The following is a 46,790-nucleotide window of genomic DNA, read 5'->3' as shown; positions in this document are numbered from 1 at the left end:
TAGGCCAGGTCGGTGCGAGTCCAGTCGACCACAGGCATGAAATTATAGCAGATCGTCTGGATTCCGGCCTTCGCGAGAGCGCGGATGCTGTCGCGATAATAGCCGGCATAGCGCTCGCGCTCCGGCGCGCCGATCTTGAAGGAATTGTGAACCGGAATGCTCTCGACGACCGACCAGGTCAACCCAGCCGCCTCGATGATGCGCTTGCGTTCGAGCACATCGGCCTCAGGCCAGGCCCTGCCATCATAGATATGGTGAAGCGCTGAAACCACGCCGGTGGCGCCAGCCTGTTTGACATGTTCAAGCGTCACCGGATCATCGGGACCGTACCAACGCCAACACTGTTCCATGAAGCCTCCCTGGACGTTTATGCGGAACCCATATTGTTGGACCACAGGCCTGTCAACACGCCTACAAGTTGACCGCAAGTCATCTCTCTAAGGGCCCTCTAGATAAGAATCCATTGATTTTTTTTGCTGGTCCGCTCTAAGTTGGTCCAACAAATTACAGGGAGGTCACCTCTTGGAGCAAGATGCCGGAGACAGCAGTTCGGCTGTCGACCAGACTGTCCGGCAGATCCTCGACCTTATTCGCACCCGCGCCATGTCGGTGGGTGACATCCTGCCCACCGAACGGGAACTTGGCGAATTGTTCGGCGCGAGCCGCAACACGATACGCGAAGCGCTGCGCACCATCCGCACCTATGGCCTTATCGATCCCAAGCCGCGTGTCGGCGCGGTGCTGGCGGACCGCCAGAATGTCGCGATCCAGAACTTCTTCGCCGCACAGATGGATATTTCGAGGACCTCGTTTCATGACATACAGGGGTTCCGCCGCATCATCGAGGTGAGCATTGGCGACCACATCATCCTCAATGCCAGCGCCGCTGAACTCGAGGTCCTAGACGAGGTCAACGACCTGATCGCAACCAGCAAGGATGTCCAGGAAGCCGCGCAGCGCGATTTTGACTTCCACCTGGCGCTGATGAAGCTCGCCGGCAACCGCATGCTGGTGCAGACCTACCAGTTCCTGTCGCCGGTTATCCTGCACATCATGTCAGTCGGCAAATCGATACGGCCGGTGTTGAATGAAACACGCCACGCCCATGGCGAGATCATTGCCGCGCTTCGCGCGCGCGACCGCATTGCCTATAGCTATTTGATGAGCCGGCATCTCGATTTCGGGCTGCGCTTCGTACCCGACGACCTCGAAAACGCACGGACCTCCCCGACTATGCCAGGCCCGACTTCTTCCAAGGATTTGCACAATGACTCACTTTGAAAACAAGGTCGCGTTGATCACCGGCACGACCGGTATCGGCCTGGCAACCGCCAAACGCCTGGCGGCTGGGGGCGCCGCGATCGTCGCCTGCGGGATCGACAGCGCGGCCAACGCCGCCATGCAGGAAAGCCTCGCCAAGTCCGGAGCCGATGCGCTGGTGCAAACGGTTGACGTCTCCGTTTCCGAGCAGGTTCGCGACGCGGTCGCGGCCGGCGTGGCGAAATTCGGCGGCATAGACGTCATCGTCAATTCGGCGGCGGTGCATCCCTACGGAACGGCGACGACAACCGACTGGGAAACGTGGAACCGGGCTATGACGGTCAATGTCGGCTCGATCTATCTGACCGCCCATTTCGGCATCCCGGAAATGATCAAGCGTGGCGGCGGCGCCATCGTCAACGTCGCTTCGGTGCAGGGCTTCGCCTGTCAGCAGAACGTTGCCGCCTATGCCACGACCAAGGGCGCCATCCACACGCTGACGCGTTCGCTGGCACTCGACTATGCCGCGTCCGGCATAAGGGTCAATTCGGTCAGCCCGGGCTCGATCCGCACACCGATCCTCGAAAAGGCCGCGCGTGGCGACGGCGGCAGCGATGCCGACGTGGAAGAGGCCTACAGGCGCTTCGGCGCGGCCCATCCGCTCGGCCGCATCGGCGAACCGGAGGAAGTGGCGGAACTCATCGCTTTCCTGTGCTCATCGAAGGCCGGCTTCTGCACAGGCGCCGACTACAAGATAGATGGCGGCCTCACCGCCGGTATCGGCGTGAAGTAAGACCGTGAAGATTGGTCTTGGCCTTTACCGGGAATCGCTTACCCAAAGCAATTTCCGTTTCGCCCGGCAGGCAGGCGCCACCCACATCGTCGCCCACCTCACAAACTATTTTCGCGGCCGCGATCCTTCGCTGTCCGCCGGCAGCGAGAAGGAGGGCTGGGGTGACTGCTCCACCGACGAACTTTGGAACTACGAGGATTTCGCCGGCCTGGTGACAGCCGTGCGCGACAACGGCCTGGAACTCGCCGCGATCGAGAATTTCTCGCCCCGCTTCTGGTCCGATGTGTTGCTCGGCGGACCCGACAGGGCGAAGCAGATCGAAGGGCTGAAGCGCCTGGTCCGCGATGCCGGACGTGCCGGCATTCCCTGCATCGGCTATAACTTCTCAATAGCCGGCGTCTGGGGCTGGTCGCGCGGAGCGTTCGCGCGCGGCGAGGCGATATCGGTGGGGCTCGACCTCACCGCCATAGACCCCGATCTGTCCCTGCCGGACGGCGTCGTCTGGAATATGCGCTACCGCGCCGGCCGGCCGGATGCCGAACCGGTGCAGGTCAGCAGCGAAGAACTCTGGCAGCGGCTTGGTGTCTTTCTGCGCGAGATCGTGCCGGTGGCCGAAGAGGCGGGTGTCATGCTGGCTGCGCATCCGGATGATCCGCCGACAGAGGCACTGCGCGGTGCCGCGCGTCTCGTCAATCGGCCGGAGAAATACGACCGGCTCATGGGCATAGTCGATTCGCCGTCCAACGGGCTGGAGCTCTGCCTCGGTTCACTCCAGGAAATGCCCGGCACGGATGACATCTACTCGCATGTCCGGCGCTTCGCCCGAAGCGGACGCATCGGCTACATCCACTTCCGCAACGTACGCGGCAAGGTGCCGACCTACCACGAGACGTTCGTCGATGACGGCGATATCGATATGGCCGAAATTGTTCGAATCCTGCGCGATGAAAGCTATCACGGCGTCCTGATCCCCGACCATACGCCCGAAATGTCCTGCGATGCGCCCTGGCACGCTGGCAAGGCCTTTGCACTCGGTTACATGCGTGCGCTGGTCCAAAACGCCGCGGCGCTAGGGCCTTCGCACAACACACAATCCACGACCGGCTGGAGTCAAGCCTCATGACCACATCGAAGCGCCCCTATGCCGACGACACCGAAATGTACCGGCTGTTCGAGGACGAACTTTTCGTCGCCGTAGTTGGTCACGTCATGGATACACTCGGGCTGCGGCATCAGTTCCTTCCGCCCCTGTTCAAGCCGGTGGACGAGAAGACGCGGCTGCTCGGCCGGGCCATGCCGGTGCTCGAATCCCACATCTTTTTCTCCAATGAACCGACGCACAATCGTCTGATGACCAAGCCGTTCGGGCTGATGTTCGAAGCGCTGGATGATCTCAAGCCTGGCGAGATCTATGTCGCCAGCGGCGCCTCGCCGCGCTATGCGCTATGGGGCGAACTGATGTCGACGCGCGCGAAAATCCTCGGCGCCCATGGCGCGCTGGTCGACGGTTTCGTCCGCGACACGGATCAAAGCGCTCGGCTTCCCCTGCTTCTGCACCGGCTACTACGCACAGGACCAGGGCGTGCGCGGTAAGGTCATCGACTATCGGTGCGCGTTGGAGATCGGCGGCGTGCGGATCGAGACGGGGGCTCTGCTGTTTGGCGACAAGGAAGGTGTCCTCGTCATCCCGCGCCATGCGGAAGAGGAGGTGGTGCGGCTGGCGCTTGAAAAGGCTCGCGGTGAGAAGCTTGTTGCCGAGGCAATCCGCGGGGGTATGTGCGCGGTCGAAGCCTACAGAACCTTCGGAATCATGTGACCAGTCGCTTGATCGACGGGATGACTGCACGCAGTGGTGCACCAAGCAAACCCACCTATTTGCGCCATTGCACGCCTCTCCAAAGATGTCTGCTGCGCTTTATCCCCCTTCCCAACGTTCAGAACAATTGCCAAGAGAATACTAGCAAATATGTCACTGCTGTCTGAGCGTCCGCTTCTAGGAAACTGTACCACTGGCCGAACGACTACCATAGAGGCGCAAAGCTGCCGTTTCCGACATCGGACCCTGGTTCCCTACCTACCCAAATCGAGCACCTGTAACCGTCCACAATAAAACAACCACTACCTTTGCGGGGGGATGCGTCCTCTGGCGCGCCGCAGCGATTGAGTTGCCCGGGACGCAAAAACCGCCCCGGTTAGACCGGGACGGTTATTGATTTATGATGAAAGTGGTTGCCGGGGATAGGATTTGAACCTGCTGGCCTCGCTTGCGAAGTCGCTTCAACAGACGAACTCAGTTGCAGCGCTGTATTGGCGGTAGCGCTCTGAGGCTACCCTCTCTTAGCCGGTATGGTCAGCGATTTGTCCGAAATGTACGCCGCAGCCGCCGGTCGCCGCCGACCAGAGGCACACCCTTCCCGTACTGCTAAAAGTCCGCTTACTCAGACGATATGCTTTGTGCGAGGAGGACCAGAAAGGATGGACCGTGAAGCGGCGCTCGCCAACAGCGCGGCCGATCACGGTTGAGCGAATTGAGCGCGCGCTCGATCGCGTTGCCGAGATCATCGTCGCGCGTGATGCGCAGGGTGAGGCATGGCTCCCGTTATACGATTATCTCGAACGCGCGCAGCAGGACTACCAGGCGAAGCAGGATCGGCTTGCGGCGGTGCGACAGCGCGCTAAACGATCGCGGGATCAAAGGGCAGAGCGATCTTCATGAGTTCTTCCTGCCACATCTTCATGTCACCGCCCTCGCCATATTTTGGCCGGTCAATTGTATGGCCCATCAGCATACGACGCAGTTCCTCGTCCAGCCTGGCATTCTTCATACGGTCTTCGAAGGAGTGCCGCAGCGAATAAACCGTGTGATTGTTGGTTGGGAACAATTCGTGGGTCTCGAAGTGCTTGTTGAGCAGCGCTGATAAGGACGCCTCACGATCCTTGTAGCGCGGAAAGCCCTTCGGATGCTTCTTGAACACCTCGAGAGCGACACCGATCAGAGGTACCTTGCGTATCGATGACGCGGTCTTGATCTCGCGCGGATCATCGGGGTCGTCACGTGGCTCGATCGAAATGTGGGGCACTTCGTGATCAAGATGGATGACACCGGAGTGGAGGTTGGCGAGTTCGCTTGGCCTGGCACCCGTTTCCGCGAAGGCAAGCACGATGCCGCGTGCCTCGTCATTGAGCGTCGCCAACGCGCCAGGTGCAAATATCTTGTCGCGAATCCAGTCAGTTGGAAATGGGGGCCGAGAGCGCTTCGACTTATCGCTGAATGACAGGTCGGCGAAGGGGTTCTTCTGCTCGGGAAGCCCAATATGCCGATAGTAGTCGGCGTACAGGGTCCGGAGATTGCCCATATTTCGGTTGCCGGTCGACGCCGAGCGGTCTGCCCTTCCCTTCTCAGGGGCAATTCGGTCCAGCCAATATTTGTGAACGGCACGCGCGTCGTCTCGGGTGATCTCGCTCATCCGCTTGTCGCCGAGTAAGGCGATGAAGACATCGACGCTCATTCGGCGTTTTGCCTTCCAGCGTTTTCTTTGGTCTGGGCTTTTTGTGCGGATTTCGTCGCGAGCGATCTCGGTGAAGTGGAGTTGCAGCGCCTCTGATATCTTATCGTCAGGAGGGGCTACCGCACCGCTGACCGCGTCGATCAGTGGTGAGCTGTGAGGTTTTCCAATCGTGGCTTCGACCCGCTGCAAGATTGTGTCGAGCGGCTCGGCAATAAGGATGTCCGCGAGCGGCCGGTAAACGAACCCCAAGGCTTCCGCGCGTTTGATCGCTCGCTGGTATCGAATGCGTGCGGCTTGAGGATTGTCTCCCCCCATAAGGGAGGACCAAAGCGCGTTGTCGGCAGCCTCATGAAGATCGCGGGCAGTTCGCGCCTTCGACCGGTCAATCGTGTCCAAGGCGCGACGAACGAATTCACCACGCTCATCGAGATCCCGGAGTTCCTTTGGGACGCGGCGGTAGTAGTGAAAATGGCTGCCTCGCACCCTAAGGAAGCGGTCAGGGTCTTGCTCTTCGCGACGTCTTCCCATGTCTAAAGCGTACCATTTGTAGCACAATAGGTAGCACAATAGGTAGCACAAAAGCTCAAAGCGGGGCAATAGCCTCGGCAGAATTCGAAATTTTATGCAATAATATCAAGCGTTTGATGGAGAGTGCTAGTGGTACCGTTGGCTGGGATCGAACCAGCGACCTCCGGATCCACAATCCGGCGCTCTAACCATCTGAGCTACAACGGCACGTCTTAACGTTAGTAGCAGGATCGGGGTGGAAGGTTCACTCTCCGCGATCCGCTCTTTCGTTCGGCGATGCGTCCTTACGGGCTTATGAATTCTAATTCAAGGCTTTTGCAAAGCAAAGGCCACTTCCCTACAGCGGCGCCCCTTTCGCCGGGCAAAGAAAAAGGCCGGCGGGAGGAGGTGCCGGCCTTTTCCTGTTACGAGCCAGCGGGAGGAGGTGCTGGCTGGTCACCCCGAAGAGCAGAGGGAGGAGGTTCCACTCGCCGGGTATTCGCTCGGTCGCCACTGTCTCACATCTATTTGTCCGACAAAATGCGACCTTTTGTTGCATCCGCGGACGATGCGCACTTGTTAGGCGGCCTTGATTTCCTTGATCGCCTTCTCGAAGGCGGTCTTGATCGGCTTCGAGACGTCCTCGGCCGCCTTGGAGGCAACGGCCTGGAAGTCCTTGGCCTGCTCGACGGTCAGTTCGACGCGCTTACGCAGGAACGCGGTCTGCAACTCGATGACTTCCGACAGCGACTTCGCGCCGATCAGGGCTTCGAGATGCGAGAAGCCGGCCTCGGCGTTGGCGCGCAGCGCGGTGATGGTCTTGAGCGACAGGTCGCTGGAAACAGCCTTGGCGGTTTCGTAGGTCGACTCCAGGGCCTTCTGGGTTTCCTCGGCACCGGTCTTGAGCTTGGCGTAGGCCTCCTTCGACTGCTCAACGCCCTTTTCGGCGAAAGCGCGCATCTGGTCGGTGGCCTTGGAAGCGTCGAAGCTCGGGAATTCAACGTTTTCGATCGTCTCGGCGGTCTTGGTCCTGGACATTTTCCATCCTTTTCAGCGGCAGCGGCTTTGACAGAAAGCCGTCTCGTTCATGTATGATGGCAATATAAAGGCAAATCTTGTGCATTGCAATATCTTTGTTGCAGTGCACAAAAAAATGTTTTCGGCCGTTAACCAAACGGCCAAAATTCAGCCTTTGCACGTTCTGGCTTGTGGACCTTCGTGGCTGCGGCTTTTATTAACAAAGCGTTAACTGCAAATTCGCCGCTCCGTGAGGGTTCGCCAAGCGCATGCCGTCCGAATATTCCTTCCTCGACGTCGCCGTGCTTGACGCGGTCCGCCAGCGGTTTGCCGCCGGCGACGCAATCGCGATCCTGTCGGTGGACCTCGAGCAGGTGATCTGGGCCAACGGGCCGGGCGCCGCCATGTTCGGCTATCCCGATATCGAAGCGATCATCGGGGCTTCGGCGCGGCTGCCGCTGATCGCACGCCGCCAGATCATGGCGACCAGCGGTTTTCCCCAGATCGGCGTCGATCGATCGATTACCGTGCGCCTGGCGACCGGCATGACCAGTCGCGCCGTCGGCTTTCTTGCCAGTGCCGTGACGCTACCCGACGGCGAGAATGCCATCATGCTGGCGGTGCCGGCCGCGCAGACCGGCTCGCGCAGTGCCGCCGAGATCGCCGGCCGGGCAATCAGCGGCTTTACCGAAGACGGCCATTTCATCGCCTTCATCGATGCCAAGGGCAATGTCGAGGCCGCCTCGGAGGGATTTTCGGCGCTCGGCATCCAGCCCGCGACACTGGCCGCCCTGGTGGCCGACGTCGCGGCCGAGGGCGAGCGCATCGTCAAGCGCCTCGTTCCGGGCGGCAGGACCTCCTACCCCGCCGGCCTCGCCCGCCTGACGCCGGAGCGGCATCTGCTGGTGGTGATAGACGAGGACCAACTCGAGGACAGCGCGGCTCCGGCGGACGGTTCGCCCGCGACCACGGAAAGCCCCGCCGAGGAGGTTGGCGTTCGGATGGCGGCAACCGCCGCGACAGAGGCGAGCGAGCGGTTGCCCGCCGTTGCCGCGACCGAGCACGAACACGTCCCTTCCGGGCCCATGGCTGGCGATATGCCGGAACCGACAGCGCAGGAAATCGAGGAGCCGGCCGGGCCGACACCCGTTGCCGCCGACAATGATCAGCCGGCGGCGGGCACGCCGGGGCAGCACGATCATTGGTATTTCAATGCCGGAGAAGACGACGCGCCAGCCGCGCCCGAACCGAAACGCGTGGCAGAGGCGGTCGGCACCGAAGCTGCGGCGCACAGCGTAAAGCAGGACGAGGCCACCTCGCCTGTAGCCCCGACCGCGACCGTGGCCACCCGGACGATAGACCGCTCGGCCGCACCGCTGCGTTTTGTCTGGCGGACCGACGCCGAGGGTAAGTTCAGCGCCCTGTCGCCGGAATTCGCCGATATCGTCGGCCATCCGGCCGCCGACGTGATCGGCCGGCGCTTCCGGGATGTGGCGGCGGCCTTCGGCCTTGATGCATCCGGCGAGATCTCCGGCCTGCTGGAGCGGCGCGACACCTGGTCCGGCCGCTCGGTGCTGTGGCCGGTCGTCGGTACCGACCTGAAGATCCCTGTCGACCTGGCGGCATTGCCTGTCTATGGGCGCGGCCGCGCCTTCGAAGGCTTTCGCGGCTTCGGCGTCGCGCGAAGCGGGGATGCGGTCGTCGATCCGGAAGCGATCGGCATGGCCCTGGTGCCCAATGGCGAGATGCCGGCGGCACCCAAGCCGGAAGCCGTAGAGACAGTGCCGGAAGACCCAAAGGCCGAAGAACCAAAGGCATCGGATCCGTTCAAGGGCGAAGTGCCGGCGCTGACCATCGTCCCGAAACCGGAGCGGCGCTTTGCCGACAAGGTCATCCGGTTGGCCGAACACCGGCAGCCGGCCAACGACAAGGGGCTGTCCTCGCTGGAACGCAGCGCATTCCGCGAGATCGGCGAGCGGCTGAAAAGAGATAGTTCCACGGCAGAGCCGCCGGCGGGAGCCGAGCGGGCAAGGCAGGCGGAACAAGGTGCCGGAGCAGGGTCTTTGCCCGCGCCGCTCGACGCGGCCAAGCCGGAGGCCGATGCGAAGCCGCGGGCGGATATCGCCAACCCGAATGCCGGACCAGCAGGCTCGAGCCAGGAACCGGCGAGCGGCCCGGCGCATGAGATACCAGCGCCCGATGCGGAAGACGAGCCGGATGCGGGCGAATTTTCCCCAAGCGATGCCGAGGATCAGAGGGATCTGGCGCGGCTCGACGGTGCGCAACCGGACCAGGCCGAACAACAGGCGCCGGCCTCCGGATACCCGCCGCCGGAGGCCTCGGGCTCCCTGCTCGACTATGCCGCCCACGATAGCGACAAAGAGGCGGCGACGGCCGAGGATGGCGAGGCTGCGGCGCAGGCAGAACCTGCCCAGGCACCGGCCGATGACGACAGCATGACGTCAGACGATTTTCGCGACGCCGAGGATGACGAGGATTGGGCCGGCGACGCAGCAACTGCATCCGGCGATCAAGCGATTGCGGCCACCGGCGGAACCGGCGGCACGCATCACGCGGCCGAGACGCTCATCCAGCCGCCACGGCTGCAGGTACCGCCGCTCAAGACCGAAGGGTTCATGCCGTCGGCTTTTTCCGTCGGCACAGAAAACAAGACGCCCGATACATCGCTGCTCGGCAAGCTGCCGGTGCCGCTGATCATCCATTCAGGCGACCAGTTGCACTATGCCAACGAGGAATTCCTCGACCTGACCAGGTACGCGACGCTGGAGGACCTCGAGGATGCGGGCGGCCTCGGCGCTTTGTTTGCCGATCCCTATGCCGATGACGGCGCCTCCGACGGCAGCGACCGGGCGCTGCGGCTGAAGACGCGCGACGGGCAGGAATTCCCGATCGACGCCATCCTGCGCTCCGTGCCCTGGCGCGACGGCAAGGCCCTGATGCTGGTCGTTCGCCGTTCCGGCGAGGATGATGCGCCCGCGGCAGCGCATGCGATCGGCGAGGAGCCGACGCAGCCCGACATTTCTGAGCTCAAGGCACGCATCGCCGAGATGCGCACCATCATCGACACAGCTACCGACGGGGTCGTGCTGATCGGCAGCGACGGCACCATCCGTTCGATCAGCCGCCCGGCCGAGGCGCTGTTCGGTTTCGACAGCGACGAGGTGACCGGCAAGCCCTTCGCCTCGCTGTTTGCCATCGAGAGCCAGCGCGCGGCGCGCGACTATCTCACCGGCCTGTCGGAGCCTGGTGTGGCGAGCGTCTTGAATGACGGCCGCGAGGTGATCGGCCGCGAAGCACAGGGACGCTTCATCCCGCTGTTCATGACCATCGGCCGGTTGCCCAACGACAGCGGCTTCTGTGCCGTGGTGCGCGACATCACGCAGTGGAAGCGAGCCGAAGAGGATCTCACCCAGGCGCGCGCGGTGGCCGAACGCGCCTCCTCGCAGAAGACAGATTTCCTCGCCCGCATCAGCCATGAGATCCGCACGCCGCTCAACGCCATCATCGGCTTTTCCGAACTGATGGTCGACGAGAAGTTCGGGCCGGTGGCCAATGACCGCTACCGCGATTATCTGCGCGACATCAACCGCTCGGGCAACCACGTGCTCGATCTGGTCAACGACCTCCTGGATATCTCGAAGATCGAGGCCGGCCAGCAGGAAATGGCTTATGAGGCGGTGTCGCTCAACGATACACTGGCCGAAACCGTGGCGATGATGCAGCCCCAGGCCAACCGCGAACGCGTCATCATCCGCTCCAGCTTCGCCTCGCGGCTGCCGGAAGTGGTGGCGGACCTGCGCAGCGTGCGCCAGATCGCGCTCAACATCCTGTCCAACGCCGTGCGCTATACCCAGGCCGGCGGCCAGGTGATCGTCTCGACCGCCTACGAGACCTCGGGCGACGTCGTCATGCGGGTCCGCGACACCGGCATCGGCATGAGCCAGGCCGAGATCGAGCAGGCGCTGAAGCCGTTCAAGCAGATCAATGCGCTGAAGCGTGGGCGCGGCGACGGCACCGGCCTTGGCCTGCCGCTGACCAAGGCGATGGTGGAAGCCAACCGCGCCCGCTTCACCATCAATTCGACGCCCGGCGAAGGCACGCTGGTGGAGGTTGCGTTTCCCTCGACCCGGGTGCTCGCGGAATAGCAAGCCAAGAAAAAAGGCGCCCGGTAAGGACGCCTTAGGAAATTGGATTGCTGTCACAACGGGGCTTGAGCTGAATTCAGATCCTCGGGGCTGAGGAACGGGATTTCTCCCTCAAGTTACGTGCGACTATCGACGCCGGGCCTTAACAAGTCCTTACCGGGGCGCCAAAAAATTTACGAATGTGTACCACTCGTGAAATCTAGGTAAATTCGTGCGACATATTTCGTTAACCATGGCGGTCGTGGTCACTGCGCGAGCTGCGGCAAGTCGCGGAACAGTTCCAGCGCTTCCGGGTTGGCCAGCGCTTCCTTGTTCTTGATGGCGCGGCCGTGGACCACGTCGCGCACCGCAAGCTCGGTGATCTTGCCCGACTTGGTGCGGGGGATGTCGGAGACGGCGACGATCCTGGCCGGAACATGGCGTGGGCTGGCGCCGCTGCGGATCTTGGCCCGGATGCGCTTTTCGAGATCGTCGTCGAGCTTGACGCCGGCGGCAAGCCGCACGAACAGCACGACGCGCACATCATTGTCGAAATCCTGGCCGATGCACAGCGCCTCGAGGATTTCCGGCATCTGCTCGACCTGGTTGTAGATCTCGGCCGTGCCGATGCGCACACCGCCGGGGTTGAGCGTCGCGTCGGAGCGGCCATGGATGACCATGCCGCCATGATCGGTCCATTCGGCGAAATCGCCATGGCACCAGACATTGTCGAAACGCTCGAAATAGGCCGCCTGGTATTTCCTGCCGTCGGGATCGTTCCAGAAGCCGATCGGCATGGAAGGGAAAGCCCTGGTGCACACCAGCTCCCCCTTCTCCTGCCGGACCGGCTTGCCGTCATCGTCCCAGACGTCGACGGCGAGGCCGAGGCCCGGCCCCTGGATCTCGCCGGTCCAGACCGGCTGGGTCGGCACGCCTAGCACGAAGCACGAGACGATATCGGTGCCCCCGGACACCGAGGCAAGGTGCACGTCCTTCTTGATGCCATCATAGACGAAGCGGAAATCCTCGGGCGAAAGCGGCGATCCGGTGGAGGATATGGCGCGTATCGTCGACAGATCATGGCTGCGGATCGGCTTGAGGCCGGCCTTGCGCACGGAATCGATGAACTTGGCCGAGGTGCCGAAAAAGGTCATCTTCTCGGCATCGGCGAAATCGAACAGCACATTGCCGTCGGGATAGAACGGAGAACCGTCGTAGAGCAGCAACGTGGCGCCGGAAGCGAGGCCCGAAACCAGCCAGTTCCACATCATCCAGCCGCAGGTGGTGAAATAGAAGAAGCGATCGCCATCGCCGAGGCCGGCATGCAACCGGTGTTCCTTGACATGCTGAATGAGCGTGCCGCCGGCCGAATGGACGATGCATTTGGGAACGCCGGTGGTACCGGACGAAAACAGGATGTAGAGCGGATGCGAAAACGGCAGCCGCTCGAAGGTGACGGGCCTGACGGCAAAGGGCGACAGGGCCTCTTCCATCGCCACCGCCTTGTCGATGGTATCAGCCACGTCGGCGGAGGTGCCGAGATAGTCGACGAGCAGGACTTTGCGGACGCCGCCGAGCCTGGCCGCGACCGCCTTGATCTTGTCGGCGACCTCGATCGCCTTGCCATTATACCAATAGCCGTCCGGCGCGATGAAGATGACTGGCTCGATCTGGCCGAACCGATCGAGCACGCCCTGCTCGCCGAAATCGGGAGAACAGGATGACCACACCGCCCCGATCGAGGCCGCCGCCAGCATGGCGGCGACGGCTTCGGGCATGTTGGGCATCATCGCCGCTATACGGTCACCCTTCTTCACCTTGAGCGACAGGAAAAGCTGCTGCAGGCGCGAGACCAGGCCATGCAGTTCATTCCACGACAGCCGCCTCTCGACCTTGTCCTCGCCGCGAAAGACGATGGCCTCGCCAGCGCCGGTCTTTTTCAGAAGGTTTTCGGCGAAATTCAAAGACGCGTCCGGAAAGAAAGAGGCGCCGGGCATCTTCTCGCCGTCGAGCAGCAGTCGTTCACCCTTGTCGCCTTCAAGACCGCAGAAATCCCAGACGAGACCCCAGAACGCCTCCCGGTTCTCGACCGACCAGAGGTGGAGGTCGGCATAGGACGAGAATGGACTGCCGGTACTCGCTGCCGCGGCCTTCATGAAAGCGGTCAATGGCGAGGCATCAATCTGGTCTTGCGTCGGGGTCCAGAGCGGTAGTTCGCCAGCCATGATCGATCCTCCCACGGTCGCCATCGCTTATGCATATCGCTGCGCGGCAGAGCAAGATTTTGTTGGGCCGATGCGGTCAGGTGTGCGCAAATGCCATCGCCGGGCCATAAAGACTTGAAATGCGTCGGCCCTAAGTCGTAGTGACGACAGGGGTTATACCCGTCGGACGCTCGTTTTTGTCGGAATGGAAGCATACGGGGCTATATGCCATCATCCTTGATCCGCCGCGGAGTATGGGCGATCGGCGCTGCCGCGATCGTCATCGCTCTGGTGGTCGCGGCCCTGCCGCTGATCGCCTCGACGCGGATCGTGCGTGACCGCATCGCGTGGGAATTGAGCGCCTGGAGTGGCTTTCGGGTTGCCATCGAGGGGTCGCCACGAATCGAGGTCTGGCCGAATTTCCGCGCGATCCTGACCGATGTGACGCTGTCAAAATGGACCGACGGCGATGCGCCGCCGGTCGTCGAAGCCGAACGGGTCGAAGTCGACCTCTCGGCCATGGCGGCATTGCAGGGCGATGTGGTGTTTTCCACGGCACGGCTGGTGCGGCCGACGATCCGGGTCCAGCGCACGGCGGACGGTCTGTTCCTGCCCACGGCGCCGACCGGCGGGCGCATCGCGCGCTCCATCGATGCGGCCCGTGGCCTGGTCAACGCCGACCCCGCCAAGCCCGACCTCGACAAGCTGCCGGCCGACACGTTCGGCACTGTGGAGTTCAGGGACGGCCGCATGGTGGCGTCCGTCAACGGCAAGGATGAAGAGATCCTGAGCAGTCTTAGCGGCCAGGCCAACTGGGCGGCGATGAACAGCAATGCAACACTGTCCGCGACCGGGATCTGGCGTGGCGAAAGCGTGACCGTGGATGCTGCCTCGCCGAGGCCGCTGGTGCTGTTTGCCGGGGGCATGGCGCCGCTGACCCTGTCCTTCAAGGCGGCGCCGGCCACCTTCTCCTTCGACGGCACGGCCAGCATGTCCGAAAACGCCTATTTCGACGGCCAGGTGAAATTCGCGGCACCTTCGCTGCGCCGCGTACTGGAATGGTCGCAGGCGGGCATCGCGCCGAGCGCCGCGATCGGCTCGATCAGCATTTCGAGCAAGGTCACGGCATCGGCCGGACGCGTCAAGTTCGAGAACACGGCGCTGGCGCTGGACAACAATCCGGGCATGGGTGCGCTGGACGTGTCGCTTGGCGAGGCACAGCCGGTGATCTCGGGCACGCTTGCCTTCGACACGCTCGACCTCAGGTCGTTTCTATCCGCCTTCACGTCGCTGGGACCGGCGAGCAGCGGCGAACCAGGTCAGATCGACACGAGTTTCGCCGACCGGGTCAACCTCGATCTCAGGCTGTCGGCGGCGCATGCCACCGCAGGGAGCATCCAGCTTGCCGATGTCGCAGCCACCGCGCAGGTCAAGGATGGCCTTTCCGTCTTCGACATCTCCGACGCGTCCGCCTTCGGCGGCAACATCCAGACCAGCCTTCGTTTCGACCGCAAGCCCGAGGGCACCCAGGTCGAGATCCGGCTGCTGGCCTCCGATGTCGATGGCGGGGCGTTCGGCACCGCGGCCGGGATGACCCGGCTGGTGCCGGTCGGCACGGGCACCGTCTCGGTCATCCTCAAGGGACCAGGAAGGACCTGGGATTCGGTTTTTGAGAACGCCGACGGCTCTGTCTCGGCGACCTTTGGCCCTGGCGCGCTCAGCAAGTTCAACCTGCCGGCCTTTCTCAAGCATACCGAACAGGGCGGCTTCTTCGCGCTCGACGATGTCTCGGACGGGACGCTGCCCATCGATGGCGCCGAAGTGAAGGCAACCATTTCGCGAGGCGTGGCCAGACTGGACAAGGCCGAGGCCAATTCGGCGAAATACAAGATCTGGCTTTCCGGCATCGCATCCTACGCAGGACGCGGACTGGCGCTGTCGGGCGGTGTCATCCAGCCGGATCAGCCAGCAACGCAGAAGAGCGGCCAGCAGGGACCCAACCAGTCGTCGTTTTTCGTCGGCGGAACCTGGAGCACGCCGTTCATTTCACCCATCAGCCGCGGCGTTTCGGGCGAATAAGGCCTGGCCCCTCAGTTGAAACGCTTCTAACCGCGTTGCGCGGCCCGCTCGTCAAGCTGCCGCTGCACCTCGCGCCGCTTATTGGCGACGGAAGCGATGATGACGCCAACCGTGACGATCGCGATCAGAAGGGTGCAGGCGGCATTGATCTCCGGCGTCACACCGAGGCGGACCTGGCTGTAGATCTTCATCGGCAGCGTGGTGGCGCCAGGGCCCGAAGCAAAGCTGGCGATGACCAGGTCGTCCAGTGACAGCGTGAAGGCCAGCATCCAACCAGACACGATCGCCGGCAGAATGACTGGCAGGGTGATCTGGAAAAAGGTCTTCACAGGTGGCGCGCCAAGATCCATGGCGGCTTCTTCCAGCGAGCGATCGAAGCTGACAAGCCGCGACTGCACGACAACAGCGACAAAGCACATCGTGAAGGTGATATGCGCGAGGATCACGGTCGTCATGCCGCGATCCATGCCGATGGCGACAAACAGCAGGAGCAGCGACAGGCCGGTAATGACATCAGGCATGACCAATGGTGCGAAGATCATGCCGGAGAACAGGACCCTGCCCCGGAAGCGTGTGTAGCGGGTCAGCGCCAGGGCCCCCATTGTGCCGAGAACGGTGGCCACGGTCGCTGAAATCAGACCGACGCGGATGGTCACCCACGCGGCGTCCATCAGACCCTGATTGTGGAACAGCGATACGTACCATTTGGTGGAAAAGCCGCCCCAGACGGTGACGAGCTTGGACTCGTTGAAGGAGAAGACGACGAGCAGCACGATCGGCAAATAGAGAAAGGCAAAACCGAGCGTGATCGAAGTGATGTTGAAGCGGCTCCAGGTGGTGTTCATTTGCCCTGCTCCTGCGCGCGGGCCTGGGCATGCTGGAACAACACGATCGGTACGATCAGCAGCAACAGCAGGATGACGGCAACGGCCGACGACACCGGCCAGTCACGATTGGCGAAAAACTCGTTCCACAGCGTCTTGCCGATCATCAGCGTCTGCGAGCCGCCGAGCAAATCGGGAATGACGAACTCGCCGACGGCCGGGATGAACACCAGCAGGCAGCCGGCTATGACGCCGGGCAGCGACAGCGGAAAAGTGATCTTCCAGAAGGCTGACGTCGGCGGGCAGCCGAGGTCCTTGGCTGCCTCGATCAGCGAATAGTCCATTTTTTCCAGCGACGAATAAAGCGGCAGCACCATGAACGGCAGGTAGGAATAGACGATGCCTATGAAGATGGCCGTGTAGGTGTTGAGGATCACCAGCGGCTGGTTGATGATGTGCAGCGACAAGAGCAGCTGGTTGAGCAGGCCCTCGGGCTTGAGAATGCCGATCCAGGCATAGACGCGGATCAGGAACGACGTCCAGAACGGCAGGATGACCAGCATCAGCAATGTCGGGCGGATTGTCGCCGGAGCGCGCGCCATGCCATAGGCGATGGGATAGCCAACCAGCAGGGTCAGCACCGTCGAGATGGCAGCGATGACCACGCTGGTGAGATAGGCCTTGAAATAGAGTGCGTCCTGCGTCAGCCAGACATAATTGTCGAAGTTGAGGTCGCGAAAGCCGGCGAAGAAACCGGAAACGCCGTCCCTGAAATCGAGCACCGGCGTATAGGGTGGCATGGCGATAGCCGTCTGCGACAACGAGATCTTGAAGACGATGACAAAGGGGACAAGAAAGAAGAACAGCAGCCAGAGATAGGGAACGATGATGACGAGCCGGCTGACGAAGCCGGCACCGAGCCGCGTCAGGAACGGATTGGCGGCGGTCGGTGGCGCGGCGGCATCGGTAACGGCGATGTTGGACATGGCCGTCCCCTACCGTGCCAGCACGACGCCGGCGTCGGGCCGGAAAGACACCCAGGCACGGTCGTTCCAGGTCAGTGGATCCTCGGTCACACGGGCCGCGTTCAAGGCGCTTGCCCGCACGATGTGCCCGTCGTCCAGCCTGACGTGATAGACAGTCATGTCGCCGAGATAGGCGATGTCGTAAACCTCACCTTCCAGCGCGTTGACGGCATCGGCCGGCTTCTTAGACGAGACCCTGATCTTCTCCGGCCTGACGGCGAAGACGATATCCGCATTGGCCTTCGCAGCCGCGCCACCGTTCTCGACGACGATCTGAGCTCCGCTTGGACCTGTAATGCGCGTCGTGTTGGCCGCCTGTTCGGCAACCTTGCCCTCGAACATGTTCACGTTGCCGACGAAATGGGCGACGAAGCGCGAGGTCGGGGCTTCATAGACTTCCGGCGGCGTCGCCACCTGCATCACCTCGCCCTTATCCATGATGGCGATGCGATCGGCCATCGTCATCGCCTCTTCCTGATCATGGGTGACGACGACGAAGGTGAGACCAAGCTCCTGCTGCAGATCCATCAGTTCGAACTGGGTTTCCTCGCGCAGTTTCTTGTCGAGCGCGCCGAGCGGCTCGTCGAGCAGCAGCACCTTCGGTCGCTTGGCTACCGAGCGGGCAAGCGCGACGCGCTGGCGCTGGCCGCCGGAAAGCTGGTGCGGCTTGCGCTTGGCGAACTGCTCGAGCTTGACCAGTTTCAGCATGTCGGCGACGCGCTTCTCGACATCCGGCTTCGGCATGCCTTCCTGTTTGAGACCGAAGGCGATGTTCTTCTCGACGGTCATATGCGGGAACAAGGCATAGGACTGGAACATCATGTTGACCGGCCGGCGATAGGGCGGAATGCCGCGCAGATCCTGGCCGTCGAGCAGGATGCGCCCGGCCGTCGGCTCCTCGAAGCCGGCAAGCATCCTGAGCAGCGTCGACTTTCCGCAACCCGATGCGCCAAGCAGAGCGAAGAATTCACGCTCGAAAATGGTCAGCGACAGATTGTTGACGGCGGTAAAGTCACCAAACTTCTTGGTGACATTGTCGAACTGGATATATGGCTTGGCGTTCGGGTCGTTCCATGGCGCGAAGTCCCTGCGGATGCTGCCAAGCGATTTCATATCCCCACTCCGTGCTTTTTATTCCCCAAAAGAAATCGACCCCGGCAGTGGCTGCCGGGGTCGCGTCGGATTGCCTACTGGCCGGTGACGATCTTGGTCCAGCTGCGCGTGACGATGCGCTGGGTCTTGGGATCGTAAGGCTGGGTGGTATAGAGCTTCTGCAAGGTCGCGGCGTCCGGATAGACCGAGGGATCGTCGAGCAGCGCCTTGTCCACGAATTGCTGCGATGCCTTGTTGCCGTTGGCATAAAGGACATAGTTCGACGACTTGGCGATCACTTCCGGCGTCATCATGTAGTTGATGAATTCAAGCGCCTCGGCGACGTGCGGCGCGTCGGCGGGGATCGCCATCTGATCGAACCACATCTGGGCGCCTTCCTTCGGCACGGAATAGCCGATTTCCACGCCTTGCTTGGCCTCGACCGCGCGGTTGCGAGCCTGGAACACGTCACCCGACCAGCCGACCGCCAGGCAGATATCGCCATTGGCAAGTGCGTTGATGTATTCGGACGAGTGGAACTTCCTGATATAGGGACGGACCTTGAGAAGAGCTTCCTCGGCCTTGGCGATATCGTCGGGCGACGTGCTGTTGGGGTCGAGACCGAGGTACTTCAGCGCCGCCGGCAGGATGTCGGATGGAGAATCCAGCACATAGACGCCGCAATCCTTCAATTTGGCCAGGCTATCGGGGTTGAAGAAGGTATCCCAGCTGTCGATCTTGTCGGTGCCGAGCGCTGCCTGCACTTTCTTGGTGTTGTAGCCGATGCCGACCGTGCCCCACATGTAATTGACCGAGTATTCGTTGCCGGGATCGTATTTGGCGGTGCGCTCCGTAACCGTGTCCCACATGTTGGAGAGGTTCGGCAGCTTCGACTTGTCGAGTTTCTGGAACACACCGGCCTGGATCTGGCGGGCCAGGAAATTGCCGCTCGGCACGACGACGTCGTAGCCGCTGCCGCCGGCGAGCAGCTTGGTTTCGAGGATCTCGTTGGAATCGAACGTATCGTAAACGACCTTGATGCCAGTTTTCTTGGTGAAATCATCGATGATCGAACTGTCGATGTAATCCGACCAGTTGAAGACGTTGACGACGCGGTCCGCGGCGTGACCGGCGGGCGTCAAAAGCGCCAGAAATACCGAGGTTGCCGAAAGCCAGAGTGCTTTGCGGATCATGCTATTCTCCTTTGGTGAGTGTTCCATTGCCGGCGCGTCGCGACATGCTCGCGCGGCCGGGCATTTGCTTTAGACTGTTGAACTTTCCAGAGGTCGACGGCCGCCATTCGGCACGCCGCCGACGGCCGCCCGCACGGTCGGGGCGGGAAGGAATTGCGATGCCGTCAGAAGCTTTCGCCGCCGTGCGGTCAGAGATACTAGAATGTGGTCCGGTCTCGATCGGGCCGCCGGGGAGACTTGGCAAGATACGCCTGTCTTGTTGTTGCCGTGTTCCCAGCCTGCCCGGGCGGAAGCGACATTGTCAATGGGCAAAGCTTCGGCGCCCGCATCAATTAGGCGAAGGCACTCCGGTGACCCCAGCCCGCTGAGGCCGCGCCTGGCGCTTGAATTCGAGCCCAATATGGACAAGCAGCGCCGTGACCACCACCGCGCCGCCGACGATGGTGCGCCCGGACGGCACCTCGGAATGGATGAGCCAGACCCATATCGGCCCCAGGATCGGCTCGAACGTGCCGAGCAACGCCGCGATAGCCGCCGGGATCAAGCGCGCGCCAGTGGCGAAGAAAGCAAGACCAAGGCCGAGATTGACCACGCCGAAGACGAAGAGGAAGCCCATGTCGCCGACCGACACCGCGAACGTCGAGGCCTGCGAGGCAGCGAAGCCCGCCGCAAGGATCGTGCCGAGACACGTCGCCGGCGTCATGCGCACGCTGGAGAAGCGCCGGGTGATGACGGTGGCGATCGAGAACATGAACGCGATCAGCAGCGCCAGTCCATCGCCTATGGGCGAGACGGCGCCGTCAACAGATTCAGACACCATGATGGCGACGCCGGCGAGGACGGCGACGATCGCCATCCAGGTCGCGACGGTTACCTTTTCGCGGAACAGCGCCCAGGCAAACAGGGCCGCCAGAAGCGGCACGCCGGCTTGCATCAAAAGAATATTGGCGACGGTCGTATAGGCAAGCGCCACCACGAACGAGGTCGATGCAATGGCGAAGCAGAACCCCACCGCAATGCCTGGCAGGCCCATGTCGCGGAATGATTTCAGCATGCCGCGCCAGCCGTCACGCCAGACCATGAAGCAAAGCAGGAAGACGGCAGCCCACGCGGAGCGCCAGAATATCACGGTCCAGCTGTCGCCGACCGTGATGAACCGGGCGATGGTGCCGCCGAAACTCCACATCAGTGCCGACAGGAACACCAGAAGGAAGCCGATGCGCTCCTCGCGCAGCGGGATGGCCGCGGACGTGGCGATCTGCCTTGATGTGGTGTCGGTCATGGGCGCGACTGTCGAGATTTTGAGGACGGCACGATGCGCAGGAGACGACAAGAACGTACCCTGTTCGCGTACCGCAAAGGCATTGGCGAGGCGTGATCCAGTGCAGTGTTCCGTTTGGCGCACTGCCGGCACGCCCGACAACAGTCAGCAGCGCTTGGGCGACGCCTACGACGTGCGCTTGTTGCCGCGAATGAAGCGCCAGACTCCGGCCAAGGGAACCAGCAAGATCAAACCGAATTTCTTCAGCGCAATGAGCGCCACGGCCAGAAGGCCCGCCTTCGCCGCCAATTTTCCCGCTATGAGGCCACCAATGCCAACTGCCGCAACTGTATCGGAGCCGGGTATGAAATCAGTGTATTTCTTGCCGGTATTGAAGGCGGCGAGGCCAAGGACTTCGTCCAGGCTTTGCCTTATCTCCGGCAATTGCTCCACCGTAGCGATATAACTCATCACAAAAACGCCCTCCTTACCCAGAAAGCGGACGTCGTAGTTGAGCGTGTGGACGGTATCGTCTCCGAATTGCAGTTCCTTTGCCCAGTGCAAACGCTTGTTGACCGAGTCGTAGACTGGCGGCGAGGCCCAGCCGATCAAGGTAATGGGAGGAAAGCCATCCTTTGCCCTTTGATCGTTGCCTGACAATGTGTCCGCCTGCATGGTGCGCAGCAACTCGCCGTAGTCGATGGATGCGGCGTCGCCATCATCGACATAGCCTATCTTCTCCCATCGCAACTCTATGCCCCAATTGCCATCGGCAATGGGATCATATTTGGCCGGAAAGATCATGCCGACCGAATCGGCAGCGGAACTGGCAGGATTGCCCCAGGCTTCTGTCAAAACAGAGGCAGTGTCTTTCTTGTTAAGAAAATAGAACTTATCGCCAAGGGTCAGGTGTACACCTTCGGCAAGGTCCACCGTGCCGATCTTCGGCTCGATTTTGTCCAGGAAAGCCTTGCCGTCGTCATTGTACCCTTGGTAAAATTTAAAAAAATCCGAGGATTTTTCCGCCTGAGCGGGCCAGACCGAAAGGGCAAGGCCCAAACCAAGCCAAAGAGCTATCCGGCTCATCAATCCCCCCGATCGCTGCACAGATTGTCGTTGATATCTTAACAGCAATGCTTAATCAATATTGCATCCGCTATGTTTAGCGTGACGGCTTATTGTCTTCCTGAGTAGGAAGCAGTCTTCTTCTTCGCGCGGCAAGTCACCACGACATCACTGGAAGTCGAAGGCACTCAAGCCGGTGACCATCTCGTCGAGGCCGAGCGGTCGCGTCACCGGCGGCTCGGCGCGCGCCAGGCAGCCGGCGCGCTCGCAAAGCCGGCAGGCGGGGCCGACAGGCGTCGCCGCGACGGTGCCCGCCCCCATCTTCGCGCCGGTCGCCGCGCCAGGCAGCACCGTGCCATAGACGATCTCGTCGCGAAAGCCGATGTCGCAGCCGAGCAGCAGTGCCGTGCGGCGCGGTCGTTCGGAGAACGCGCCCTGCGGCCCCTCCAGCGTGCGGGCGATGCACAGGAACTCGGCGCCATCGGGCATTTCCACCGCCTCGACGAATATCTGGCCCGGCTGAGTGAAGGCGACATGCACGGGAAGCTTGGGACAGCCACCGCCGAAGCGGCTTTGCGGAAAGCCCTGGCTGCCGGCCTTGCGGAAGCGGTTTCCCGCATTGTCGATCTCCAGCATGAAGAAGGGCACGCCGGAAGCACCTGGCCGCTGCAGCATGGTCAGCCGGTTTGCCGCCTGCTCGAAGGAAACGCCGAAGCGCGAGCGCAGGACATCAATGTCGTAGCGTGAGCGAACGGCCGCCGCGTGAAAGGGCTGATAGGGCATCATCAGCGCATGGGCGGCGTAGCGGCCGAGTTCGAAGCGGGCAAGGCGGCGCGCCTCGTCCGTGGTCAGCCTCAGTGCCTGGATCTCACCGGCGACCGCAACCGACATGCGGATCAGGCAGGCCTCCATCGCGACTTCACGCAACTGGTCGAACGGCGACAGACGCTCAGACAGGAACAGGCGCTGCGAGTGGCGGTCGTAGCGGCGGCGCCAGTTCGGCATGGTGGCGACCGGCAGAACCTTGACCACGATGCCGTATTCGCGCTTCAGCCATGCCTTCAAGGCGCCAAACAGGTCGTCGCCGGGATCGAGCACCGACGTGAACGCCTCGGCCTCTTCCTCGAGCGAGACGAAATGGTTCGGTCGCCGCTCGAAAATCTCGCGCACCTCGTCGATCGGCAGGCGGGCGCCAGAGAGGGCGGTCGCCCGGCCCTCGCGGGCCAGAAGCTCGTTGAGATCGGACAGCCGCTCGGCTTGCTCGCGATAGGCGCGGAACAGTTTTATCACCGCGGCGGAGGCGTTGGGCGCCGCCTCGGCAAACTCGATCAATTCCTGGTCTCCCGGCAATTCGCCGACCAGCAGCGGGTCGGTGAACACCTCCTTGAGGGCAGCGACCGATCCCCTTGCCTCGCCCTGAAGCTCATGCGGATCGACCTTGTAGACGGAGGCGAGCTTCAGGATCAATTGCACCGTCAGCGGCCGCTGGTTGCGCTCGATCAGGTTGAGGTAGGACGGCGAGATGCCGAGCCCCTCGGCCATCGCCGTCTGGGTCAGGCCCTTGGCGCCACGGATGCGGCGGATGCGCGGCCCAGCGAAAATCTTCTGGTCAGCCATCGCCAATCCTTGACAGGAATTTACACGCCGCCCGCTGCATCCCGTCTCCTTCGCTTTACAGGATTGACAAATTTACAGCGCCTTGCTGTCAAATACAACACAGGTTTTCTCTTATATCCGCCCGATTTTACTGATTTTTCTAGCCCATGCGGTGCCAGAATGTAAATTCAGTCACATAGAAGCAGCCCGAGAATTGGCTGTGCAGAAATCTTCGGAGTGACCAATGACTGATTTTTACAACCTCGTCCCCTCGGCGCCTGAAGGTCGCTTCGACGGCATTGAACGTCCCTATTCGCCGGAGGACGTGAAGCGGCTGCGCGGTTCGGTGCAGATTCGTCAGAGCCTTGCCGAAATGGGTGCCAACCGGCTGTGGAAACTCATCCACGAGGAGGACTTCGTCAACGCGCTCGGCGCCATGTCCGGCAACCAGGCGATGCAGCAGGTGCGCGCCGGGCTGAAGGCGATCTACCTGTCGGGCTGGCAAGTCGCCGCCGACGCAAACACCGCCTCGGCAATGTATCCGGACCAGTCGCTCTATCCGGCCAATGCGGCGCCCGAACTGGTCAAGCGCATCAACCGCACGCTGCAGCGCGCCGACCAGATCGAAACCTCCGAAGGCAAGGGGCTTTCTGTCGAGACCTGGTTCGCGCCGATCGTTGCCGACGCGGAAGCCGGCTTCGGCGGTCCGCTCAACGCCTTCGAGATCATGAAGGCGTTCATCGAGGCCGGTGCCGCTGGCGTCCATTACGAGGACCAGTTGGCGTCGGAGAAGAAGTGCGGCCATCTCGGCGGCAAGGTGCTGATCCCGACCGCGGCGCATATCCGCAACCTCAACGCGGCGCGGCTCGCGGCCGACGTGATGGCTACGCCCACCTTGGTCGTGGCACGCACGGACGCGGAAGCTGCAAAGCTGCTGACCTCCGATATCGATGAGCGCGACCAGCCCTTCGTCGACTATGATGCCGGCCGCACGGTGGAAGGCTTCTACCAGGTCCGGAACGGCATCGAGCCTTGCATCGCGCGGGCCATTGCCTATGCGCCGCACGCCGACCTGATCTGGTGCGAGACCTCGAAGCCCGACCTGGCGCAGGCCAAGAAATTCGCCGAGGGGGTGCGCAGGCACCATCCAGGCAAGCTGCTCGCCTACAATTGCTCGCCGTCGTTCAACTGGAAGAAGAATCTCGACGACGCGACGATCGCCAAGTTCCAGAGGGAACTGGGCGCCATGGGCTACAAGTTCCAATTCATCACGCTGGCCGGCTTCCACCAGCTCAACTACGGCATGTTCGAACTCGCCCGCGGCTACAAGGCGCGGCAGATGGCGGCCTATTCCGAGTTGCAGGAAGCGGAATTCGCGGCGGAAGCCAATGGCTATACCGCGACCAAGCACCAGCGCGAGGTCGGCACCGGCTATTTCGACGCGGTCTCTATGGCGATCACCGGCGGCCGGTCGTCGACCACGGCCATGCATGAATCGACCGAGCACGCGCAGTTCAAGCCGGCCGCGGAATAGCGACCGGAAATACAGAGGAAACGCCCAACAGGGCCTCAGACACAGGAGAAGACCAATGGCATCGATAAGCCGCGTCAAGGAACGGGCCGAAGAGCAATCGACCACGATGAGCGTCGACCAGCAGGCGACAATCCGCATGCTGGCCAACGACCTGCACAGGCTCAACCAATCGGTGATGAAGGCGGTCGAGGCGGGCGTCTCGGTGGAGCTCGTGCGCTCCGCGAGGCACCATGGCGGCGACGGCAATTGGGGCGACCTGCTGATCCCGGTGATCGTTACACAACAAAGCCATGGCTGACCCGGAAGCGCTACAACCGGCCATTTGCCCGCGCCGCGTATGCGTAGGTGAATTTTATTTTCACGCAACCAAGCTATGGACAGGGCAGTACAGTACTGTTGCTTGAATCCACTGTGTGGGAGACGGTTTCAGAAGTCTTTTATTTCAACTTGACATAGGGTGCAATCTCACGCCAATTGTCCGCAGATTCAACTCTGCATTGAAATAGGGGCAAGATTCTTGGCCGACTTGGGTGCCTAGTGAGTGACGAGGGGGAGAGTACAAAACATCTGAATCGGGTGACCCGGGGTTCAAACATTGAGACGATCCGAGATCCTTCGCGGGTGCTTGTTGTCGGGAAGTCGCCGATCAATCGCGTCGTGGTGTCTAAAATCGTCGAGCGTTCCGGGCTCAAACCAATCTCGGAATCGCCTGAAATGGCGGTGAAGACCTTACGTTCGCTTATCCCCGGGGCGGTTGTCCTCGATGGTGGCCCCGACAACAAAGACTGCGACACGCTGATGTCCAGTATCGACACGTTGCGGCGAGCCGCGGGCAAGGCACTTCCTCCCGTGATCCTGCTTTCAACCAAGAATGGCACGCCGGAGAGCCTGGGCCTGGCGCATGTTGTCGACGCGGTGGTGGCCAAGCCGATCACGCCCGAACGGCTGCAACCGGTCATCGATCGCCTGACCGGCCGCTAAAACGATTCCAAAAGGCGAAACCGTTTTTTTCCATCCAGCATTGCGCGAAAAAAGCAGCCGGAGGTCTACGATCAAACTCTGTTCCTGATGCTTTCGACAAGCGCGGGCAATTGGCTGAGATCCGATATCTGGCGGAACCGCGGCTCGGCGACCGGCGCCTCGACATGTTCGAGCACCCAAGTCAATTCGTGCGGCACATGGACACCCCAGCCGCCGGCCTCGATGGCGGGCACCACGTCCGACTTCAGCGAATTGCCGACCATCATGCTCCTTGCCGGGCCATCGCCATGGCGGTCGAATAGGCGCGCATAGGTCGCGGCGGTCTTGTCGCTGACGATCTCGACGGCCTCGAACAACTCGCCCAGCCCGGAGCCGGCCAGCTTGCGCTCCTGATCGAACAGATCGCCCTTGGTGATCAGCACGAGGCGAAAGGTGCCGGCGAGCTTCTCGACCGTCTCGCGTGCATGCGGCAAGGGCTCGATCGGATGGCCCAGCATCTCGCGGCCGGCGTCGAGAATCTCCGATATGACGGAAGCCGGCACGCGCCCGTCGGTGACCTCTATCGCCGTCTCGATCATCGAGAGCGTAAATCCCTTGATGCCGAAACCGTAGATCGCGAGATTGCGCCTCTCGGCTTCCAACAGTCGAGCCGAGATCTGCTCGCCCTCGCCATGATCGGCCAGCATGGCGGCAAAGCGCTTTTCCGTCATGCGGAAGAACCGTTCGTTCTGCCAAAGCGTGTCGTCGGCGTCGAAGCCGATCGTGGTCAGTTCGCTGCTGGGTCTCATCGCCGGCTTCTCGAGTGCGGGAAGACGCCAAACCTATGCCGACCGGCAACCGGTTTTCAACCCGCAACGGCAAATGCCCGCGGCGGCTCCCCTTCCCTTCGGTCGCACGGCACGGCTATACTTGAAAATCCGCAACCCAATCTGGTGAATGATGCCGCCTGCAAAAAAGGAAGTCCGTCCGTCGAGCCGCGGAGGACGGGCGCGCACGCCTGCCTTCGTGAAAAACCTGCGAGGTGTGAAGAACTGGAAGGAAGTCAGCGATTGGCTGGAATGGCGCGGCATCGAGGATATCGAATGCATCACGCCTGATCAGGCCGGCGTGGCGCGCGGCAAGATGATGCCGTCGAAGAAATTCACTTCCAACACCTCACTGGCGCTGCCTTCGGCGGTCTTCATGACGACGATTTCCGGCGGCTATCCGGAGGACGGCAACGGCTTTCACTATCCGGAAGACGACGGCGACCTCAAGCTGATGCCGGACCTGTCGACATTGACCGTGGTGCCCTGGGAGGAAGACCCGACGGCCGCCGTCATCTGCGACCTCGTCCACCAGGACGGCCGCTCGGTCGAGTTCACGCCGCGCAATGTGCTGAAGCGCGTGCTGGCGGCCTATGACAAGCTTGGGCTGAAGCCGGTCGTGGCACCCGAAATCGAGTTCTACCTCGTGCGCAAGAATCCGGACCCGGACTATCCCCTGACCCCGCCTGTCGGCCGCTCGGGGCGCGCGATCGGCGGCGGCGCCGGCTATTCGATCGCCGGCGTCAACGAGTTCGACGAACTGATCGACGACATCTACCATTTCTCCGAAAGCCAGGGCCTGGAGATCGACACGCTCATCCACGAAGAGGGCGCCGGCCAGCTCGAGATCAATCTGCGCCACGGCGACCCGATCGAGCTCGCCGACCAGGTGTTCATGTTCAAGCGCACCATTCGTGAAGCCGCGCTCAAGCATGAGATCTACGCGACCTTCATGGCCAAGCCGATTCAGGGCCAGCCGGGCTCCGCCATGCATATCCATCAGTCGATCGTCGACAAGAAGACGGGCAGGAACATCTTTTCGGCCGAGGATGGTTCGGAGACCGAGGATTTCTTCCATTTCATCGGCGGCATGCAGAAGCACGTGCCGAATGCGCTGGTTATGTTCGCGCCCTACGTCAATTCCTACCGGCGGCTGACGCAGGCGGCCTCTGCCCCGGTCAACAACAAATGGGGCTACGACAACCGCACCACGGCGTTCCGCGTGCCGCGTTCCGATCCAGCGGCGCGGCGCGTTGAAAACCGCATCCCGTCCTCCGATGCCAATCCCTATCTGGCGCTGGCGGCTTCGCTTGCCTGCGGGCTGATCGGCATCACCAGGAAGATCAAGGCCGAGCCTCCCGTGCTGACCACCGCCAACGCGCACGAGATCGACCTGCCGCGCAGCCTGCTCGAAGCCGTCGACCTGTTCGAAGGCGACGAGGAACTCTGCGCACTGCTGGGCAAGTCCTTCGCCGCCACCTATGCGGCGATCAAGCGGGCGGAATTCGAAACGTTCATGGAAGTGATCAGTCCGTGGGAGCGGGAATATCTGCTGCTGAATGTGTGATGGTGAGTGAGTAGTGAGTAGTTGGTAGCGACTACTCACTACTCACTGCTCACTACCCGAACTCCCTCGAGTCTTCGCTCATCATGAACTACCAATCCCCCATTTCCCCCGGCCGGTCCTGGTATGAGGACACGGCTGGGCCGCGGCCCGAATATCCAACGCTCGACGGTGATCGGACCTGCGACGTCGTTATTATCGGCGGCGGGTTTACCGGCCTGTCGGCAGCGACGCATTTGGCCAAGGCCGGTACCAGCGTTGTCCTGATCGAAGCATATCGTTTTGGCGACGGCGCTTCCGGGCGCAATGGCGGCCAGCTCGGCACCGGGCAGCGTGCCTGGGCCGAGGACCTGGAGGCAGAATACGGTCTGTCCCGCGCCAGGGCGCTGTTCGATCTCGCCGAAGAGGCGAAAGCGCATCTGCTCGACTTCGCGGCCCTCAACCAGATCGATATCGACTACATGCCGGGCCAGCTCTCGGTCGCGCACAAGCCGCGCTATGTGGACGACTACAAGGCGCATGCCGAAATCATGGCCGGCCGCTTCTCATACCCGCACATCTCCTTCATGGATGCGAAGGAGACGGCGGATCGGCTGGGCTCGAGCGCTTATTTCGGCGGCACGCGCGATATCGGCACCGGCCATATCCATCCGATGAAGCTGGTGATCGGCACGGCGCGGGCGGCGGCACAAGCTAGCGCCCACTTGTTCGAAGGGACGCCATCGACCGGCATCGTCTCGGCAGGCGGCAAGGTCAGGGTCTCCACGCCGAGAGGGACGATCTCGGCGCAAAAATGCCTGATCGCGGTCAACGCCTATGGCGGCACGCTCGAGCCGGTGAGTGCCGCGCACATCATGCCGATCGGATCCTTCATCGGCGCGACCGTGCCGCTGGGATCGGATTCGAACGTGTTGCCGGGGGGCGAATCGGTCGACGATTCCCGCTTCGTCGTGCGTTATTTCCGCAAATCCAGGGATGGACGGCTGCTTTTCGGCGGACGCGAGGTCTATGGCGTCAACGATCCCAAAGATATCCACATCCACATTCGCCGCCAGATCGCGGAGCTCTATCCGGCGCTCGGCGATGTCGAGATCACCCATGGCTGGGGCGGCTATGTCGGCATCACCGTGCCGAGGAAGCCGTTCGTGCGTGAAGTGATGCCGAATGTGATCTCGGCCGGCGGCTATTCCGGTCACGGCGTCATGCTGTCGAACTTCTTCGGCAAGCTCTATGCCGAAACCATCACCGGCAACCGCGACCGGCTGAAGCTTATCGAGGAGCTGAAAATCCCGCCATTTCCTGGCGGCCGCCGGTTCCGGGCGCCGCTGCTTTTCCTTGCGCTCAACTGGTTTGCGCTGCGGGACAGGATCTAATGCGTCGCGCAAAGTGACCTTTGGGAAGAACGACATGCACAAAACAAGATCCAAGTGCGTCGTGGGGTCTTTTCCAACGCGACGTGCTTAGGCTGGGATTGGATCGCCGCTATCCCTGCGATCACGAACTCATGTAATATTGTAATATTCATGTAATATTTGTTGCCCGGGCGACACATTGCGGAATTGCCGGCAAAAGCGCAGAATCCTTGCTAATGGCGTACTGACGCCACAATCGCGGGCGAAAGGTCCGCATCTGGGCGATTGTTCGGGGATTGTTGCGGGCCCGCCCGCGTTTTGGGACCGATGCTGATCGAACGCGTGACTTGCGATATTTGATCGAAAGAACACCGGCCCGCTTATGGAGGTGGCAAGAGTGAGAGAGCCCTTCAGTTTCGGTGCTCCGGAACGTCGGCGCTTCGCCATGCAGTTCGGCTATGACATGCGCCCGTCATTCTGGCAGGGAGTCCGTTCGAACTCGCACCTGGTTATCGCGGCAATAGGCACCGCGGCACTGCTTGGCGTTGCCGCAGTGGCGCTCTGGCTGGCGTTGCCGACCGGCGAGAGGCAAGCAGCCGCCAGTCCCGAGCAGAGCATTCCGACCATTCCGGTGAAGACGACGAAAGTTCCCTCCTCGGGGACGACGGTGACGGTGGCGGCCGTGACGCCGCAGGCGGAGCGCAAGTCCAGCCAGGTGTCACTGACCAAGGCAGCGGCGGCGGTGGACATACCAGCGCTTGCCGCCAATGATCCCCGCTGGACAGGGGCGCAGCCGAAGGCTGCCGCGGCAACTGATCCCGATCAAACGGCGGCTCCCAGCCAGGTAGCCAAGCAGCCCGAGCCGGCGCCTGACAAAACAGCGGCGGCATTCGCGCAATCGTCTACCGATACCGATGCCACCGACGAGCTTGCCAAGGTCGCCGCGCCGAGCCCGCCTGCCAATAGCAGCAATCCCGATGGCGCGCAGACCGCCGCCATTCCGGAGACGCAGCCGCAAGCACCGGACCAAAAACCCGCGAATGCACAAGGCGAGGACAACGCAGCCAAAGCGAAGCCGCGCAAGGTGCCGGCGACAGGCAACGGCCGTATTCTCAGGGCTGTGACCATGCGCAGTGCTCCGAAGAAGGGGGCCACCCCCATCGGTACGATCCCTGCCCGGACCTCGGTGCAACTGATGGGCTGCAAGCAGTGGTGCGAGATCGTCTACAACGGCAAGCACGGCTGGGTGTACAAGAGCTACGTCAAGCCCGGCACGTAATATCCGACGATCGCCGCGTTCAGATGCAGCGCCCGCCATCGACCTCCAGCGCGACCCCGGTGATGAAAGCGGCCTCGTCCGAGGCCAGCCATAGAGCCGCGTTGGCGATATCGAGCGGGGTCGACAGCCTCCCGAGCGGGATCGAAGCGCGGAATGCCTCGCGGATCTCGGGCGTGTCGGCGCCCATGAATTTTTCAAGCATCCCGGTCTCGCCGGCGACCGGGCAAAGGCAGTTGACGCGAATGTTCCTGGGCGCGAGTTCCACCGCCATCGACTTGGTGGCGGTGATCGCCCAACCCTTCGAGGCATTGTACCAGGTGAGGCCGGGCCGCGGCCGCAATCCTGCGGTAGACGCCGTGGTCAAGATGACACCGCCGCCTTGCCGCTCCATGATCGGCACAACCGCAAGGGCGGCGTGATAGATCGCCTTCATGTTGACTGATGTGATCAGGTCGAAGGTTTCCTCGTCGACTTTGAGCATGTCGCCATTGCGATGGGTGAACCCGGCATTGTTGACCATGATGTCGACACGGCCGAAGGCGCTTTTGGCGGCATAGACCATCTCGTCGAACTCGGAGCGCAACGAAACGTCGGTCTGCGTCCAGATTGCCGCCTCGCCGATCTCATCGGCGACGCGTTTGGCACCCTTGGCGTTGAGATCGGCGACAACGACCCTGGCGCCCTCTTCCGCGAAGCGCTTGGCCATGCCTTCGCCGAAGCCCGATGCCGCACCGGTGATGATGGCGACCTTGTTTTCCAGACGCATGCTTTTCCCGCTCATGGACTTCCTCGATATCACTGCACAGCTTGCACAAGGGCTGGCGACCGATGCAATCGATGCCGCAAGGCGCGCCGATTTCTCCCTTAGCTTTCGTCACATTCACGTTCTATGCTGCAACTGCGAAAGCCTCCGGAGTCTTCGTTCACCGACAAGCCTCCCGGCGGCGCCAGTGTCAAGCGCACACGTGGACCGACGCAAAATCCAGCGGTTGGTCCTTGATGTGACACCATGGCACTGGAAAATTTAAATCGATTAGAATATATCAGCCGCGTACTTGCGACCGGCGTCAAAGCGGACAGACCATGACCAGCCAGATCATCCCCGTCGACCCTTTCGACTTCATCATTTTCGGTGGTACCGGCGACCTGTCGGAACGCAAGCTGCTGCCGTCGCTCTACTATCGCCAGCGCGACCATCAATTCTCCGAGCCGACGCGCATCATCGGCACGTCGCGCTCGAAAATGAGCGACGAGGAGTTCCAGGCTTTCGCCAAGCAGGCGATTTCGGACCATGTCAAGCCGGCCGATATCGATGCCAAGGAGTTGAAGACCTTCCTCGCCCGGCTTTCCTACGTCCCGGCCGATGCAACGAGCGGCGCCGGCTTCGACAAGCTGAAAAAGGCGATCGGCGAAAGTGACCACATCCGCGCCTTTTACCTGGCCGTGGCGCCGGCGCTGTTCGGTGACATCTCGCACAAGCTCAAAGAGCACAATCTGATCACGCCGAATTCGCGCATCGTGCTGGAGAAGCCGATCGGCCGCGATCTTGCCTCAGCGCAGGTGCTCAACGACCTGGTCGGCGACGACTTCCACGAAAGCCAGATTTTCCGCATCGACCACTATCTCGGCAAGGAGACGGTGCAGAACCTGATGGCGCTGCGCTTTGCCAATGCGCTGTACGAGCCGCTGTGGAATTCCGCCCACATCGACCACGTGCAGATCACCGTCGCCGAGACCGTGGGCTTGGAAGACCGCGTCACCTACTACGACAAGGCCGGTGCGCTGCGCGACATGGTGCAGAACCACATGCTGCAGCTGCTTTGCCTCGTCGCCATGGAAGCGCCCTCGTCGATGGACGCCGACGCGGTGCGCGACGAGAAGCTCAAGGTGCTGCGGGCGCTGAAGCGCATCAACGGCAACGAGGCGCCGAAGCACACCGTGCGCGGCCAGTACCGCGCCGGTGCGTCGGCCGGGGGACCGGTGAAAGGCTATGTCGAGGAACTCGGCAAGGACAGCAACACCGAGACCTTCGTCGCCATCAAGGCCGAGATCGGCACCTGGCGCTGGGCCGGCGTTCCATTCTACCTCAGGACCGGAAAGCGGCTGGCGACCCGGGTTTCGGAAATCGTCATCGAGTTCAAGCCGATCCCGCACTCGATTTTCGGCGACAGCGGCGCGGGGCCGATCTTTGCCAACCAACTGGTCATCCGGCTGCAGCCGGACGAAGGCGTCAAGCAGTTCATCATGATCAAGGACCCAGGCCCTGGCGGCATGCGGCTGCGCCAGATCTCGCTCGACATGAGTTTCGCGCAGTCTTTCGACGGCCGCGCGCCTGACGCCTATGAACGGCTGATCATGGATGTCATCCGCGGCAACCAGACTCTGTTCATGCGCCGCGACGAGGTGGAAGCCGCCTGGAAGTGGATCGACCCGATCCAGAATGCCTGGGAAGGCGCCAAGCAGGAAGCGCAGGGCTATACGGCAGGCACATGGGGGCCGTCGGCCTCGATAGCACTGATCGAACGTGACGGGCGGACATGGCACGAGAGCAATTGAACGGCGCCAGCTACAACTGGAACGCTTTTCCCGACCGTCCGCAACTGGCCTTGGCGCTGGCTGGCCGCGTCGCCGATGCCCTGACCAAGGCGATCACCGGGCGCGGCACGGCATTGCTGGCGGTCTCCGGCGGCACGACACCGGCAAAGTTCTTTGCCACGCTCTCTGCGGCGCCGATCGCCTGGGACAAGGTGATCGTGACGCTGGTCGACGAACGTTTCGTGCCGGCCTCCTCGCCGCGATCCAATGCCGGGCTGGTTGCCGCCAACCTGCTGCAGAACGCGGCCAAGGCGGCCCGCTTCGTTCCGCTCTACCACGAGGCGGTCGGCATCGAGGATGCTGCAGCATCCGACGATGCGGCCCTGCGATCCCTGCCCTGGCCGCTCGATGCCGTGATCCTCGGCATGGGGCCGGACGGCCATACCGCCTCATTCTTTCCCGACGCCGACGATCTGCCGAAGCTGCTCGACCCCGCCTCGGACAGGATCATCCTGCCGGTTCACGCCGCAAGTGCGGGTGAGCCTCGGCTGACCCTGACCCTGGCGCGGATCATCGACGCCGGTTTCATCGCGCTGCACATCGAGGGCGAGGACAAGCGCACCGCCTTCGACGGCGCGGCCGCGTCCGGGCCGCGAAAGCCGATCCGTGCCGTGCTCGACGCATCGCCCAAGCCCGTGGAGGTTTTCTGGGCGCCCTGATTTCAAGTTTACAAGTGGTCCCGGCAACGGCGGGAGGATGTTTCCGGGACCTCGCCTGAAAGGACCTGATCCCATGACCGCAAGACGAGACATCGAAGCCATCACCGAACGGATACGCCAGCGCTCCAAACCGGGCCGGGAGCGCTACCTCAGCCGTATCGCCGAAGCGTCGAACCAGACCGCCAACCGGTCGGTGCTGTCCTGCGGCAACCTTGCCCATGGCTTCGCGGTCTGCAGCCCCTCGGAAAAGCTGGCGCTCGGTGCCGACAAGGTGCCCAATCTCGGCATCATCACCTCTTACAACGACATGCTGTCGGCGCATCAGCCCTTCGAGACCTTCCCTGCCCTGATCAAGGAGGCCGCGCGCGAGGCGGGCGGCATCGCCCAGGTCGCGGGCGGCGTGCCGGCGATGTGCGATGGCGTGACCCAAGGCCAGCCCGGCATGGAGCTGTCGCTGTTTTCGCGCGACGTGATCGCCATGGCAGCCGCGATCGGCCTGTCGCACAACATGTTCGACGCCGCCGTCTATCTCGGCGTCTGCGACAAGATCGTCCCGGGTCTGGTGATCGCCGCACTAACCTTCGGCCATCTGCCGGCGGTGTTCATTCCTGCCGGCCCGATGACGACAGGCCTGCCCAACGATGAGAAGGCCAAGGTCCGCCAGCTCTATGCCGAGGGCAAGGCAGGACGCGCCGAACTCCTGGAAGCCGAGTCCAAGTCGTATCACGGGCCGGGCACCTGCACCTTCTACGGGACGGCGAACTCCAACCAGATGCTGATGGAGATCATGGGCCTGCACACGCCGGGCGCGTCCTTCGTCAACCCCGGCACGCCCCTGCGCGACGCCTTGACCCGCGAAGCGACGAAACGGGCACTGGCGATCACCGCGCTCGGCAACGCCTATACGCCGGTCGGGCGGATGATCGACGAACGTTCGTTCGTCAATGGCGTCGTCGGCCTGCATGCCACCGGCGGCTCGACCAACCACACCATCCACCTGATCGCCATGGCCGCCGCCGCCGGCATCGCGCTGACCTGGCAGGATATTTCCGACCTCTCGGAAGCGGTGCCTCTGTTGGCACGGGTCTATCCGAACGGACTTGCCGACGTGAATCATTTCCATGCAGCCGGCGGCCTCGGCTTCCTGATCCGCGAACTGCTCGACGAAGGCGTCCTGCACGAGGATGTGCAGACGGTGTGGGGCGAAGGCCTGCGGCCCTATGCGGTCGAGGCAAAGCTCGGCGCCGACGGCGCTGTGCTGCGCGAGGCTTCGCCGCGCGCAAGCGGCGACGAAAAGGTGCTGGCGCCGTTCAACAAGGCTTTCCAGGCGACGGGCGGCCTGAAGGTGCTGGTGGGCAATCTCGGTCACGCCGTCATCAAGACATCGGCCGTCAAACCGGAGCGGCGTGTCATCGAGGCGCCGGCCAAGGTGTTCGACAGCCAGCAGGGGCTGAACGACGCCTTCAAGGCGGGCACACTCACCGGCGACTTCATCGCCGTCATCCGCTTCCAGGGTCCGAAGGCCAACGGCATGCCGGAATTGCACAAGCTGACCACCGTGCTCGGCATCCTGCAGGATCGCGGCCAGCGCGTGGCGCTGGTCACCGACGGGCGCATGTCGGGCGCCTCCGGCAAGGTGCCGGCGGCAATCCATGTGACGCCGGAAGCGGTCGAGGACGGGCCGATCGCGCGGATCCATGACGGCGATATCATCCGCCTCGACGCCGATGCCGGCACGCTGGAAGTGCTGGTGCCAGGCACCGAATTCGCGCTGCGCCGCACGGCCGAAGTCGATCTCATCGGCAATGAATTCGGCTTCGGACGCGAGTTGTTCGCCGGCTTCCGCCAATTGGTGGGCCGCGCCGATCACGGCGCCAGCGCGTTCGGCACTGCCTGACGCATTCTGTCCGGCATGAAAAAGGGCGGCACGTGGCCGCCCTTTTTGCCGGTCGAAATCGCAATCCTCATTGCACCGTCAGTTCAACCCGCTCTCCGGCCTTCACGGTCACGGCGCCTTCCTTCTTGCTGTTGTCCGACTTCTCCGAAACCACGGCGTAATCGCCGGCCGCTATCGTGGCCTGATACTTCTCGTCATAGGCATAGCCGATCGACTTGCGATTGCCATTGATGTCCTTCTTCGTCTCGAAGATCTCGATCTTGGAGGTGCCAGGCGCCGTGATTGCCAGCACGCCGGCATTCATGGCGACCTTGAGGTCCTGGAACTCGCCGACCTTGACGCTGAAAGGCTGTTCCACGACGGCGAGATCGACCGTCGCGATCAGCACATAGTCATCGGGCGGCAGATCGAACTTGCTGTCGGGGCCATAGGCATAGGTGACCTCGTCGCGGGTGCCATCGATCTTCTTCTTGGCCTTGAGCACCTTGAAGCCGATGCCTGAACCGTCAGCCTTGTCGCCGCCGGCCACATAGTATGCGTTGGCAACGACATGGCCGACGCCGACGATGATGTCCTTGTCGATCACCCTGCCCGCGGCGAGCGGGATCGTTTCGGTGACCACGCCCTGCCCGATCGTGACGGTCACTTTCTCGTCGCCGGCCGGCAACACGACTTTCGTGTCTCCATAATAGGTCGGAGGGTTGTCGACGCCCGGATAGGCGATCACGACAGCCGCCCCGCTGGCCACATCGGCACCTTGGCTCGGACGCGGATGCAGGATGAGTGTGCCGGCATTCAAGGTGAACAGCGGCTTGTAGACCTGGCCCGCCTCGATCTCGATCTTCTGCTCCGTCTTGGCCTCACCGTCGCGCGCGACGACGATGTAGTCGCCCGGTTCCAGATTGGCTTTGTAGTCGCCGTATTCGGTGGTGACGTTGTCGCCGCGCGTGCCGTCCGATTTGGCCTTGTAGACTTCCCAGGCATTGCCGTCGGTGACAGGATCGCCGCCCTCGGCCAGCACCACGGTCGGCATGAAATTGAACTCGGGCTTCGCCGGCTCGGGCGCTGGTGCCGGAGCGGGGGCCGGTGCTGGCTCGGGCGCCGGTGCCGCGACGGTCTCGACCAGCGCCTCCTGCAGCGCCTTCTCATCGGAAGCCTGGATGTATTTGCCGCCGGTATTGTCGGCGAGGCAGGCAATCTGCTTACCTTCGTCGGCGGTCAGGCCGAAGCCGACGACGTCGGCGGTGAAATCGACGCCGGAGGCTTCGAGTTCCTTGCCCAGCGCACAAGGGTCGCCGCCGCACGTTTCGAGCCCATCGGTGATAAGAACGACAGTTGCCTTGTCCTCGGTGTATTTCAGCGCTTCGGCCGCCTGCTTGACGGCTGCCGTCAGCGGCGTCTTGCCGAGGAACTTCATGCTGTCGGCGGCTGCCGAGATGGCGCTTGCCGAGCCCGCCTGGGGCGGCACGATCAGTTGGATGTCGTCGCAGCTGCCTTTTTCGCGATGGCCATAGGCCATGAAGCCGATCTCGTCGTCGGCAGGAACCGATTGAAGCACGGTCCTCAGCGATTCGCGGGCGATTTCCAGCTTGGGCTTTCCGTCGATCTGCGCCCACATCGATCCCGACGCGTCGAGGATGATGATGACCTTGTTGGCGGCAAAGCCGAATGTCGTCGTCGACAAAAGGAGGATCGCCGCAGCGACGCTCCGCGCAAGTATCGCCATCGAAATCTCCTGAGTTAGCCACCCCGTCCGCTGGCCGAAGCTATTTGAGCGCGTGCAGGGACACAAGCCACCGCTATCAGCGATAGCTCGCATAGGGCCCGTGCGTACCCAATTCAGTATGTCGTGCGGCGCTCTTCCGAGGGCGGGCGGCCAAACTGCAGCCGATAGCTCTGGGCAAAATAGGAATGCGAGGTGAAGCCGGTCGCGATCGCCACGTCGAGGATCGGCATGTTGGTCTGGCGCAGCAATTCGCGCGCGCGCTCCAGCCGCAGCCGCATGTAGTAGCGCCCCGGCGTGACGTTGAGATGGCGCAGAAACAGCCGCTCCACCTGGCGCACCGAGAGGCCCGCCGACTTGGCGAGCTGTACCGCCGACAGCGGCTCGTCGAGATGGTCGGCCATCAATTCGACGATGCGTCGCAACTTCTCCGACTTGCCGGTGAGGTCACGCTCCGGCCCGACGCGCTGGCGGTCTCCAGCGGAGCGGATGCGCTCGTGCTGGAACTGGTTGGCGACGCCATTGGCGAGGTTGGAGCCGAAATCGCCACGCACGATCTCCAGCATCAGATCGATCGAGGTGGTGCCGCCGGCGCAGGTGTAGCGTTTGCGGTCGATCTCGAAGACGTTGCCCGTGCAGTTGATGTCGGGAAAGCGCTCGACGAAGCCGGCGCGGTTTTCCCAATGGATGGTGCAGCGATAGCCTTCGAGCTGGCCGGCCTCGGCCAGCAAGTAGGATCCGACCGACAAGGCACCAAGCGCGTTGCCGCGCCGGCCCCAGCTGCGCAAGGCGGCCAGAACCTTGCTCTTGCCCGGAAATTCTGTCGTCAAGCCGACCGAGACGAAGAGAATATCGACCGGCGGCAGGTCGGCGACGGCGTAGTCGATCTTGAGCGGCAGGCCGTTGGAAGCCATCACCGGGTCACCATCGGCCGACACAGTTGTCCAGCCGTAGAAGTCGCGACCGAGCAGGCGGTTCGCCGACCGGAACGTATCGATCGCGGCGGCCAGCGAGAACATCGAAAACTTGTCGACCAGCAGGAAAGCGAACTGCCGGCCGCCTTGAACGGGATCATTCGTGACCGGCCGTTCCGGGGAAATAGTGGGGTTCGGCAAAGCTGCGGCTTTCAGGGTCAACCCGGGCTCAGAAGGAAGGCCGCTTCAGTCCGGCCGCAAGGTAGGCCGAAGCTAACGTATTGGCCATCAACATGGCAATGGTCATCGGCCCGACGCCGCCGGGCACCGGAGTGATCGCGCCGGCCGCCCTGGCCGCTTCGGCATAGGCGACATCGCCGACGAGACGCGACTTGCCCTCGCCTTTCTCGGGCGCGGGAATGCGGTTGATGCCGACATCGATGACGGTGGCGCCAGGCTTGACCCAGTCACCCCTGATCATTTCCGGCCTGCCGACAGCGGCGACCAGGATGTCGGCCGTGCGGGCAAGCGCCGGCAGGTCCTTGGTGCGGCTATGCGCGATGGTGACGGTGCAGTTGGCGGCAAGCAGCAGATTGGCCATCGGCTTGCCGACGATGTTGGAGCGGCCGACGACAACGGCGTTGAGGCCGGACAGATCCTTGCCGCGCACGCGCTCGATCAAAAGCATCGAGCCGGCGGGCGTGCAGGGAACGAAGGCCGTGTCGAGTTCACCGGTGCCGAGCTTGCCGACATTGATAAAATGGAACCCGTCGACGTCCTTGTGCGGCGCGATCGCCTGGATGATCTTGCCGGCATCGACATGGGCTGGCAGCGGAAGCTGGACCAGGATGCCGTTGATTTCAGGATCGGCGTTGAGTTCGGCGATGAGCTTGAGCAGCGCCTCTTGGGACGTTTCCGCCGGCAGCGTGTGCTGAAGCGAATGAAAGCCGCATTCCTTGGCGGTACGGGATTTGGAGGCGACATAGACCTGGCTCGCCGGATCCTCGCCGACGATGACCACGGCCAGGCCTGGCTTGGCCTGGCCCTTGGCGACCAGCTCGGCGGTCAGCGCCTTGACCGTCCGCACCACGTCTTCGGCAACGCTTTTTCCGTCAATCACTTCGGCCATGCCACCCTCAACATCGTTCCGCCCAACGCCGCTTCGAGAACATAATGCCGCGGCGCAGGCAATCTGCAGCGCGGCATTGTCACGAAAATACAAGCTCGCAATCCCGTCAAAGCGCCTTCCCATGCCGTTTACGCGAAACCGGCACGGTTTTGTTCGGCCTCCGCAGCCTATCTGATGGTTCAGAAGTAGCGGCGGCGGGTGCGGTTTTCCGTGAGTTCGCGGACCGCTTCGCGGAATTCACGCAGGCTGGCGCGAATCTCTTCGACCGATGCTTGTTCGCCACCCTCCTCGACCGGGGTCGGCCTCGCGGGCGGGGCGGCCGGTGGCTGCGCCGGAGGAGCGGGCGGCGGCGGATACGGCATCTGCGTCGCATAACGTCCCGCTGAGCTTTGCGTGGAGGGATGGCCCGCTTGCGACCAGGGCTGCGCCTGGGGGTAGCCCAACGGCTGTGCATAGGGAGAGGACGGAAACGGGGGAGCCGGGTACGTTGCCTGTTGCGGCATCAGGGGCGAGCGCGAAGGCAAGGTCATCCGCTGCCCATACCCCGCATCGGGGCCCGGCTGGAAGGGTGACTGCGAATAATCCAGGCCGGCCGCCTGCCGAGGCCCGAAACCGGACTCCGGATGGCCAGGAAATAGCGGAGCGTTGACAGGCCGTCCGTTGTCGGCGAAGGCGGGCAGGCCGAACCCGCTGGAGATGTCGTCGTCGGCTTCGGCGGACGGCTTGCGGGACATGGCCTTGCGCATTCTCGACATAAGTGCGCCGATCCTCCCGGAGCTTTCGGCGGGAGCGGCCTCGGTCCGCGTGACCGGCGGCGGTGGTGCGGGCGGCGGCGGCACAGGCGCTGCCGCCATCGGTGGCTCTGGCGGAGGCTCCGCCCGGAATGCCTGCTCCTCGCGAGGCGCTCTCTGGTCAGCCAACTTGCGTTCGTCCACCTTGCGCTCGCGGCGTGAGCGCGCGCTTGCCGTCTCGCGCAGGCTGTCATAGGTGCCACGCAGAGCGCCGAGGCCAACCCCGGCGGCAAGGCCAAGCAGCAGGCCGGCCAGCGCCACCAAGGCCCGTGAGGGTCCATTTGGCTCGAGTGGAGCCTGGGCGGGAGTGATCACATTGATGTTGGTCGTGTTGATGCCCGTCTGTTCACCAGTCTCCTTGGCGCGCAGGAGATATTGTTCGTAGACGGAACGCTTGGCTGTGGCCTCGCGCTCCAGCTCCCGCAGGGCAACCAGGTCGCTGTTGACGTCGCCGCTTTGGACCTTTGCCTGGGCCAGCCGGGAAGCGAGGTCTTGTTCGAGCTGAACCGCGCGCTTCAAGTCGACCTGCAGCGAAGAGGCGATGCGGCGCAGTTCGGCCGCGATGCGCTCGCGCGCGCCGGCGATCTGGGCGTCGAGGGCCTGGAGTTCTGGATGCCGCGGTCCCAGCCGGACCGCGGCACGATCGGCCTCCTGCTTCAGCGTTGCATATTGCGAGCGCAGATCGCTCATGGTGTTGGAGTTGATCTCTTCAGGCAACGTGCCGGTCAGAACGGAATTGACGTCCAGCGAACGCGCCGACGCCGCCCGGGCGTTGAGTTCCAGCGTGCGGGCGCGGGCGACCGAGAGCTGCTCGTTGAGCTTCAGCATTTGATCGTCGCTGATCAGATGGCCTTGCGCGTCGACCAGGCCATGCGTGGCCCTGAAATCCTCGACCTTGCGTTCGGCCGCCTCGACCCCCTTGCGCAGATCATCGAGCTTGGACGTCAATTCGTTCGTCGCGCGTCCGGCCATGTCGGACTGGTATTTGGCGGCTTCCTGCTGGAAGACGGTCCTCGTCGTGTTGGCAATGAGCGCCGACTTGTCGCCGTTCTGGGTTACGGCGCTGACGGAAATGACAAACGTCTTGCCGCTGCGTTCGACCGACAGGCTCTTGGCCAGATTGCCGACAGCCAGAGCCTGGCGGCGAACCTCATCGACGCCGCCCGGCCCATCGTTGCGTGACACGATCGAGCGGATGAGCGACATGACGCCGAGGCCGCCGGAGCCCTGGCCATTGAATTCCGGATCGTTGACGAGGTTGAGATTCTTGACGACCTGATCGAGAACGGTGCCCGAGGTGAGCATCTTGATCCGGGTTTCGACGACGGCCAGCGCGGCATCGGGCTGGCCTACCGGTTGGGTGAGATCGCGGTCGGAAAGCTTCAGGTCGCCCGGCTCGATGATCAGTTCGGTCGTGGCTTCGTATTTCTTCGGCATCGACAAGGCGATGGCAACGCCAAGTCCAGCGCCCAGTATCGTGGTCGCAACGATCAGCAGCTTCGACCTGGCAACGCCGCGAACGACCAGCATCGGATCGATCAGCGGCTTCCATTGCTGACTGTCGGCCCCGCCCTTGGAGGACGGGTCGGCTCCGCCCGTAGCGCGGGACCCGATTGCATCATGGGCGCCACCCGTGCCCGAAGGTTCCTCCGGGGCGGGCCTTGCTTGCGGCATGTCGGGTGGCAAATCGCCAGTGCGGGTTTCCCGCCGCGAACGCCAGGCGCCGGTAGGTTCAAACGGCTGCTCCTCGTCCAGGCGAGACCGTTCGGCGTTCTCAGCTGCCGATCGAGGCGGGCTCGCCCTCGTCTCGCGACGGGAACGAGCCAGGCGATGGCGCGTGGCGGCATCCTCGCGCCATGAAGGGTCCGCGCGGTCTCCTATCGACACCAGCGAAGCATCGTCCTCGCCACGCACGGCTTCGCCAAGCGCCAGCAAGGAGCGCTCGCGCTTCCAGTCTTCACGGTTTTCCCTGTCGACCATGTCGTGGAGCTTTACTCTTGGCCGCTTGGCAGCGGCGGTCGGCCATTCGTTAAGCCACGCTAAACAGGCATAGGAAACAAAAGGTTAATTTTCGAAAGAGGACGGCAAGAATTCACGTCATGATTGTAAGAATTTTCAACACAACTAAACGCTTCAGAACGGCGCGTTAAACTTTCCAGCCTATGCATTTTCCTCGACGTATGACTGAGGCCAGCGACATACCGCAAAGGCGGACCTTCGCGCGGATCGGCACCTTGATGGCCGAACGGCGGGGGCTGGTGCGCGACTATTTTTCGGCGATCAGCGGCGCCGGCGGGCGATTGGTGTTTTCACTCGCCTATTTCATCGCGCTCGCCAATACGCTGTCGATCGCAGAGTTCGGCATGTTCGCCACCGCCTCGGCGGCCGGCGTCACGCTGTCGAGGCTTCTCGCCTTCGGTTTCATTTCGGCACTCTACCGCACCGCCACCATCCGCCCCAATCTGATCGGCACGTTCACGGCGGGTTTCCTGCTGCTCGGCGCCGTCTCGCTGCCGCTTTTGGCCGTGGCCTCGTTCGGCGTCTACCTGATCTTCTTTGCCGGCACCGTGCCGCTGTCGGTATTCACGGCCATCGTTTTTGCCGAGGCACTGCTGTGGCGGCCGGTGGAAGTGGCGCTGATTGTCAACAACGGGCTGGGCAAATTCGGCCGTGCAGCCGTGCTGGCGATCCTGGCCACCGCACTGCGGGCGCTTGGCGCGGTGTTGTTCATGGTCTCGCCACAGCATGGCATTTGGATGTGGTCGTGGTTCTACATAGGGGCCAACGCCGCCTCGCTGCTTTTGGCTTTCGGCTGGTTCTATCCACGCCAGCGGCTGCGGCTGCGCATCGAACTCTATCTGCGGCGGCTCGCCGATTCCATCTATGTGGCCGGCGCCGAGGTGTTGTTCTACCTGCAATCGGAATTCGACAAGCTGCTGGTGCTGGCGATCGGCGGCCCGCATTTGGCCGGCATCTATGCCATCATCATGCGGCTCGTCGACCTGACGGCGATCCCCATCCGTACCTTCTCCATGATGCTCGTGCAGCGCATGATGCGCGCGCCGGAGCTGCTGTCGCGCCTTGCGATAAAGAGCGGCATCGAGGGCGGCGTGTTCCTCGTTTCAACGCTGGCGCTGGCAGCGCTTGGCATCGTGCTGCATTTCTTTCCCAACGCGCTCGGCAGGAATGTTTCCGAGGCCTCACCCCTGGTGGCGCTGGCGATCTGCGTGCCTGGACTGCGCAATCTGGTCGAATACCAGGCCGAGCTTCTTTTCGCGCGCGGCCAGACGCTGGTGCGAGCGCTCAATCTCGGCCTGCTCGCCGCCCTCAAGGCGCTGCTGCTAATCTATGTGCTGACCACCATTTCCGAAACATCTGATCTGGTGCTGTCGCTCAACATCGTCTTCCTGCTGCTCTACCTCGCGTCCATGCTGCTGACCTATTCGGCGCTGCGCAGACCGGCCAAGGCAATCTAGGACAATCAGCGATCAAGCCCGATCAGGCGTCGGATCCGGCCTATATCGGTGCCGATAAAGGACTGCATGCCGATTGCCACCTGCTCTGGCGCCATGCTGGCAACGAAGCGGCGGAACTCGTCGTCCGACAGCGCCTCGCCCGTCCAGTGGACGCGGCAGAATTCTTCCGAACCGTGGAAGTGGCCGGCTCCGTCCAGCAGATCGTCGACATAGCGTCCGTAGATCATGCATTCGGAGAATTTGCGCGCCGAGCCGATGACCTCGACCCAGTCGCGGCCATGGACCTTTTCGATCCGGCCGCACATGGCAAGCACCGTGTCGCGGCGCCAGGCGATCAGCGTCGAGATATAATCATGGACCGATCTCCGGGACGAATCGATGCCAAGTGCCGTTCCGGCATTGCACGACCACAAGCGATGCTCGTCATGGCCGTCATCGGCGAGCACGCCATCCCGACGGAACAAACGCGCCTTGCCATCGCGCCAGAAGGCACCGCAATCAAACGCCTTCAGGAAAGCGACGTCGGAATCGCAGAAGATCAGCACATCTTCCCCTGCGTGCGCCGATATGGCGATACGGCGCAGCTGCTGCACGTGCCAGCCACGCAGCGGCTGGGTTTTCAGGCTGAGCCAGACGCGGCGGCGAAACAGGCTGAGCGGATCGTCGAAGGCGCGCAGCCAGCGCGGCAGGAGATCCCGCTCATCGACGACCGAACGGCGGCTGGTCTGCAACTGGCGGAAAAGCGCAAGGTCGCGATGTTCGACCAGAATGTAGTGGTGCGCGGCACCCGAGACATGCCGGTCAAGCGTTTCGCACAGCAGTCGGCAGCGTTCGAAATCCGGGGCGTAGCTTGCCGTCACAACCGCTGCTGTCGGCGCCTTCGGCAACAGGCCTGGGCCGGCCAGCGGGTCTGGGACGAACCGCTTGTTCAACGAAACTCTCCGGGAGCATCTGTGACGGCCTCGGCGCCGCGCGCCCATTTCTGCTTGACGACCCGCCACAGGAACAGGGGGTTGCCGACCACGTAGCGGCGCCAGAGCCGGCCGGGCTCGACGGCCAGCCGGAACAGCCATTCCAGCCGCAGGCGGCGCATCCACAGCGGCGCGCGCGGCACCGAGCCGCTCAGGAAATCGAGCAGCGCGCCGACCGCGATCGGCAGCGTGCAATGGCGTTCGTCGATGTGACGTTCAATCCACAATTCCTGGCGCGGCACGCCCATCGCGACCAGCAGCATATCAGGCCGTAGCTTTGCGATCCGGTCGATGATCTCCGGCTCCTGCGCGGGGGAGAAATAACCGTCGTGAATGACCACGAAGTTGTGCTGCACGGCAAGTGCCGCCAGCTTCATCGACGCCGCCTCGGCGTTGACACGGGTCGCACCGAGCAGTCCCACCGTCAGCGGCCTCTTGGAAGCCTGCAGGAAGGCCGGCACGAAATCGGTGCCGTTGAGATTGTCGGGAAACGGCGCGCCGTAGAGAAGCTTCGCGGCGAGATCGACGCCGATGCCGTCCGGCAGGATGAGGAAATCGTCGAGCGCCTCGGCGAACACCGGGTCGGTGTGGGCGATATTGGCATTGTGGGCGTTGAGGAAACTGACCTTGGTGAAGCGCCGCTCGGCGATCAATCGGTTCAGCAAGGCAATCGCATCGTCCCAGCGGATCGCCAGCACCGGGATGCCGAGGATTGCCTTCAGGCTGTCAAAGCCGAACGCGGCGCGGGCGGCGTGCATGTTCATGCAAACACCTCCTCCCGCACGGCGCCGATTTTTTCGAGACCGACACGAACCGCGGCGTCGAGCGCCTTGACCTGCCGGCGATGGAAGGTGCTGCCATCGACATCGTGAATGTCGGCCGCGGCTGCCTCCAGGGCCCGGGCGAAGCCGGCCGGATCGTCGGTGACGACGCAATTGTCGGGGCGATGACCGATACCGCGCAGCGACCGGCTGGTGGCCACCGAGGGCAGGCCAAGTTCGAAGGTTTCGATGGTCTTCAGCTGCACGCCGTTGCCCGCGGTGCTGATCAGCGGGATGACGGCCGCGCCGCGCACGAAAGCCCTGGCATCCGCGACACGGCCGACAAACTCGACGCCCGGATGCGCGGAGGTGACGCCGGAAGGCATGTGACCCGCTATGCGGATGCGGAAACCAGGCCGCAGATGCGGCACCACCTTGCCCAGGAACCAGTCGAGGCCGATGCGGTTCGGCTGCCAGGTCCAGGTGCCGATCAGGGCCGCGTCACAGTCGATCGCGCGCCGGCCGTTCCGAACTGGCGCCGTGGCGCCGGTCACCAGCGGCAGCACCGCCGAACGATCATCCGAGGCGACGCCAAGTGCCCCGCGATCCTCCTCGGCCAACGTGAAGACAAAACGCGCGCGGCGGCAGAGGCGCTCTTCGACCAGTTTGAGCAGCCTTGCCTCGCGCCGAAACAGCAGGCGCTGGAAAATGCCGGCGGCGGCAACGGCGTTCTCCCGCGCCGAGAGATGCTCGACATTGTGGGCGACGAAAATCGAAGGCCGGTCTTC

35 protein-coding genes, 1 tRNA gene and 1 pseudogene (1 of these 37 only partly in view) are annotated in these 46,790 nt (G+C 62.7%); 16 read left to right on the top strand and 21 right to left on the bottom strand.

Annotated elements, in window-relative coordinates:
- Positions 1-350, bottom strand: a 350-nt coding sequence (locus LB524_RS27170) for a mannonate dehydratase (RefSeq protein ID WP_224531409.1), incomplete at its 3' end; no start/stop codon positions are given.
- A gap of 172 nt (positions 351-522) precedes the next feature.
- Between LB524_RS27170 and LB524_RS27165 the strand changes: the two genes are divergently transcribed.
- From LB524_RS27165 to LB524_RS28955, 4 genes and pseudogenes are all read left to right on the top strand, one after another.
- Complete coding sequence (locus LB524_RS27165; protein ID WP_224531406.1) at positions 523-1,281, top strand: FadR/GntR family transcriptional regulator; 759 nt, start codon at positions 523-525, stop codon at positions 1,279-1,281.
- Positions 1,268-2,053, top strand: coding sequence for an SDR family NAD(P)-dependent oxidoreductase (locus LB524_RS27160; RefSeq protein WP_224531403.1), 786 nt, complete (start codon positions 1,268-1,270; stop codon positions 2,051-2,053). Before LB524_RS27165 ends, LB524_RS27160 begins: the two co-directional genes overlap by 14 nt.
- Before the next feature lie 4 nt (positions 2,054-2,057).
- Complete coding sequence (locus LB524_RS27155) at positions 2,058-3,176, top strand: mannonate dehydratase (protein ID WP_140790501.1); 1,119 nt, start codon at positions 2,058-2,060, stop codon at positions 3,174-3,176.
- A pseudogene (locus LB524_RS28955) lies at positions 3,173-3,869 on the top strand (RraA family protein). Before LB524_RS27155 ends, LB524_RS28955 begins: the two are co-directional and overlap by 4 nt.
- 859 nt (positions 3,870-4,728) lie before the next feature.
- Here the strand turns inward: LB524_RS28955 and LB524_RS27145 are convergent.
- The 3 genes from LB524_RS27145 to LB524_RS27135 all read right to left on the bottom strand — a co-directional run bounded on the left by LB524_RS27145 (position 4,729) and on the right by LB524_RS27135 (position 7,107).
- Positions 4,729-6,090, bottom strand: a complete 1,362-nt coding sequence (locus LB524_RS27145; protein ID WP_224531401.1) for a DUF6538 domain-containing protein — start codon at positions 6,088-6,090, stop codon at positions 4,729-4,731.
- Between the two features lie 130 nt (positions 6,091-6,220).
- Positions 6,221-6,297 (bottom strand) — tRNA-His (locus LB524_RS27140).
- Positions 6,298-6,648: 351 nt separating this feature from the next.
- Entirely contained in the window at positions 6,649-7,107 is a 459-nt protein-coding gene (locus tag LB524_RS27135) for a phasin (RefSeq protein ID WP_015316319.1), read from the bottom strand.
- 248 nt (positions 7,108-7,355) lie between these two features.
- Between LB524_RS27135 and LB524_RS27130 the strand changes: the two genes are divergently transcribed.
- On the top strand, positions 7,356-11,252 hold the full coding sequence (locus tag LB524_RS27130; protein WP_224531399.1) for a PAS domain S-box protein: 3,897 nt from the start codon (positions 7,356-7,358) through the stop codon (positions 11,250-11,252).
- Between the two features lie 245 nt (positions 11,253-11,497).
- On the opposite strand, the gene LB524_RS27125 is transcribed toward LB524_RS27130, so the two are convergent.
- Entirely contained in the window at positions 11,498-13,456 is a 1,959-nt protein-coding gene (locus LB524_RS27125; RefSeq protein ID WP_224531397.1) for an acetoacetate--CoA ligase, read from the bottom strand.
- A gap of 204 nt (positions 13,457-13,660) precedes the next feature.
- Here LB524_RS27125 and LB524_RS27120 point away from each other — a divergent pair, with 204 nt between their 5' ends.
- A complete protein-coding gene (locus LB524_RS27120; protein WP_140715801.1) occupies positions 13,661-15,514 on the top strand; it encodes an AsmA-like C-terminal region-containing protein in 1,854 nt (617 codons plus the stop codon).
- A 26-nt stretch (positions 15,515-15,540) separates the two neighbouring features.
- Here the strand turns inward: LB524_RS27120 and LB524_RS27115 are convergent, their stop codons facing one another.
- The 7 genes from LB524_RS27115 to LB524_RS27085 form a co-directional block, all read right to left on the bottom strand.
- Positions 15,541-16,359, bottom strand: a complete 819-nt coding sequence (locus tag LB524_RS27115) for an ABC transporter permease (RefSeq protein ID WP_015316315.1) — start codon at positions 16,357-16,359, stop codon at positions 15,541-15,543.
- Positions 16,356-17,324, bottom strand: coding sequence for an ABC transporter permease subunit (locus tag LB524_RS27110; protein WP_140715803.1), 969 nt, complete (start codon positions 17,322-17,324; stop codon positions 16,356-16,358). Before LB524_RS27110 ends, LB524_RS27115 begins: the two co-directional genes overlap by 4 nt.
- Positions 17,325-17,333: 9 nt before the next feature.
- Positions 17,334-18,476, bottom strand: coding sequence for an ABC transporter ATP-binding protein (locus LB524_RS27105; RefSeq protein WP_224531393.1), 1,143 nt, complete (start codon positions 18,474-18,476; stop codon positions 17,334-17,336).
- A 74-nt stretch (positions 18,477-18,550) separates the two neighbouring features.
- On the bottom strand, positions 18,551-19,648 hold the full coding sequence (locus LB524_RS27100; RefSeq protein WP_023772832.1) for a polyamine ABC transporter substrate-binding protein: 1,098 nt from the start codon (positions 19,646-19,648) through the stop codon (positions 18,551-18,553).
- Positions 19,649-19,976: 328 nt separating this feature from the next.
- Positions 19,977-20,930 carry a DMT family transporter gene (locus tag LB524_RS27095; protein ID WP_224531391.1) on the bottom strand — a complete coding sequence of 318 codons (954 nt, stop codon included), beginning with the start codon at positions 20,928-20,930 and terminating at the stop codon, positions 19,977-19,979.
- A 165-nt stretch (positions 20,931-21,095) separates the two neighbouring features.
- Entirely contained in the window at positions 21,096-21,995 is a 900-nt protein-coding gene (locus tag LB524_RS27090) for a DUF2167 domain-containing protein (RefSeq protein ID WP_224531388.1), read from the bottom strand.
- 147 nt (positions 21,996-22,142) lie between these two features.
- Entirely contained in the window at positions 22,143-23,591 is a 1,449-nt protein-coding gene (locus LB524_RS27085) for a short-chain fatty acyl-CoA regulator family protein (RefSeq protein WP_224531385.1), read from the bottom strand.
- A 223-nt stretch (positions 23,592-23,814) separates the two neighbouring features.
- Between LB524_RS27085 and aceA the strand changes: the two genes are divergently transcribed.
- The 3 genes from aceA (at position 23,815) to LB524_RS27070 (ending at position 26,085) form a co-directional block, all read left to right on the top strand.
- Positions 23,815-25,104, top strand: coding sequence for an isocitrate lyase (gene aceA, locus LB524_RS27080; protein WP_023772829.1), 1,290 nt, complete (start codon positions 23,815-23,817; stop codon positions 25,102-25,104).
- Between the two features lie 55 nt (positions 25,105-25,159).
- Entirely contained in the window at positions 25,160-25,402 is a 243-nt protein-coding gene (locus LB524_RS27075; RefSeq protein WP_006202762.1) for a hypothetical protein, read from the top strand.
- A 239-nt stretch (positions 25,403-25,641) separates the two neighbouring features.
- Positions 25,642-26,085 (top strand): response regulator, encoded by a 444-nt coding sequence (locus LB524_RS27070; RefSeq protein WP_015316307.1) that lies wholly within the window; start codon positions 25,642-25,644, stop codon positions 26,083-26,085.
- 71 nt (positions 26,086-26,156) lie between these two features.
- Here the strand turns inward: LB524_RS27070 and LB524_RS27065 are convergent, their stop codons facing one another.
- The gene (locus LB524_RS27065) at positions 26,157-26,873 is read right to left on the bottom strand and encodes an HAD family hydrolase (protein WP_224531382.1); all 717 of its coding nucleotides are present in this window, start codon (positions 26,871-26,873) and stop codon (positions 26,157-26,159) included.
- Between the two features lie 148 nt (positions 26,874-27,021).
- Here LB524_RS27065 and LB524_RS27060 point away from each other — a divergent pair, with 148 nt between their 5' ends.
- The 3 genes from LB524_RS27060 to LB524_RS27050 all read left to right on the top strand — a co-directional run bounded on the left by LB524_RS27060 (position 27,022) and on the right by LB524_RS27050 (position 31,086).
- On the top strand, positions 27,022-28,458 hold the full coding sequence (locus LB524_RS27060; RefSeq protein WP_015316305.1) for a glutamine synthetase family protein: 1,437 nt from the start codon (positions 27,022-27,024) through the stop codon (positions 28,456-28,458).
- 83 nt (positions 28,459-28,541) lie between these two features.
- The gene (locus LB524_RS27055; RefSeq protein WP_224531379.1) at positions 28,542-29,828 is read left to right on the top strand and encodes an NAD(P)/FAD-dependent oxidoreductase; all 1,287 of its coding nucleotides are present in this window, start codon (positions 28,542-28,544) and stop codon (positions 29,826-29,828) included.
- A 376-nt stretch (positions 29,829-30,204) separates the two neighbouring features.
- On the top strand, positions 30,205-31,086 hold the full coding sequence (locus LB524_RS27050) for an SH3 domain-containing protein (RefSeq protein ID WP_224531376.1): 882 nt from the start codon (positions 30,205-30,207) through the stop codon (positions 31,084-31,086).
- Positions 31,087-31,105: 19 nt separating this feature from the next.
- On the opposite strand, the gene LB524_RS27045 is transcribed toward LB524_RS27050, so the two are convergent.
- Positions 31,106-31,852 (bottom strand): SDR family oxidoreductase, encoded by a 747-nt coding sequence (locus LB524_RS27045; protein WP_041163342.1) that lies wholly within the window; start codon positions 31,850-31,852, stop codon positions 31,106-31,108.
- A gap of 317 nt (positions 31,853-32,169) precedes the next feature.
- On the opposite strand from LB524_RS27045, the gene zwf reads away from it, so the two are divergent.
- The 3 genes from zwf to edd all read left to right on the top strand — a co-directional run bounded on the left by zwf (position 32,170) and on the right by edd (position 36,237).
- Positions 32,170-33,642, top strand: coding sequence for a glucose-6-phosphate dehydrogenase (gene zwf / locus LB524_RS27040; RefSeq protein WP_224531375.1), 1,473 nt, complete (start codon positions 32,170-32,172; stop codon positions 33,640-33,642).
- Positions 33,624-34,340 carry a 6-phosphogluconolactonase gene (gene pgl / locus LB524_RS27035; protein WP_140614660.1) on the top strand — a complete coding sequence of 239 codons (717 nt, stop codon included), beginning with the start codon at positions 33,624-33,626 and terminating at the stop codon, positions 34,338-34,340. The genes zwf and pgl overlap by 19 nt, the downstream gene beginning before the upstream one ends.
- Positions 34,341-34,413: 73 nt before the next feature.
- On the top strand, positions 34,414-36,237 hold the full coding sequence (gene edd, locus LB524_RS27030; protein ID WP_140614661.1) for a phosphogluconate dehydratase: 1,824 nt from the start codon (positions 34,414-34,416) through the stop codon (positions 36,235-36,237).
- 67 nt (positions 36,238-36,304) lie between these two features.
- Here the strand turns inward: edd and LB524_RS27025 are convergent, their stop codons facing one another.
- The 4 genes from LB524_RS27025 to LB524_RS27010 all read right to left on the bottom strand — a co-directional run bounded on the left by LB524_RS27025 (position 36,305) and on the right by LB524_RS27010 (position 42,774).
- On the bottom strand, positions 36,305-37,963 hold the full coding sequence (locus tag LB524_RS27025) for a vWA domain-containing protein (protein WP_224531373.1): 1,659 nt from the start codon (positions 37,961-37,963) through the stop codon (positions 36,305-36,307).
- 113 nt (positions 37,964-38,076) lie between these two features.
- Positions 38,077-39,075, bottom strand: coding sequence for a GlxA family transcriptional regulator (locus tag LB524_RS27020; protein ID WP_032922464.1), 999 nt, complete (start codon positions 39,073-39,075; stop codon positions 38,077-38,079).
- Between the two features lie 28 nt (positions 39,076-39,103).
- Positions 39,104-40,003: a bifunctional methylenetetrahydrofolate dehydrogenase/methenyltetrahydrofolate cyclohydrolase FolD gene (folD, locus tag LB524_RS27015; RefSeq protein WP_140660787.1), complete on the bottom strand. Its 900-nt coding sequence runs from the start codon at positions 40,001-40,003 to the stop codon at positions 39,104-39,106.
- Between the two features lie 179 nt (positions 40,004-40,182).
- Positions 40,183-42,774 (bottom strand): GumC family protein, encoded by a 2,592-nt coding sequence (locus LB524_RS27010; protein ID WP_224531372.1) that lies wholly within the window; start codon positions 42,772-42,774, stop codon positions 40,183-40,185.
- Positions 42,775-42,974: 200 nt separating this feature from the next.
- Between LB524_RS27010 and LB524_RS27005 the strand changes: the two genes are divergently transcribed.
- Positions 42,975-44,270 (top strand): lipopolysaccharide biosynthesis protein, encoded by a 1,296-nt coding sequence (locus LB524_RS27005; protein ID WP_224531370.1) that lies wholly within the window; start codon positions 42,975-42,977, stop codon positions 44,268-44,270.
- 5 nt (positions 44,271-44,275) lie between these two features.
- On the opposite strand, the gene LB524_RS27000 is transcribed toward LB524_RS27005, so the two are convergent.
- The 3 genes in view from LB524_RS27000 to LB524_RS26990 are tightly spaced (each overlapping or abutting the next) and all read right to left on the bottom strand, a layout consistent with a single transcriptional unit that may run on beyond the window.
- A complete protein-coding gene (locus LB524_RS27000; RefSeq protein WP_224531368.1) occupies positions 44,276-45,202 on the bottom strand; it encodes a DUF6492 family protein in 927 nt (308 codons plus the stop codon).
- Positions 45,199-46,005 carry a WecB/TagA/CpsF family glycosyltransferase gene (locus tag LB524_RS26995; RefSeq protein ID WP_224531366.1) on the bottom strand — a complete coding sequence of 269 codons (807 nt, stop codon included), beginning with the start codon at positions 46,003-46,005 and terminating at the stop codon, positions 45,199-45,201. Before LB524_RS26995 ends, LB524_RS27000 begins: the two co-directional genes overlap by 4 nt.
- Positions 46,002-46,790: the 3' portion of a glycosyltransferase family 4 protein gene (locus LB524_RS26990; RefSeq protein ID WP_224531365.1), read on the bottom strand. It continues 384 nt past the right edge of the window; only the last 789 of its 1,173 coding nucleotides appear in the window; the start codon falls outside the window, past its right edge; it ends in the stop codon at positions 46,002-46,004. The genes LB524_RS26995 and LB524_RS26990 overlap by 4 nt, the downstream gene beginning before the upstream one ends.

This window comes from Mesorhizobium sp. ESP6-5, from assembly GCF_020164695.1.
Taxonomy (GTDB): domain Bacteria; phylum Pseudomonadota; class Alphaproteobacteria; order Rhizobiales; family Rhizobiaceae; genus Mesorhizobium; species Mesorhizobium australicum.
The sequence above is the reverse complement of the archived record's forward strand: the minus strand, read 5'-3'. Positions and strand labels throughout refer to the sequence as shown.

What these genes read in the sequence shown, in the direction of transcription:
- LB524_RS27160 (WP_224531403.1), top strand. Translation starts at nt 1,268, where the DNA reads ATGACTCACTTTGAAAACAAGGTCGCGTTGATCACCGGCACGACCGGT.
- LB524_RS27145 (WP_224531401.1), bottom strand. Translation starts at nt 6,090, where the DNA reads ATGGGAAGACGTCGCGAAGAGCAAGACCCTGACCGCTTCCTTAGGGTG.
- LB524_RS27135 (WP_015316319.1), bottom strand. Translation starts at nt 7,107, where the DNA reads ATGTCCAGGACCAAGACCGCCGAGACGATCGAAAACGTTGAATTCCCG.
- LB524_RS27130 (WP_224531399.1), top strand. Translation starts at nt 7,356, where the DNA reads ATGCCGTCCGAATATTCCTTCCTCGACGTCGCCGTGCTTGACGCGGTC.
- LB524_RS27125 (WP_224531397.1), bottom strand. Translation starts at nt 13,456, where the DNA reads ATGGCTGGCGAACTACCGCTCTGGACCCCGACGCAAGACCAGATTGAT.
- LB524_RS27120 (WP_140715801.1), top strand. Translation starts at nt 13,661, where the DNA reads ATGCCATCATCCTTGATCCGCCGCGGAGTATGGGCGATCGGCGCTGCC.
- LB524_RS27115 (WP_015316315.1), bottom strand. Translation starts at nt 16,359, where the DNA reads ATGAACACCACCTGGAGCCGCTTCAACATCACTTCGATCACGCTCGGT.
- LB524_RS27110 (WP_140715803.1), bottom strand. Translation starts at nt 17,324, where the DNA reads ATGTCCAACATCGCCGTTACCGATGCCGCCGCGCCACCGACCGCCGCC.
- LB524_RS27105 (WP_224531393.1), bottom strand. Translation starts at nt 18,476, where the DNA reads ATGAAATCGCTTGGCAGCATCCGCAGGGACTTCGCGCCATGGAACGAC.
- LB524_RS27100 (WP_023772832.1), bottom strand. Translation starts at nt 19,648, where the DNA reads ATGATCCGCAAAGCACTCTGGCTTTCGGCAACCTCGGTATTTCTGGCG.
- LB524_RS27095 (WP_224531391.1), bottom strand. Translation starts at nt 20,930, where the DNA reads ATGACCGACACCACATCAAGGCAGATCGCCACGTCCGCGGCCATCCCG.
- LB524_RS27090 (WP_224531388.1), bottom strand. Translation starts at nt 21,995, where the DNA reads ATGAGCCGGATAGCTCTTTGGCTTGGTTTGGGCCTTGCCCTTTCGGTC.
- LB524_RS27085 (WP_224531385.1), bottom strand. Translation starts at nt 23,591, where the DNA reads ATGGCTGACCAGAAGATTTTCGCTGGGCCGCGCATCCGCCGCATCCGT.
- aceA (WP_023772829.1), top strand. Translation starts at nt 23,815, where the DNA reads ATGACTGATTTTTACAACCTCGTCCCCTCGGCGCCTGAAGGTCGCTTC.
- LB524_RS27075 (WP_006202762.1), top strand. Translation starts at nt 25,160, where the DNA reads ATGGCATCGATAAGCCGCGTCAAGGAACGGGCCGAAGAGCAATCGACC.
- LB524_RS27065 (WP_224531382.1), bottom strand. Translation starts at nt 26,873, where the DNA reads ATGAGACCCAGCAGCGAACTGACCACGATCGGCTTCGACGCCGACGAC.
- LB524_RS27060 (WP_015316305.1), top strand. Translation starts at nt 27,022, where the DNA reads ATGATGCCGCCTGCAAAAAAGGAAGTCCGTCCGTCGAGCCGCGGAGGA.
- LB524_RS27055 (WP_224531379.1), top strand. Translation starts at nt 28,542, where the DNA reads ATGAACTACCAATCCCCCATTTCCCCCGGCCGGTCCTGGTATGAGGAC.
- LB524_RS27045 (WP_041163342.1), bottom strand. Translation starts at nt 31,852, where the DNA reads ATGCGTCTGGAAAACAAGGTCGCCATCATCACCGGTGCGGCATCGGGC.
- zwf (WP_224531375.1), top strand. Translation starts at nt 32,170, where the DNA reads ATGACCAGCCAGATCATCCCCGTCGACCCTTTCGACTTCATCATTTTC.
- pgl (WP_140614660.1), top strand. Translation starts at nt 33,624, where the DNA reads ATGGCACGAGAGCAATTGAACGGCGCCAGCTACAACTGGAACGCTTTT.
- edd (WP_140614661.1), top strand. Translation starts at nt 34,414, where the DNA reads ATGACCGCAAGACGAGACATCGAAGCCATCACCGAACGGATACGCCAG.
- LB524_RS27025 (WP_224531373.1), bottom strand. Translation starts at nt 37,963, where the DNA reads ATGGCGATACTTGCGCGGAGCGTCGCTGCGGCGATCCTCCTTTTGTCG.
- folD (WP_140660787.1), bottom strand. Translation starts at nt 40,003, where the DNA reads ATGGCCGAAGTGATTGACGGAAAAAGCGTTGCCGAAGACGTGGTGCGG.
- LB524_RS27010 (WP_224531372.1), bottom strand. Translation starts at nt 42,774, where the DNA reads ATGGTCGACAGGGAAAACCGTGAAGACTGGAAGCGCGAGCGCTCCTTG.
- LB524_RS27005 (WP_224531370.1), top strand. Translation starts at nt 42,975, where the DNA reads ATGACTGAGGCCAGCGACATACCGCAAAGGCGGACCTTCGCGCGGATC.
- LB524_RS26995 (WP_224531366.1), bottom strand. Translation starts at nt 46,005, where the DNA reads ATGAACATGCACGCCGCCCGCGCCGCGTTCGGCTTTGACAGCCTGAAG.